Source organism: Enterococcus xiangfangensis, from assembly GCF_005405365.1.
Taxonomy (GTDB): domain Bacteria; phylum Bacillota; class Bacilli; order Lactobacillales; family Enterococcaceae; genus Enterococcus_A; species Enterococcus_A xiangfangensis.
The window spans coordinates 1-57,671 of the sequence record NZ_BJDX01000003.1 but is presented as its reverse complement, the minus strand read 5'-3'; the positions used below and the strand labels follow the sequence as shown (position 1 = coordinate 57,671).

General features: G+C 38.9%; 60 protein-coding genes, 1 tRNA gene and 1 rRNA gene. 21 read left to right on the top strand and 41 right to left on the bottom strand.

Going from position 1 to position 57,671, the window contains the following annotated elements:
• Positions 1–287 precede the first annotated feature (287 nt).
• From hflX to FFM68_RS04235, 4 genes are all read right to left on the bottom strand, one after another.
• Positions 288–1,532 (bottom strand): GTPase HflX, encoded by a 1,245-nt coding sequence (gene hflX / locus FFM68_RS04250; RefSeq protein WP_137618199.1) that lies wholly within the window; start codon positions 1,530–1,532, stop codon positions 288–290.
• A gap of 104 nt (positions 1,533–1,636) precedes the next feature.
• Complete coding sequence (gene miaA / locus FFM68_RS04245) at positions 1,637–2,554, bottom strand: tRNA (adenosine(37)-N6)-dimethylallyltransferase MiaA (RefSeq protein ID WP_137618198.1); 918 nt, start codon at positions 2,552–2,554, stop codon at positions 1,637–1,639.
• Entirely contained in the window at positions 2,551–3,285 is a 735-nt protein-coding gene (locus FFM68_RS04240; RefSeq protein ID WP_137618197.1) for a glycerophosphodiester phosphodiesterase, read from the bottom strand. Before FFM68_RS04240 ends, miaA begins: the two co-directional genes overlap by 4 nt.
• A 66-nt stretch (positions 3,286–3,351) precedes the next feature.
• Complete coding sequence (locus tag FFM68_RS04235; RefSeq protein WP_137618196.1) at positions 3,352–3,867, bottom strand: hypothetical protein; 516 nt, start codon at positions 3,865–3,867, stop codon at positions 3,352–3,354.
• A gap of 306 nt (positions 3,868–4,173) precedes the next feature.
• Here FFM68_RS04235 and clpP point away from each other — a divergent pair, with 306 nt between their 5' ends.
• Positions 4,174–4,767 (top strand): ATP-dependent Clp endopeptidase proteolytic subunit ClpP, encoded by a 594-nt coding sequence (gene clpP / locus FFM68_RS04230; protein ID WP_137609106.1) that lies wholly within the window; start codon positions 4,174–4,176, stop codon positions 4,765–4,767.
• 80 nt (positions 4,768–4,847) lie between these two features.
• Here clpP and FFM68_RS04225 read toward each other — a convergent pair whose 3' ends face one another.
• From FFM68_RS04225 to FFM68_RS04215, 3 genes are all read right to left on the bottom strand, one after another.
• Complete coding sequence (locus tag FFM68_RS04225) at positions 4,848–5,546, bottom strand: DNA/RNA non-specific endonuclease (protein WP_167483457.1); 699 nt, start codon at positions 5,544–5,546, stop codon at positions 4,848–4,850.
• Positions 5,547–5,666: 120 nt separating this feature from the next.
• The gene (locus FFM68_RS04220) at positions 5,667–6,611 is read right to left on the bottom strand and encodes an SPFH domain-containing protein (protein WP_137618194.1); all 945 of its coding nucleotides are present in this window, start codon (positions 6,609–6,611) and stop codon (positions 5,667–5,669) included.
• Positions 6,598–6,828: a hypothetical protein gene (locus FFM68_RS04215; RefSeq protein WP_239585066.1), complete on the bottom strand. Its 231-nt coding sequence runs from the start codon at positions 6,826–6,828 to the stop codon at positions 6,598–6,600. Before FFM68_RS04215 ends, FFM68_RS04220 begins: the two co-directional genes overlap by 14 nt.
• Positions 6,829–7,471: 643 nt before the next feature.
• Here FFM68_RS04215 and FFM68_RS04210 point away from each other — a divergent pair.
• Positions 7,472–8,449, top strand: a complete 978-nt coding sequence (locus tag FFM68_RS04210) for a Rossmann-fold NAD(P)-binding domain-containing protein (protein WP_137618193.1) — start codon at positions 7,472–7,474, stop codon at positions 8,447–8,449.
• 198 nt (positions 8,450–8,647) lie between these two features.
• Here FFM68_RS04210 and FFM68_RS04205 read toward each other — a convergent pair.
• Positions 8,648–8,718 (bottom strand) — tRNA-Gly (locus FFM68_RS04205).
• A 128-nt stretch (positions 8,719–8,846) separates the two neighbouring features.
• Here FFM68_RS04205 and FFM68_RS04200 point away from each other — a divergent pair.
• On the top strand, positions 8,847–9,191 hold the full coding sequence (locus FFM68_RS04200) for a thioredoxin family protein (RefSeq protein ID WP_137618192.1): 345 nt from the start codon (positions 8,847–8,849) through the stop codon (positions 9,189–9,191).
• A 137-nt stretch (positions 9,192–9,328) separates the two neighbouring features.
• Here the strand turns inward: FFM68_RS04200 and FFM68_RS04195 are convergent, their stop codons facing one another.
• On the bottom strand, positions 9,329–9,967 hold the full coding sequence (locus FFM68_RS04195) for a redox-sensing transcriptional repressor Rex (RefSeq protein WP_137618191.1): 639 nt from the start codon (positions 9,965–9,967) through the stop codon (positions 9,329–9,331).
• 202 nt (positions 9,968–10,169) lie between these two features.
• Between FFM68_RS04195 and FFM68_RS04190 the strand changes: the two genes are divergently transcribed.
• The 3 genes from FFM68_RS04190 (at position 10,170) to FFM68_RS04180 (ending at position 15,675) form a co-directional block, all read left to right on the top strand.
• A complete protein-coding gene (locus FFM68_RS04190) occupies positions 10,170–12,089 on the top strand; it encodes an ABC-F family ATP-binding cassette domain-containing protein (protein WP_137618190.1) in 1,920 nt (639 codons plus the stop codon).
• 67 nt (positions 12,090–12,156) lie between these two features.
• Complete coding sequence (locus FFM68_RS04185) at positions 12,157–12,816, top strand: C39 family peptidase (RefSeq protein WP_137618189.1); 660 nt, start codon at positions 12,157–12,159, stop codon at positions 12,814–12,816.
• 483 nt (positions 12,817–13,299) lie between these two features.
• Complete coding sequence (locus FFM68_RS04180; protein WP_137618188.1) at positions 13,300–15,675, top strand: phosphoketolase family protein; 2,376 nt, start codon at positions 13,300–13,302, stop codon at positions 15,673–15,675.
• A gap of 305 nt (positions 15,676–15,980) precedes the next feature.
• On the opposite strand, the gene FFM68_RS04175 is transcribed toward FFM68_RS04180, so the two are convergent.
• From FFM68_RS04175 to FFM68_RS04135, 9 genes are all read right to left on the bottom strand, one after another.
• Entirely contained in the window at positions 15,981–16,619 is a 639-nt protein-coding gene (locus FFM68_RS04175; RefSeq protein ID WP_137618187.1) for a bifunctional 4-hydroxy-2-oxoglutarate aldolase/2-dehydro-3-deoxy-phosphogluconate aldolase, read from the bottom strand.
• Between the two features lie 26 nt (positions 16,620–16,645).
• Positions 16,646–17,713, bottom strand: a complete 1,068-nt coding sequence (gene uxuA / locus FFM68_RS04170; RefSeq protein ID WP_137618186.1) for a mannonate dehydratase — start codon at positions 17,711–17,713, stop codon at positions 16,646–16,648.
• 18 nt (positions 17,714–17,731) lie between these two features.
• Positions 17,732–18,175 carry a PTS sugar transporter subunit IIA gene (locus FFM68_RS04165; protein WP_137618185.1) on the bottom strand — a complete coding sequence of 148 codons (444 nt, stop codon included), beginning with the start codon at positions 18,173–18,175 and terminating at the stop codon, positions 17,732–17,734.
• 18 nt (positions 18,176–18,193) lie between these two features.
• Positions 18,194–19,066 carry a hypothetical protein gene (locus FFM68_RS04160; protein ID WP_137618184.1) on the bottom strand — a complete coding sequence of 291 codons (873 nt, stop codon included), beginning with the start codon at positions 19,064–19,066 and terminating at the stop codon, positions 18,194–18,196.
• A 33-nt stretch (positions 19,067–19,099) separates the two neighbouring features.
• Positions 19,100–19,606, bottom strand: a complete 507-nt coding sequence (locus FFM68_RS04155; protein WP_137609093.1) for a PTS sugar transporter subunit IIB — start codon at positions 19,604–19,606, stop codon at positions 19,100–19,102.
• A 21-nt stretch (positions 19,607–19,627) separates the two neighbouring features.
• Positions 19,628–20,500, bottom strand: coding sequence for a PTS system mannose/fructose/sorbose family transporter subunit IID (locus FFM68_RS04150; RefSeq protein WP_137618183.1), 873 nt, complete (start codon positions 20,498–20,500; stop codon positions 19,628–19,630).
• A 25-nt stretch (positions 20,501–20,525) separates the two neighbouring features.
• Entirely contained in the window at positions 20,526–21,368 is an 843-nt protein-coding gene (locus tag FFM68_RS04145; protein WP_137618182.1) for a PTS mannose/fructose/sorbose/N-acetylgalactosamine transporter subunit IIC, read from the bottom strand.
• 94 nt (positions 21,369–21,462) lie between these two features.
• A complete protein-coding gene (locus tag FFM68_RS04140) occupies positions 21,463–22,566 on the bottom strand; it encodes an iron-containing alcohol dehydrogenase family protein (protein WP_137618181.1) in 1,104 nt (367 codons plus the stop codon).
• A gap of 14 nt (positions 22,567–22,580) precedes the next feature.
• The gene (locus tag FFM68_RS04135) at positions 22,581–23,579 is read right to left on the bottom strand and encodes a D-isomer specific 2-hydroxyacid dehydrogenase family protein (RefSeq protein WP_137618180.1); all 999 of its coding nucleotides are present in this window, start codon (positions 23,577–23,579) and stop codon (positions 22,581–22,583) included.
• A gap of 294 nt (positions 23,580–23,873) precedes the next feature.
• Between FFM68_RS04135 and FFM68_RS04130 the strand changes: the two genes are divergently transcribed.
• Positions 23,874–24,734, top strand: a complete 861-nt coding sequence (locus FFM68_RS04130; protein WP_137618179.1) for a MurR/RpiR family transcriptional regulator — start codon at positions 23,874–23,876, stop codon at positions 24,732–24,734.
• A 258-nt stretch (positions 24,735–24,992) separates the two neighbouring features.
• On the opposite strand, the gene FFM68_RS04125 is transcribed toward FFM68_RS04130, so the two are convergent.
• The 3 genes from FFM68_RS04125 to FFM68_RS04115 form a co-directional block, all read right to left on the bottom strand.
• Positions 24,993–26,195: a site-specific integrase gene (locus FFM68_RS04125; protein ID WP_071131627.1), complete on the bottom strand. Its 1,203-nt coding sequence runs from the start codon at positions 26,193–26,195 to the stop codon at positions 24,993–24,995.
• A gap of 59 nt (positions 26,196–26,254) precedes the next feature.
• Positions 26,255–26,458, bottom strand: a complete 204-nt coding sequence (locus FFM68_RS04120) for a DUF3173 domain-containing protein (protein ID WP_048720931.1) — start codon at positions 26,456–26,458, stop codon at positions 26,255–26,257.
• Positions 26,459–26,599: 141 nt separating this feature from the next.
• A complete protein-coding gene (locus FFM68_RS04115) occupies positions 26,600–27,832 on the bottom strand; it encodes a replication initiation factor domain-containing protein (RefSeq protein WP_048720935.1) in 1,233 nt (410 codons plus the stop codon).
• A 161-nt stretch (positions 27,833–27,993) separates the two neighbouring features.
• Between FFM68_RS04115 and FFM68_RS04110 the strand changes: the two genes are divergently transcribed.
• Positions 27,994–28,806: a helix-turn-helix domain-containing protein gene (locus tag FFM68_RS04110; RefSeq protein WP_137618178.1), complete on the top strand. Its 813-nt coding sequence runs from the start codon at positions 27,994–27,996 to the stop codon at positions 28,804–28,806.
• Positions 28,807–29,079: 273 nt separating this feature from the next.
• Here FFM68_RS04110 and FFM68_RS04105 read toward each other — a convergent pair whose 3' ends face one another.
• From FFM68_RS04105 to FFM68_RS04060, 10 genes are all read right to left on the bottom strand, one after another.
• Entirely contained in the window at positions 29,080–29,316 is a 237-nt protein-coding gene (locus FFM68_RS04105; protein ID WP_048720939.1) for a thioredoxin family protein, read from the bottom strand.
• 24 nt (positions 29,317–29,340) lie between these two features.
• On the bottom strand, positions 29,341–30,327 hold the full coding sequence (locus tag FFM68_RS04100; RefSeq protein ID WP_071131630.1) for a permease: 987 nt from the start codon (positions 30,325–30,327) through the stop codon (positions 29,341–29,343).
• 20 nt (positions 30,328–30,347) lie between these two features.
• Complete coding sequence (arsC, locus tag FFM68_RS04095; RefSeq protein WP_048720943.1) at positions 30,348–30,764, bottom strand: arsenate reductase (thioredoxin); 417 nt, start codon at positions 30,762–30,764, stop codon at positions 30,348–30,350.
• The gene (gene arsB / locus FFM68_RS04090; protein ID WP_071131631.1) at positions 30,761–31,837 is read right to left on the bottom strand and encodes an ACR3 family arsenite efflux transporter; all 1,077 of its coding nucleotides are present in this window, start codon (positions 31,835–31,837) and stop codon (positions 30,761–30,763) included. Before arsB ends, arsC begins: the two co-directional genes overlap by 4 nt.
• 21 nt (positions 31,838–31,858) lie before the next feature.
• Positions 31,859–32,152 (bottom strand): ArsR/SmtB family transcription factor, encoded by a 294-nt coding sequence (locus FFM68_RS04085; protein ID WP_048720947.1) that lies wholly within the window; start codon positions 32,150–32,152, stop codon positions 31,859–31,861.
• Between the two features lie 299 nt (positions 32,153–32,451).
• Positions 32,452–33,522, bottom strand: a complete 1,071-nt coding sequence (locus FFM68_RS04080) for an ABC transporter substrate-binding protein (RefSeq protein ID WP_137618177.1) — start codon at positions 33,520–33,522, stop codon at positions 32,452–32,454.
• Positions 33,519–34,364 (bottom strand): ABC transporter permease, encoded by an 846-nt coding sequence (locus FFM68_RS04075; protein WP_137618176.1) that lies wholly within the window; start codon positions 34,362–34,364, stop codon positions 33,519–33,521. The genes FFM68_RS04080 and FFM68_RS04075 overlap by 4 nt, the downstream gene beginning before the upstream one ends.
• A complete protein-coding gene (locus FFM68_RS04070; RefSeq protein WP_137618175.1) occupies positions 34,361–35,170 on the bottom strand; it encodes an ABC transporter permease in 810 nt (269 codons plus the stop codon). The genes FFM68_RS04075 and FFM68_RS04070 overlap by 4 nt, the downstream gene beginning before the upstream one ends.
• A 12-nt stretch (positions 35,171–35,182) precedes the next feature.
• Positions 35,183–36,271 carry an ABC transporter ATP-binding protein gene (locus FFM68_RS04065; protein WP_137618174.1) on the bottom strand — a complete coding sequence of 363 codons (1,089 nt, stop codon included), beginning with the start codon at positions 36,269–36,271 and terminating at the stop codon, positions 35,183–35,185.
• A gap of 17 nt (positions 36,272–36,288) precedes the next feature.
• The gene (locus FFM68_RS04060) at positions 36,289–36,831 is read right to left on the bottom strand and encodes a helix-turn-helix domain-containing protein (RefSeq protein WP_137618173.1); all 543 of its coding nucleotides are present in this window, start codon (positions 36,829–36,831) and stop codon (positions 36,289–36,291) included.
• A gap of 456 nt (positions 36,832–37,287) precedes the next feature.
• On the opposite strand from FFM68_RS04060, the gene FFM68_RS04055 reads away from it, so the two are divergent.
• From FFM68_RS04055 to FFM68_RS04040, 4 genes are read left to right on the top strand one after another with little or no spacing between them, the layout of a single operon-like run.
• On the top strand, positions 37,288–38,286 hold the full coding sequence (locus tag FFM68_RS04055) for a YhdH/YhfP family quinone oxidoreductase (RefSeq protein ID WP_137618172.1): 999 nt from the start codon (positions 37,288–37,290) through the stop codon (positions 38,284–38,286).
• A complete protein-coding gene (locus FFM68_RS04050) occupies positions 38,283–39,005 on the top strand; it encodes a phosphopantothenate--cysteine ligase (RefSeq protein WP_137618171.1) in 723 nt (240 codons plus the stop codon). The genes FFM68_RS04055 and FFM68_RS04050 overlap by 4 nt, the downstream gene beginning before the upstream one ends.
• A complete protein-coding gene (gene coaC / locus FFM68_RS04045) occupies positions 39,002–39,544 on the top strand; it encodes a phosphopantothenoylcysteine decarboxylase (RefSeq protein ID WP_137618170.1) in 543 nt (180 codons plus the stop codon). The genes FFM68_RS04050 and coaC overlap by 4 nt, the downstream gene beginning before the upstream one ends.
• 43 nt (positions 39,545–39,587) lie before the next feature.
• Positions 39,588–40,172 carry an ECF transporter S component gene (locus FFM68_RS04040; protein WP_167483456.1) on the top strand — a complete coding sequence of 195 codons (585 nt, stop codon included), beginning with the start codon at positions 39,588–39,590 and terminating at the stop codon, positions 40,170–40,172.
• A gap of 45 nt (positions 40,173–40,217) precedes the next feature.
• Here FFM68_RS04040 and murB read toward each other — a convergent pair whose 3' ends face one another.
• Positions 40,218–41,123 (bottom strand): UDP-N-acetylmuramate dehydrogenase, encoded by a 906-nt coding sequence (murB, locus tag FFM68_RS04035; protein WP_137618168.1) that lies wholly within the window; start codon positions 41,121–41,123, stop codon positions 40,218–40,220.
• Between the two features lie 83 nt (positions 41,124–41,206).
• Positions 41,207–42,118: a Gfo/Idh/MocA family protein gene (locus tag FFM68_RS04030; RefSeq protein ID WP_137618167.1), complete on the bottom strand. Its 912-nt coding sequence runs from the start codon at positions 42,116–42,118 to the stop codon at positions 41,207–41,209.
• A gap of 197 nt (positions 42,119–42,315) precedes the next feature.
• Here FFM68_RS04030 and FFM68_RS04025 point away from each other — a divergent pair, with 197 nt between their 5' ends.
• Together FFM68_RS04025 and FFM68_RS04020 are read left to right on the top strand one after the other, a co-directional pair.
• The gene (locus FFM68_RS04025; RefSeq protein ID WP_137618166.1) at positions 42,316–43,071 is read left to right on the top strand and encodes an exodeoxyribonuclease III; all 756 of its coding nucleotides are present in this window, start codon (positions 42,316–42,318) and stop codon (positions 43,069–43,071) included.
• Between the two features lie 76 nt (positions 43,072–43,147).
• On the top strand, positions 43,148–43,681 hold the full coding sequence (locus FFM68_RS04020) for a 3'-5' exonuclease (protein ID WP_137618481.1): 534 nt from the start codon (positions 43,148–43,150) through the stop codon (positions 43,679–43,681).
• A gap of 110 nt (positions 43,682–43,791) precedes the next feature.
• On the opposite strand, the gene FFM68_RS04015 is transcribed toward FFM68_RS04020, so the two are convergent.
• From FFM68_RS04015 to FFM68_RS04000, 4 genes are all read right to left on the bottom strand, one after another.
• Positions 43,792–44,313, bottom strand: a complete 522-nt coding sequence (locus tag FFM68_RS04015; RefSeq protein ID WP_137618165.1) for a GNAT family N-acetyltransferase — start codon at positions 44,311–44,313, stop codon at positions 43,792–43,794.
• Positions 44,310–44,774: a tRNA (adenosine(37)-N6)-threonylcarbamoyltransferase complex ATPase subunit type 1 TsaE gene (tsaE, locus tag FFM68_RS04010; protein WP_137618164.1), complete on the bottom strand. Its 465-nt coding sequence runs from the start codon at positions 44,772–44,774 to the stop codon at positions 44,310–44,312. Before tsaE ends, FFM68_RS04015 begins: the two co-directional genes overlap by 4 nt.
• Positions 44,775–44,975: 201 nt before the next feature.
• The gene (pta, locus tag FFM68_RS04005; RefSeq protein WP_137618163.1) at positions 44,976–45,956 is read right to left on the bottom strand and encodes a phosphate acetyltransferase; all 981 of its coding nucleotides are present in this window, start codon (positions 45,954–45,956) and stop codon (positions 44,976–44,978) included.
• 158 nt (positions 45,957–46,114) lie between these two features.
• Positions 46,115–46,795, bottom strand: coding sequence for a uracil-DNA glycosylase (locus FFM68_RS04000; RefSeq protein WP_137618162.1), 681 nt, complete (start codon positions 46,793–46,795; stop codon positions 46,115–46,117).
• Positions 46,796–46,965: 170 nt separating this feature from the next.
• Between FFM68_RS04000 and FFM68_RS03995 the strand changes: the two genes are divergently transcribed.
• Together FFM68_RS03995 and FFM68_RS03990 are read left to right on the top strand one after the other, a co-directional pair.
• On the top strand, positions 46,966–47,829 hold the full coding sequence (locus tag FFM68_RS03995; RefSeq protein ID WP_137618161.1) for a Cof-type HAD-IIB family hydrolase: 864 nt from the start codon (positions 46,966–46,968) through the stop codon (positions 47,827–47,829).
• 24 nt (positions 47,830–47,853) lie between these two features.
• On the top strand, positions 47,854–48,375 hold the full coding sequence (locus FFM68_RS03990; protein WP_137618160.1) for an LURP-one-related/scramblase family protein: 522 nt from the start codon (positions 47,854–47,856) through the stop codon (positions 48,373–48,375).
• A gap of 76 nt (positions 48,376–48,451) precedes the next feature.
• Here the strand turns inward: FFM68_RS03990 and FFM68_RS03985 are convergent, their stop codons facing one another.
• Positions 48,452–49,024 carry a GNAT family N-acetyltransferase gene (locus FFM68_RS03985; RefSeq protein WP_137618159.1) on the bottom strand — a complete coding sequence of 191 codons (573 nt, stop codon included), beginning with the start codon at positions 49,022–49,024 and terminating at the stop codon, positions 48,452–48,454.
• Positions 49,025–49,192: 168 nt separating this feature from the next.
• Between FFM68_RS03985 and FFM68_RS03980 the strand changes: the two genes are divergently transcribed.
• Positions 49,193–50,260 (top strand): endonuclease/exonuclease/phosphatase family protein, encoded by a 1,068-nt coding sequence (locus FFM68_RS03980; RefSeq protein WP_137618158.1) that lies wholly within the window; start codon positions 49,193–49,195, stop codon positions 50,258–50,260.
• Between the two features lie 47 nt (positions 50,261–50,307).
• Positions 50,308–50,751, top strand: a complete 444-nt coding sequence (locus FFM68_RS03975; protein ID WP_137618157.1) for a GNAT family N-acetyltransferase — start codon at positions 50,308–50,310, stop codon at positions 50,749–50,751.
• Between the two features lie 91 nt (positions 50,752–50,842).
• Here the strand turns inward: FFM68_RS03975 and FFM68_RS03970 are convergent, their stop codons facing one another.
• Positions 50,843–53,260, bottom strand: a complete 2,418-nt coding sequence (locus tag FFM68_RS03970; RefSeq protein WP_137618156.1) for a hydroxymethylglutaryl-CoA reductase, degradative — start codon at positions 53,258–53,260, stop codon at positions 50,843–50,845.
• Positions 53,261–53,549: 289 nt separating this feature from the next.
• Between FFM68_RS03970 and FFM68_RS03965 the strand changes: the two genes are divergently transcribed.
• The 3 genes from FFM68_RS03965 to FFM68_RS03955 all read left to right on the top strand — a co-directional run bounded on the left by FFM68_RS03965 (position 53,550) and on the right by FFM68_RS03955 (position 56,748).
• On the top strand, positions 53,550–54,701 hold the full coding sequence (locus FFM68_RS03965; RefSeq protein WP_137618155.1) for a hydroxymethylglutaryl-CoA synthase: 1,152 nt from the start codon (positions 53,550–53,552) through the stop codon (positions 54,699–54,701).
• A gap of 603 nt (positions 54,702–55,304) precedes the next feature.
• Positions 55,305–55,754 (top strand): class Ib ribonucleoside-diphosphate reductase assembly flavoprotein NrdI, encoded by a 450-nt coding sequence (gene nrdI / locus FFM68_RS03960; RefSeq protein WP_137618154.1) that lies wholly within the window; start codon positions 55,305–55,307, stop codon positions 55,752–55,754.
• 88 nt (positions 55,755–55,842) lie between these two features.
• On the top strand, positions 55,843–56,748 hold the full coding sequence (locus tag FFM68_RS03955; protein ID WP_137618153.1) for a lactate/malate family dehydrogenase: 906 nt from the start codon (positions 55,843–55,845) through the stop codon (positions 56,746–56,748).
• 49 nt (positions 56,749–56,797) lie between these two features.
• On the opposite strand, the gene FFM68_RS03950 is transcribed toward FFM68_RS03955, so the two are convergent.
• Together FFM68_RS03950 and rrf are read right to left on the bottom strand one after the other, a co-directional pair.
• Entirely contained in the window at positions 56,798–57,334 is a 537-nt protein-coding gene (locus FFM68_RS03950; RefSeq protein WP_137618152.1) for a histidine phosphatase family protein, read from the bottom strand.
• Positions 57,335–57,594: 260 nt separating this feature from the next.
• A 5S ribosomal RNA gene (gene rrf, locus FFM68_RS13340) occupies positions 57,595–57,671 on the bottom strand; the annotation flags it as partial.

Below are 57,671 nucleotides of genomic sequence, written 5' to 3'. Positions count from 1 at the left end.
TACATTTTCTTACATTGATTTTATGAATGTTCGGACTTTAAAAAAAAGACCGGTGAAATCAGTATTTTCCTGTAAAAAAATTTCCTATTCTAGGTAAAAAAATCGACGAACAAACTTTTTAGTTAAAATCAGAAAAGTTGTTAAATAAAAATGAACAAAAAAATTCCACAATCTTTTTGATTGCAGAATTTTTTCTAAGGTATTTGTTTAATTCAAATTAGGATAGACGGCTGGAAAATGCTGCCGTTCTTCCGATAATGTTACTCGTTCATTCTAAATTGTATAGCTTAACTATCCAATTCATCTTCCATTCTTCTGATCCAAAGCGATTTTTTCTTAGCGAATCCGCGAACGATATATTGTTCTTTCTCCTCGTTGAACGTCTCGCTTAAAACAAGTGTCTCTCGCTTCAGTTCACTTAATGCACGTCCTTCGTCAGCGTCTAAGGTCAATAAATAAGGTTCCAATAAATTCATAACTTCTCGTTTGATTGCATCTGCTAAAAGCTCTTTGCCTTTGATTGTTTTGGCTGAGATCAGGATATTAGGAAATAGTGTCGGTGTAAAAGAAAATTCATCGATTCGGTCTGCTTTATTGTAGATCGTCAACATTGGAATATCGTCCATCTTAAGTTCTTTCAATAAATCGATCACAGTCTTTTCTTGTTGCTGCCGATCTTCCGCGCTGGCATCAACGATATGCAGCAACAGATCCATCCCTCGGCTTTCTTCTAGCGTTGATTGAAAGGCATCGACTAATTGCGTCGGCAAGTCTTGGATAAACCCTACTGTATCAGTAATCGTTGTCTCCATTCCTTGCGGCAAATGCCAGCGTTTTGTCAATGGATCCAAAGTAGCAAATAATTGATCTTCAGAATACGTATCCGCATTGGTCAGTAAATTTAAAATAGTTGACTTGCCTGCGTTGGTGTATCCAATCAATCCCATTTGAAAAATGCTGGACTGTTGTCTTTTTTGACGGCTTCGCTCACGATGAGCCTCCACCTCTTTCACCTCTTTTTTGATAGCAGAGATTCGTTGGCGAATATGGCGACGATCGGTTTCTAATTTTGTTTCACCTGGTCCACGTGTACCAATACCACCACCCAAACGAGACAAACTTTGACCTTGTCCGACTAGACGCGGCAATAAATAATCCAACTGTGCCAACTCAACTTGCAGTTTTCCTTCTTTAGAACGGGCACGCGAAGCAAAGATATCTAAAATCAATTGAATCCGATCTATGACTGGGACACCCACTTGCGCCTCAATCGTTTGACTTTGTCTAGGAGTCAGTGCATGGTTAAAGATTACAAGTTCCGCCTCATGCGCATCGACTAGTTGTGCCAGCTCTTCTAATTTTCCTTTTCCGATAATCGTTTGCCGGTCCACTTTGGGACGCTTTTGCGTTAATGAAAAAACTATCTCGCCATGAGCCGTCTTGGTTAGTCCGGCCAACTCATGCATCGATTCTAAATAATTGTAATTATTCTCGTCTGTCTCGACGCCGACTAAAATGACTCTTTCTGACAATCCGTTTTCCCCCTAAATTTTATAATAGATTTTCCGTACAATAAAAATTGATTCTTCAACTGTCCAATAATATTAAAAAACTGCTGATTTAATCTAACTTTTTCTTACTTGTTTTTTAGCCATTTAGCAACTGCCGATTCAATTTCTAAGATTTCTTCAGGATGCTGGACTAAATCATACCACTGAACAGACATTCGATTGCGAAACCAAGTTAATTGACGCTTGGCATAACGGCGTGAATGCAGCTTCACTTCCTCTAATGCTTCCGCTAACGAAGAATTTCCTGAAAAATAAGGGAACAACTCTTTATAGCCAATTCCTTGGGCTGCCTGAACATTGGGTGTTTTTGCCAGTTTTTCAGCCTCTTCTAACAAGCCTTGCTGAACCAGAAGATCCACCCGTTGATTGATTCGCTGATACAAAACCGTGCGTTCTGTATTGAGTCCAATCAAGAAACTATCGTAAAGTTTTTTAGGCTGTTCTTTTGGTTCTAAGATCGAATGACCCGTCAGTTGAAAAACTTCTAAAGCTCGAATCATTTTTTTGCGATTATTGTAATGGATTTTTTCTGCTGCTAAAGGATCGGTTGTGCGTAATTTTTCCCACAATGCTTGATTGCCATTTTTTTCCGCAAAAGCTTCGTATTTTTTTCGCAACGAATCGTCCTCTAGTTTCCCTTCGCTGCCCAGCTTGTAATCCCATAACAACGATTGGATATATAAGCCCGTGCCGCCAACGACGATCGGTAATTTGCCTTTTTTAGTAATCTCTTGGATCGCTTGTCTGGCAGCTATTTGAAAATCAGCAGCTGAATAACTTTCGTCGTCATTTCGTACATCGATCAAATAATGCGGAATTCCTTCCATTTCTTCTCTCGTCACCTTGGCTGTCCCAATATCCAGCCCGCGATAAACTTGCATAGAATCGCCGCTGATAATCTCCCCATTGAAACGTTTGGCTAATTCAATACTTAGACTCGTTTTGCCAACCGCAGTCGGTCCTACAATCGCAATTACTTTCATTGATTGTACCTGCTTCTCATACGAATCGCTTTTTCCGGAAAATCGGTGATTATGCCAGCAAAATTATTTTCAAAACAAGTCATCATCGTTTCATACAAATTCGGTGTCCAAGGACGAATCGCCTTTGGAAAATTTTTAACGATTTCAGGATGCTGTTTGACCCAATCATAATTTGGATGCAACCCTTCAATAAAATCTGTCGCTAAAACTTGTTTGTATTTTTCTAAATCATTTTTTTGAAGCAAGTTATATTGAATATCTGGTTCGTATTCGTGCATGATTCGCAGCGAATCAAGATTAAAACTTGCGTACCAATAATCAAACGGCCATTTTTTGCTGGTCATGACCGCTGAAATTTTTTTCTCGATTCCAGGATAATGAAACTTGTTTGTCTTGAGTTCGATACACAAAAAGCCTCTAAAGCGCATTTGTAGTAATAGATTCAAAACCTCTTGTAACGTTGAAATCTTTGTTGCTTGATATTTTTCATCAAACCAGCTGCCAGCATCAAGTTCCTTGATCTCTTCTAATGTCAATTCACGAATCAAGCCGGTACCGTCTGTTGTCCGATCGACACTTTCATCATGGATGACGACTAGCTGTTGATCAGCTGTCAGATGGACATCCAACTCAATCCCATCCACTCCTGAGCGAACTGCTTCCATAAACGCAGGCAATGTATTTTCTGGGTGAGTCCCAGCACTCCCGCGATGAGCAATAATTACTGTCATCTATTCTCACCTCGTCTGTAATCATAGATTATTAGTTGCATAATCTGTTTTAAATTTTTTTATTGATTATTGTACATTGAAATAGCGCAATGGCTGTTTCGTTGAACGAGATAATTGCTGTCTTTTTTCATTTAAAATTTCTAACAATTGTTCAGAAAAAGTTTCCATTACGATCCGACCGCCTTTATAAGTAAAACCGCCGATTTTCACCGTTTCTTCAGGTGATAAAATAACTTTTCGATGAGAAATATTTTTGAAAAATTCTTCGATCAAATAATTGGGCAAATAAAAACTATTTTGAGCTGTAAATGAATTCAAATAGATAAAATCATCGATCGTGATATAACAATCATCAAATGAATTGAATGCGACATAGTCTTGCATCAAAACATTGCGCTTGGATAAGATTTCATTGATTTTTTTATTCAAGAGATTGATCGTTTCGATTTCTTTCACCTGATGTTCCAATTCTCTTTCACGATAACGACGTGAATCAATGTGCTTGATCACCGCAAAGGTGGCGATTCCCGTCACTCCCGCTCCGATCAATACACCGATCAGTCCGATAAATGCAATTTCCACGTTTGTTCCTCCTACTTTATAATGATAAAATTACTTTTGCAAAGAATAAAACCCATTTTATACAGATCAATTATCCATTCAACCATCAACTCTTGATCCTGCACAAAAACGGGAAGGTTAGCATGTTCTTATCGTTATTAATAGTACCATATTTTCCTATTTTTACGATAGTTGACCCTTGTAAAAAAAGTGGAGCCTTCTATTTGACCAAAACTGACCAACGTTGTATACTCTTTTTAAGTTTTAGCAATCTAACCTTGTTTGTGCTAAACTAATCTACGAACAATATTTTAAGGAGGATTCACTATGAATTTAGTTCCTACAGTCATTGAACAATCATCTCGTGGCGAACGTGCTTACGACATTTACTCTCGTTTATTAAAAGACCGCATCATCATGCTTAGCGGCGAAGTAAACGATGATATGGCAAACACCATCATCGCCCAATTACTTTTCTTGGATGCCCAAGATTCTGAGAAGGATATTTATCTTTACATTAATTCCCCAGGAGGAAGCGTATCTGCTGGTTTAGCAATTTTTGATACAATGAATTTTGTTAAAGCTGATGTACAAACTATTGTACTGGGCATGGCAGCTTCAATGGGCAGCTTCTTACTAACGGCTGGTGCGAAAGGGAAACGTTTCGCCTTACCAAATGCTGAAATCATGATTCACCAACCACTTGGCGGTGCACAAGGTCAAGCGACTGAAATCGAAATCGCTGCACGCCATATCTTGAAGACGCGTGAACGTTTAAACAACATTTTATCAGAACGTACTGGTCAACCAATCGAAGTCATTGAACGCGACACAGATCGTGACAACTTCATGTCGGCCGAAGAAGCAAAAGCTTACGGCTTGATCGATGAAGTTATGGAAAATAGCAGCTCATTAAACTAATCCATTAAACCGAGGATGCCCCTCGGTTTTTTATTTTGTTACAAAAAAACTATCCAATCAAAAAATTGGATAGTTTATTTTTATTCTTTATTTGAATATCCGGTTTGATAATCGATTTTGATGCCCTCTTGGATATTATAAATAAACAAGTTGAATGAAATCTGATCATCTTCAATACTTTGTGCTTCCATCTGTACTCCACGAGCGACCAATTCGTCGCCTTTGAAATAAGGTGTCACACGATAGCGAACATGGTGATTGGTTTTTCGAATATAATTTCCGATTTCGATCTCATGATCATTCATTCCAGGATCGTTCATCGCGGCTGTTCCAGTCATTAAATTTTTCAGATTATTGTTCTCACCTGAAAATTGGTGGGCGATCAAATGCGCGCGATTGTATAACGGTTCATCATTATAGAATTTTTGATGCCAGCCTGTTGGCTTCACATAGAGCCGTTCTCTTTCTTGATCAGGCATTAAGTCTTTCCCCAGCATTGCATTGGCTGTCCCTACACGATTTAATTTATCTAAATCAGAAAATCGCGTCCAAGTCCCCGCATCCAACGAAAGATCTTCCTTTGAAAAGTTGGGCTGATTGTGATTCAATTCGATCGTTTGATGTTCCCCATCGTAATCTGGAACTTCTGATAATTGACTAACAGTGCTTTTTATATCCTTTGATTCCTTTGGTGCTACTTGCGAATAGACACCATAGATCCCCGCTAATACAACAACGATTGCTGAAATGATTTTAGAGGTTTGTTTCTTTGACGCGATGACCCTTCAACTCCTAATTGATTTTAATAACTCGTTTTTCATCCAATTGACGAATCAAAAAATTTATTCGGATATTTTGTTCCAGTCAACAAGAAATCACGAGTAAACTAAAAACAGTTATTATTTTGTTTGTTGCCAAATTTCTTTGATTGCTGGAATATTACCCAGCTCTGTTAAATTACTTGGCATGATTACGGTATTGCCATTATTTTCAACGACATGTTTGAAAGCTTCGATGCCTAGATAAGCAATCATTTCATCCGTTAAATTGCTGTCTGCGATTGCTTGATTGATTTCTTTGATCCGGGCAGTTTCCGCTTCTGTAATCTTAGCGATCCGCTCAGCTTCTGCTGCGGCATCGATTTTAGTTCGTTCAGCTCGCGCATCCGCATCAATTTTTGTTTGTCGTGCTCGCGCTTCGGCATCGATCTGCATTTCAGATGATTTTGCTTCAGATTCCAAAATCACCGATTGTTTTTTCCCTTCAGAGATCGTGATCAATGATTCTTTGTCACGACTAGCAGTAATCAATTTGTTCATTGAATTGACAATCTCATCTGAAACAGAGATTTCTCCGATATTGATCCGATCAATCGATAAACCATAACCAGAAGTAATATCTTTGACACTTTCATAAAGATTCAGATTGATTTCTTCGGTCCCATTTAGTACCTCGTTTAACTCCATCTTTCCAATAATTCCACGCAAATTAGATTGACAATCTTGGATCATTGAAGTGACCGAATCTTCGTTATCATAGACAAAAGCTCGGGCATCTGTCACATGATACTTGATGGCTTCATCGATTTCTACAATAACATTGTCGCGGGTAATCACACTTTGCGGTTCAATTTGGATCGGTGTTTGTTTTAAAGAAACGCGTCGACGAACTACGTATAGAATCGGGATCAAAAAATGCAGACCTGGCTCTAATGTTTTCACATATTTCCCAAAACTCTCAACTACTTTGACCTCCCCTTGTTGGACAATTACGACCAACTGGCTGAGGATAAACAAAACGATGACGATTGCGATAATGAATAAAATGATATTAAAGATTAACAATATAATTCACATCTCTTTCTTCTAGATTATTATTGATGACAACTAATAGTTCCCGACTGGTAAAATCAATAACTTCCAACATATCTCCTGGCTCTGGCGATCCATTGACTACTTTGTAATCATACCAACTTCCTAAGATTCGGACGATTCCGGTTACCTTTGATCCTTTACTGCGAAAAAACTTTCCCATCGTTTTTTCCATTTGATAATCTGACAAACCCTCAACTCCTTTTCATCAACAAACTTTCCGTTACGTCCTGCTAGATAGAACGCTGGTTCTTTTAATCAGTATACCAAACTTTGCCCAATAAATTTTTTGTTTCCATGATTGATGCCTAAGTATATGCCGACACTTAGAGGAAATCCAACAGATTCACGAGTATCACCCTTTTTAACTAAAAAGATCGCGCCATTCCAGATTTCCTATAACTCATCACTGATTCTGAATATTCTTTTACACATACTCTACTTTCAGAAATATATAAAAAAAATCAACGCTCAGCCACAAACGTTGATTTAATCAGGATAGATTATCCTTGTGGAGGTCTTCTCCCCACATCTCCATTAGCATACCCCAACCACTAATTAAATAGCAAGAACTCATCAAAAAAAGATCGATTGACAGGAAAATATCTGCTGATATAAAAAATCAACTATCAGAATAAAACGAATGATTCAGCAACTCTATCCTTTAAGTCGACTATCGATCAGTAGTTACCGTTTATTTTCTAACATAATATACTTAGTTATAGAAAATAATTGATAATCTATGTTAGACTAAATAATATAAAAGTATCTATAAAAGATATTTTTAAATAATATTATATATAAAATAATAAGAATAGAATGGAGATGTTATTATGAAATTGGGTTTTCTAAAAACAGATTTTCCGCATGAGCGCCGACTTCCTTTACTTCCTGAACACATCAAGCAATTTGCTAATTCGATTTATATCGAAAACGGTTTCGGAGACTCGCTAGGTATCGCTGATGAAGAGTATCAGCAAGCAGGCTGCACGATTTTAAATCGTACTGAAATCTTCGCCCTATGTGATGGTATTTTTTCCTTAAAAATCATCCAACCATGCGACTATGACTTAATCCGACCAAACCAGATGATCATCGGCTGGACTCATCCATTAGGATCTGGCAAAAAATTTATGGAAACTCAAGCAATTCCTAAAAATCTCTACATTCTTGATATCGATAATCAAGCACCTACCATGTTTTATCAAGGAAAATCTTATCCTTCAAAAATCATTCCGAAAAACTTTGTTTATCAAAACAGCTTTTATGCTGGTTATGCTGGGGTATTGCATGCACTGCTGAGTTTTGGTCTTCTACCAACTAGCGACCACGAGATCGCTATTTTAGGCTCAGGAAATACCGCACAAGGCGCATTCCATGGCGTTTCAAAACTTTCTTCATCTGTCCAACTTTTTTATCGCAAAACATTGCCGAATTTCAAACGACAGTTGTCTAAATACTCGATTATTGTTAATGGAATCAGAGTCGGCGATTCCGGTGAGCCGATTTTATCTATCGAAGAACAAGCCCAGTTAAAAAAAGGCACCTTCATTATTGATATAGCAGCAGATGCTGGAAACGCCATTGAAGGCAATCAATTTACAACCGTTGATCAGCCCGTTTATGAAAAAAATGGTCTTTACTACTATACTTTACCGAACACGCCGACGTTTGCTTATCGAAATGTCAGCCAAATACTAAGCGAACAATTTAGTAAATACATCTTCCAAAAGGATCTCTCAATCTTCAAAGATGAAATCACAACGCAACACTCAGACGATGCAGATATTAAAATTCTTGATAAAGTGTAGCACGAATCGACAGCCAAGCAGTCTTGATCATTCCAAATAAACAGAATACCTTTCAAGAACTCTGCTGTAAATAAACTAGCGGAGTTTTTATTAAACGCTTCTTTCGATTCTTTTTTAATTTTTTTGTGTAATTTTTGTGTAACAACCAAAAAAAGAGTGCCAATCCTTTGGTATCAAGGTATTGGCACTCTTCAAGGAAGCGGGTGACGAGAATCGAACTCGCGACGGAAGCTTGGGAAGCTTCTGTTTTACCACTAAACTACACCCGCGATACATTAGAGAGTATAACGCTTTTTATTAAATTGGACAACTATTTATTTCAAACAATAAAATTGACAGAGTGACTCTTTCTAGTTATCTTACAGACAAAGTGTTTACTAAGAAAGGAAGTTTGCTTATGGCTACCTTAGCAAGTGTCAAACAGGTGATTGCTACAGAGATGAACAACATCGTATTCATTTCTTCGGAAACGTGCAGTATTTGCCATGTTGATGCGCCTAGAGTTAAAAAACTTGCTGAAACGAATGCGATTGCTTTTCATCAGTTGGATATTATGCACGAACCTGAACTGGCCGGCTTCTTTGAAGTATTGACGGTACCTGCGGTTTTAGTCTTTCACAAAGGAAAAGAAGTGAGTCGTCAAGCTCGTTTTATCGATTTTCATTCTTTAGAAGAACTTTTGCAGCAATTACCAACAGATTCAGAAATAACAGATTATCAATCATTGTTCAGTGAGCATTGATTCCAGATAAAAAGGGATGAGACAAAATTTTTGTCTCATCCCTTTTTTCGAGTAATCGGTGTTCCAGCAGTTTCTTCGAAAATAAATCAAAATTGCTTCTTATTTCTTAAAACTGCCTACTCCTATCACAACTTCTTTTATTTGTTATCCGTGTTGTGATGTAGGAAATAGATCAATGTTTGCAATTCATTCGTCAAATCAACACTTTGAATAATGATATCATCTGGTGCAGTCAGACGGGCTGCAGTAAAGTTCAAGATTCCTTTAATCCCTGCTTCAGCCAATTGATCCACGACTTGCTGCCCTTGTTCGGCAGGCAAAGTCAAAATTGCGATTTCGATTTGTTGTAATTTGATTTGTTCTACCATACTATCTAATGGATATACAGGAATACCATCCACAATACGTCCCACGATATCTTCTTTGATATCAAAAGCGCAACTTACGCGGATGCTATTGCTTTGATGGAACTTGAATTTTAACAAGGCGCTTCCTAAATTCCCGACACCGACTAAAGCGACATTCGTCAATTGATCGTCATTCAAGATCTTTCCAAAGAAATACATCAAGTCTTCTACATCATATCCGTATCCACGTTTGCCTAACTCGCCAAAATAAGAAAAATCACGACGGATTGTAGCACTATCGACTTGGATTGCCTCACTTAGTTCCGTTGAAGACACTTTCGTTTTTCCTGCATTATTTAATATACGTAAATACCGATAGTATAACGGTAGTCGTTTAACAGTTGCTTTTGGAATTGCATTTTCTTTCACAATAACTCTCCTTCATTAAAAAAATTCGTAAATGTTTACTACTGAACTATAATAGCAAGAATGTCTGTATAATTGCAACGTACTTGCTCGAAATTTTGTGAAAAAATCACGATCCAGTAAAATGACCGCTTCCAATCGCAACGTCTCCAAAAATATGGTAGACTGAATCCATTCGGAAAAATAAATTTAAGGAAGATATCCAATGATTTTATTACAAGCAAATCAAATCGCCCGCTATTTTGGTGCCGACACTTTATTCGAAAATATTCATCTTGAAGTTGATAGTAAAGCACGAATCGGTCTAGTTGGACGAAATGGCGCGGGTAAATCTACGCTGTTAAAAATTATTGCCAACATCGAAGCACCTGATGCTGGGCAAGTTATCAAAAATAAACAAGCCACTTTAGGTTATCTAGCTCAAGATACTGGACTGGATTCAAATGAAACAATTTGGAATGAGATGCTGAAAGCTTTCGAAAATGTTCGTCAAATGGAAACTCGGATGCGAGAAGTCGAGATCAAGCTCGGTGAAACGCCTGAGAGTGATTCCCACTACACTTCCTTATTGAAAGAGTACGATCAGCTTCAACATGATTTTAATGAGCAAAATGGTTATGGCTATGAAAACGAGATTCGTAGCGTCCTTCATGGATTCAAATTTGATGACAGTTTTTATGACAAAGAGATCAGTACCTTATCCGGCGGCCAAAAGACCCGTTTAGCTTTAGCTCGAATGCTGCTGGTCAAGCCTGATATTTTGATTCTTGATGAACCGACCAATCATTTAGATATTGAAACATTGGCTTGGTTGGAAGACTATTTACAAGGATATTCCGGGGCGTTACTGATTGTTTCACATGACCGCTACTTTTTGGATCGAGTCGTAAATGAGATCTATGAGCTCTCACGCCATAAGATTCGTCATTATACCGGCAATTATTCCCGCTATTTGGATTTGAAAGCTGCACAGCTTGCTAGCGATTGGAAAGCCTATGAGAAACAACAAGACAAAATCGAAAAACTCGAAGATTTTGTCGCTCGAAATTTAGTTCGTGCTTCCACAACGAAACGGGCACAAAGCCGACGCAAAACCTTAGAAAAAATGGATCGTTTGGATCGACCTGATGGTAAAGAAAAATCAGCGAGATTCATGTTTGATATTGACAAAGTTTCTGGTAATGTCGTCTTGCAGGTTGAAGATGCCGCGATTGGTTATGAAAAAACGCTGTCTGAACCGATTGATCTAGATATCCGCAAAGAAGACGCAATCGCGCTTGTTGGACCAAACGGGATCGGAAAGTCTACGTTATTGAAATCTTTGATTGGACAACTTCCCTTTATCAAAGGAGAACCGCATTTTGGTACCAATGTCACTATCGGCTACTATGACCAAGGACAAGCCGATTTACACGGCAATAAAACGATCTTAGCCGAATTGTGGGATGAACATCCTACTACTCCGGAAAAAGATATCCGCAGTGTGTTGGGCGGTTTCCTTTTTAGTGGTGAAGATGTCGAAAAGACCATTCCACTATTGAGCGGCGGTGAAAAAGCGCGAGTCGCTCTGGCCAAACTTTCTATGGATAAAGAAAATTTTTTGATCCTTGATGAACCAACAAACCACTTAGACATCGACAACAAAGAAGTTTTGGAAAATGCCTTGATTGATTATCAAGGCACACTGTTGTTTGTTTCTCATGACCGCTATTTTATCAATCGGATTGCCAACAAAGTAATCGAACTTTCACCTGAAGGCAGCAAATTATATCTTGGTGATTATGACTACTATTTGGAAAAGAAAAAAGAAGAAGAAGAGATTGCTGAATTGCGGGCAAAAGAAGCGGCCCCCGTCGAAGTTCCAAAGAAGAAATTTCATCAAGATAAAGAGCAGCAAAAATTGATTCGCACTTTGCGGCGTAAAATTGAAACGGTCGAAGAAACACTCACCGCTTTAGATCAAAAAATTGCTGAATTAGAGATCCAAATGAGCCAACCAGATGTTTTGAATGATCATGTTCAGTTATTAGAATTAACAAACAAGTTAGACGCACAAAAATCCAACCAGGAAGAATTGCTTTCAACTTGGGAGGAGCTCAGCTTGGAATTAGAAGACTTCGAATAAATTACAACTTTTGACCGATGACACCTCCTCTATTTTTCGTTTTAATGAAAGAGTGGAGGTGTTTTTTATGCGGCGACGAATTCGTCCGTTTTCAATTTTACTAGGCTGCTTTTTAGTGATCGCAAGCCTCGGAATTTTTTCTAATCGAATTTTTCACTTTGGTAATGAAGTCAACAGTCAAGCAGACTTCTCTAGCACTGCGAATCAATATCTTCAAGAACAAGGTCAAGACTTTCCCCTGCTGTTGCAAACCGATTTGCGTTGGGCAAACGAAGCCTATGGCAGCGGCACTGGACAAAATGATTTAGCTACTAACGGCTGTGCTATCACCTCACTTGCAATGATTCTTTCTTATCGAGAACATCGTACAGTCTATCCCACTGAGATTTTACAGTGGAGCGGCAATCGTTATTATGAAACGGGACAAGGCACCGCTTGGTCGATTTTTCCAGCTTTTGCACAAAATTACGGATTAACTGAACAGAATCTTGGAAAAGATCAAGCCAAGATCCAACAATATTTGAACCAAAATCTACCTATAGTCGTTTCTGTCAATCCAGGAGAATTCACCGATGTCGGCCACATTATGGTAATCAAAAAAAGTGTTCAAACTGATCAAATTATTGTTTATGATCCAAATGATTCGCCAGATAAGGCCCATTGTAAACAAGGATACACTCTCGAACAGCTCATGCCGCAGCTTGCAAATGCATGGGTATATAATTGATCGACTAATTTACTATAAATAAAGCCGACGCTGATGCGCCGGCTTTATTTGTTTTGAGGTTCCTACTTTCGTAAGAGAAAAAACTTTTAAGGTTCCATTCAGCTTACGCGCAATATTTGAAAAAGTTCTGGGTATTTTGAATCAATTTCTGAAAAAAGAAGGATCTATTTATGAAATTTTAAAAACCTGCTATTATTTTGTTTATTTTCTGCGATCTATTCTTCACTAAAATTTGGCTTCTCCATAACACTCAGTTCTTTTATTCTAAAATTAAGTTAAAATCATCACAATATTTTTTTGTTATTAAAACTCCATGTTGTTCTGTTTTAAAAACTAGAAATATTTATTGTAAGTTATTTTACATTAGTACATCCGCTACTTAATGTAAAAAATACCAAAAAAGGGTTTACAAATGTTAGAAACCCATGTATATTGTGTGTGAAAACATTAAAGTATTATTTACTTAAAAAGGAGATTTTCTACATGTCAAATAACCTAGATTCTCAAGACTACTTAAATAAAGTTGATGCTTGGTGGCGTGCTGCTAACTATATCTCTGTCGCTCAAATGTATTTGAAAGACAATCCACTATTAAAACAGCCGCTAAAAAAAGAAGATGTTAAAACTCATCCAATCGGTCACTGGGGTACCATTGCTGGTCAAAACTTTGTTTACGCTCACTTGAATCGTGCGATTAATAAATATGATTTGAACATGTTTTATATTGAAGGGCCTGGTCACGGCGGTCAAGTAATGGTTTCAAACTCTTATATTGATGGCAGCTACACAGAAACTTATCCAGAAATCACAGAAGATGAAGCTGGGCTTAAAAAACTTTGCAAAATCTTTTCTTTTCCTGGCGGTATCGCCTCTCATGCGGCACCAGAAACACCAGGTTCTATTCATGAAGGCGGCGAATTAGGTTATGCATTATCTCATGCAACAGGTGCCGTATTAGACAATCCTGATGTCATTGCTGCAACTGTAGTTGGTGATGGTGAATCTGAAACTGGCCCTCTTGCTGCTGGTTGGTTCTCAAATACGTTTATCAACCCTGTTAACGATGGTGCTGTTTTACCGATCCTTTACTTAAACGGCGGAAAAATCTCTAACCCAACAATTTTATCGCGTAAAAGTGATGAAGACTTGAAAAAATATTTTGAAGGTATGGGTTGGAAACCATATTTTGTTGTTGGAACTGATCCTGCAGAAGTTCACCCACTAATGGCAAAAGTATTGGATGAAGTCATCGAAGAAATCAAAGCAATCCAAAGCGAAGCTCGTAAAGGCAAAGCTGAAGATGCTAAAATGCCTGCATGGCCAGTCATTATTTTCAGAACGCCTAAAGGTTGGACCGGTCCTCAAACATGGGCTGGCGAACAACTTGAAGGAACTTTCCGTGCTCACCAAGTTCCAATCCCTGTCGGTTCAGAAGATATGGAACATGCAGACAAATTGGTTGATTGGTTGAAATCTTACCGCCCAGAAGAATTATTTGATGAAAACGGCAAAATTGTTGCTGAATTAAAAGAATTATCTCCTAAAGGCGATAAACGGATGTCGACAAATCCAATCACTAATGGCGGAATCGATCCAAAACCAATGAACATGCCTGACTGGAAACAATACGCAATCGATACAACGACTCCTGGTTCAGTAATGGCGCAAGATATGATCATCTTTGGTCAACAAGCTCGTGACATGGTCGTTAACAACCCAACAAATTTCCGGATCTTCGGACCAGATGAAACAAAATCAAATCGTTTGAATAAAGTCTTCGAAAAGACAGATCGTCAATGGTTAGAACCAAAAAATAGTACTGACGAATGGCAATCTTCAGCCGGTCGAGTAATTGATGGTCAATTATCTGAACACCAAGCAGAAGGTTTCTTAGAAGGTTATGTTCTAACTGGGCGTCATGGTTTCTTTGCAAGTTACGAATCATTCTTACGTGTCGTTGATTCTATGTTGACTCAACACTTCAAATGGATGCGTAAAGCTAGTGCTCATGCTTGGCGGAAAGAATACCCTGCATTGAATGTTATCGCGACATCAACTGTATTCCAACAAGATCACAATGGTTATACTCACCAAGATCCAGGTGTATTGACTCACTTAGCTGAGAAAAAACCAGAATTTATTCGTGAATATTTACCAGCCGATGCAAATAGTTTGATGGCTGTCATGGATAAAGCAATGCAAGACAAACAAGTGATCAACTTGATCGTTTCAAGTAAACACCCTCGTCCACAATTCTATTCAGCTACTGAAGCAGAAGAATTAGTGGAAGAAGGCTTGAAAGTCATCGACTGGGCAAGTACGGATAATGGTGCAGAACCTGATTTAGTCGTTGCTGCTGCTGGTACAGAACCAAACTTGGAAGCTTTAGCAGCTGTTTCAATCTTGAACAAACAGTTTCCTGAACTGAAAATTCGTTTTGTCAATGTCGTTGATTTATTGAAATTGCGTCATCCTGAAATTGATCCTCGCGGATTAAGTGATGATCAATTCGATGCGATCTTTACTAAAGACAAACCAATCGTCTTTGCTTTCCATGGTTACGAAGGAATGGTTCGTGATATCTTCTTCGATCGTCACAATCATAACATCCATATCCATGGTTACCGTGAAAATGGCGATATCACGACGCCGTTTGATATGCGGGTCTTCAGTGAAATGGATCGTTTCCACTTAGCTCAAGATGGAGCTAATGCAGCTTACGGTGAAAAAGCCGCAGACTTCTCTCAAAAAATGGATGATACATTGGCCTTCCACCACGATTACATTCGTGCAAACGGAACAGATATTCCAGAAGTAGAAGATTGGAAATGGGAAGCTTTAAACGGAGCAAATAAATAATAGTCAACAAAAAGCATCAGGAGATTTTCATCTCTTGATGCTTTTTGTTGGATTCAATTTCCTATACTACTCTGGGTTGATAGAAAATCAGTTAGACTTTTCTATCAACATTTTTGTTTGTCTAAAAGAAAAAAACAGCGTAGATTCCCCCGCTGACAACTTTAGTCCCTCTTTGTCGTTTCCTTTCTATTACTCACCAAAAGGCTCGCTACACCTCAAAGAGATCGCTTTTAATTGCACGTTCCAGCATTTCCTGATACAAAAAATATACGACGCTTTTCAGCGCCGCATACTTTTCTTATTAGCTACTTGATTTTTTCAACTAATGACCGCAGAATTTGGCTCATTCGTTCACCATTATCTTCTTTGACTATTTTCTCGGATAAGATAAAGGAGCCTCCTACACCCATAACGTGGGGATTTTCAAGATATTCTACAAAATTATCTTCATTGATCCCGCCAGTTGGCAAAAAGTTGATATCATAGAATGGACCGCTCAAAGCGTTGATTGCTTTTAATCCGCCATAAATATCTGCCGGGAAAAACTTCACTACTTTGATGCCGTAATCTGCTGCCGATTGAATATCTCTTGGCGTTGCAGTTCCAGGGAAAACAGGAATCCCTTGTTCTAAACAATATTCGATCACATCAGGAACAACAGCTGGAGAAACGACAAATTTCGCCCCATTTTCAACAGCACTTTTGGCTTCTGCTAGTGTTCGAACCGTACCTGCACCAACCATCAATTTACCAGAGGCTGATAACTGTTTGATTGCTGCATTGGCTAAATCGCTGCGGAAAGTCACTTCGATCAATGGAACGTCATTTTCTAACAAAATCTCTTCTACTTTAGCTAAGTAGTCCAAATCAGTCGCAGTATAAAGCGGCAATAATTTTGTTTTCGCTAACTGTTCATAAACTGGATGATTCATATTTACTGACATTTTCTTCTCTCGCTTTCTACGCAACTCTATTTTTTACTTTTTGTGATTGCTTCGTGCAATCCTTGCATATAGGTAATCCCCATTGCCCGATCATACAGACCGTAGCCGGGTCTAGCGACTTCTCCCCAAAGTGTTCGACCATGATCTGGGCGAACTACTCCATCAAAGCCAACTTCGATTAATGCTTCCATGATCGCATACATATCAAGCGACCCTTCTGTCGATAAGTGAGCCGTCTCTTTAAACTTGCGGTAACCTAAAAATTCTACGTTGCGGAAGTGAACAAAGTTGATCCGATCTCCAACAGCATGAATGATCTCAACCATATCGTTGTTAGGATCTGCACCTAACGCGCCCGTACATAAGGTTACACCATTATATGGTGAATCGACCATACTGATGATACGTTTTAGATCCGCTAAATTTTTAGTAATCCGAGGGAAGACAAAAATTTCCCATGGTGGATCGTCCGGATGGATTCCCATTTTTACATCCGTTTCTTCACAAACTGGAATGATTCGTTCAAGGAAATATTTCAAGTTATCAAATAAAACTTCTTCTGTCACGCCGTCATACATCTCAACTAAAGAATTAAATTTATTTAAGCGTTCTTCTTCCCAACCAGAAAGTTGGAAGCCTTTAGACTGACTGCTGATCAATTTATACATATCACCCGGTTCCATGTTATCGACCACCGCTTGATCGTATAATAATGCCAAACTGCCATCTTCATTTTCATAATTCAATGTTGTTTTAGCCCAACCGAAAATTGGTTTAAAACTATAACAGATTAAATGAACACCGCATTCAGACAAGTTTCTGATTGTTTGAATATAGTTATCGATGTAATGATCACGTTCGGCTGTCCCAGCTTTGATTGCATCAAGGATCGCTACACTTTCAATACCTAATAACTCTAAGTTTTCTTTTTCAATTGATTCTTTTAACTCACGAATCTCTGAAACTTCCCAGACATCCCCTGGAAGTTTATTCAGCAATGTTCCAACAACCCCGTTGATCCCTGGAATTTGTCGAATATTGTTTAAGGAAATGGAGTCGCCTTTTTCTCCATACCATCTAAAGCCCCACTTCATTGGTCTAGCCTCCCTTTTCTAAAAATCGTCCTCGTCGTCATCTTCATCCGTTTCTGAGAAATGCCAAACATCTAAACTATTTTTTCCTTGGTCGATTACAGCAGCTGCAATTTCTTCAACCGGTGTACTCAAGATTTGATGATTGATCGTTTCTAGTAGCATTGGTAGATTAACTCCACCGATTATATAAACATTCGCTTGAAGTTCTGGTGCTAAACCATTAGTGATCAACACAGATTGATTATATGGACTAGCACTTACTAAATCAGTCAACACAATGACTCCTGCATTTTTATCGACTTCTTTAACAGCCACTTCAATTTTTTGTCCCAAATTTTGGACATCATCGCCAGGATTTAAATTAACTGTAGCGATATTATTCGTTGTTCCGACAATCACTTCTGCGGCATCTTTTAAGCCATCACTTAATTTTCCATGAGTAGCAATTACAATTCCTAACATACGTACCCTCCGCTTCTCTTACTGAAACAAATTCGTTACAGCAGCGATATTTTCCATATTCAAGTGTTTCTCTTTTAAATCAGTCGGATTCAGATAAAAAGTTGAATCGGCTTGATCTTTGCGTGCACTAAACAGATAGTTTACCTTTTGATCGGCTGCTTGGTAGTCGATCGTTTCATCGAGTTTTTTATTATTTGGCAATTCACCCAATAGATGCAAAGGCGCCGATGTCCCTACACTATCTAAATAATAAATTTTACTGCCTCTTTTGACTTGCTTTTGCAATTCATCCAATCCCTTGCTGCCGTAACTACCTTCATCTAAAAAAGCATATGCAACATTTTTTTGTTTGTTTTCTGCGATTATTTTCAGCATCGCTAAGATTGACGAGGTATTTCGGACTAAAGTTTTTCGATTAGATAACCCTTTAGTTACTTTACCTAGCAGGGCAAAGTAACCTGCATAGATCACTATGATGCCTAACGTACTGATAGAATTGAACTGAAACGAGTTTGGTGAGATCTGCATATAGACCAATGTCCCAATCACACCTAAAAGAATCGTCAAAATCGTACTAGCTAAAATAAAGGTCGTTGTCTTTTTGGACTGATCTTTACGATCAAACAACTGATAAGAACCTACACTTTCAGGAGGAGTATCATAGAAGGTGCAGATCACTTGGTCTGCTTGTTTGATATTTCCGACATAAACATTTCGCGATGCATATTTCTTCTGCTGGTCGTATTCGATTACACGAACATCTTCCCGCATTTTAGCAATATCTGTTACCAAAGCGGTTAGAAACCGCTTCTTGCTTTTTTCCGTTCGCCGCAAGCGGTAAATGTATTGGTAACGAAACAGCCAATCTTTAAATACCTCCGTCTGCTCCATCTGTTCTCCCCTCCTTGGTTTTTTCAATTGTTTCTATAAACCGAATTGTTTCAAGACATCTTTTAAGCTAGATTTCGGTGCAGAAGGTGTTGCTTGGAAATAGATGTTCTCTACGCCGTAATTTTCATTCAAATCTTTTAATTTTTCTGCATCTTCTTTGTTCAAGTAAACAGATTTCGTCACTAAAATATCTTTTTCAGGATCTTTTTGGGCGATACCGCCAATATTCAATTCCTTCATCGGTACTCCATGTTTCACAAGATCATAGATTACACCAACTGTTTTTGTAATCAAGATGCAGTTATATTCTTTGAATTTGAATTCATCCCAATAAAATTTTGCTTTTTCTGGTGTAATGACGATCGTCTTTTGTCCCGTCCGACTACCGGCATTTTTATATAGATCACGCATAAATTTATCTTTCGCTACGACTTCGTCAACAACGAAGATTGAATTTACTCCACTTTTTTGTGATAAAGTTACCATTACTTGACCGTGGATCAAACGTTCGTCCACACGAGCTAAATTAATTTCGCCCATTTTAAACACTTCCTTTCAAAATTATAAGATTCCGATTCCGGCTAAAATAATTAAAATCAAAGTCAACCATAGTAAGGCTTGTGTAACTTTCAGCCCTTTCTTGGTATAGAACCAGTAAACACCCATAACAACTGCTAAAGGTAATAGTCCAGGTACGATCTGATCAAGAATTTCTTGAATAACGAACTCTCGCCCTGAGATTGCAAATTTCAATGTTGATTCGACTTTTACATAGTTTCCTGCCAAGATTCCCATCATGAACAGCCCCAACACTGAAAGTGCTTCGATCGCTGTTTGAACGCCTGTACTTTGCATCAAACCAGTGGCATTTCGTCCCATAGTAAAGGATTGTCTTGCGAAGAAGACCCCTAGTGCGGCTTGGTAAAGTGCGAAGAAGACGAATGGGAACAACGCTCCCAAGGCACTTCCTTGTTGCGCCCAAGGTACTGCGATTGCGATGAAAATATATTGAACAGTCCCTGAGTCAATCGCATCACCAATGCCAGCCAATGCTCCCATCAAACCGGCTTTAGTGTTATACATCAAATCATCTTGCATCAAGATTTCTGTCTTTTCATACTCTTCTTGAGCACGCTGTTGTTCCATTGAAGACATCAGACCTGTGATGACACCGCCGCCCCAACTTAATTGAGTATTGAAAAAGAGTAGTTGACGCTTGTATGCAGCTTTTAAATCATCATCGTTTTTATATAATTTTTTCAAGATTGGCAGCATTGCATATAGTAATGATGGTGCCAAGTAGCGTTCAAAAGAGTGAGGAATTTCATTGGCGAAATGCCATCTTAGATACGCTTTAGTAACATCTTTGCTAGTAATTTCTTCAGGTGCTAAGCTTTTATTCGCTGTTGTTTGTGTATTTGATACTTCAGTCATATTTTTTCCCTCCTAGTTTGGTTTATTAAAATCCGTCATCATAATCATCGTCATCATCAAAAGTTGCGGATGAACCACTGCTTGCTGATTCAGTTGCAGGAGCAGATCCTTTGCCTTTTTGTGACTGAACGAAGATCAATGCAATAACGATCCCAAAGATTGCATAAGTAACCATTGTGATTTCAAGGGATTTAAATACCACACTCATGAAATATGCTAGGAAGAAAAAGACCATATAATCTTTTCGACCGATTACATACACAGTAGTTGCGATACCGATAGCAGCTAACCCGCCACCTACTACTTCAAGAATATGAATGACCACTGTTCCTTCGAGCGCATTGATGACATCTGCAATAATCGGTGCTCCTAAATAAAGAGCAATGAATACTAATGGGACAAATAGAACAAATGAAGCAATTGTTGGATATAAAATGATCGAGCGTTTGATTGCTTTTGTGTTCAAATCTTCAACAGCTTTATCCGTATACTTTCCTAAGAATGTATTGATAAAGAAGCGGAATTGATACAAATAGCTTCCTAGTAAACCAACGGGCACGGCAACTGCGATCGCCGCTTCTGGTTTTAAGTTTCCTAACAATGCTACTGGAACCGCGATTGCCGCAGCGATAGATGGTTCAGCAGGCATTGATCCGCCTGGTGAGAATACACCCATATAAATCATTTGCAAAGCGGCAGTTACGATCATTGCTTGGGCAACGTCTCCCATGATAATCCCTACGACCAAACCAGTCATAAGAGGTGAAAAACGTAAAGTTAACGTTGCTCCTCCTCCTAGCCAGCGCGACATTACCGCAGCAACCCATAAAGCAATCAACAGACTCTGCATTACACTTAAAGTATCCATAAGCTCCTCCTAATTCCTATTAATGTACCTATTTTCGTTTTGAATAGGCTTAATATTTGTTTATTTTCCTCTAAACTAACGCGAGGATTTGATTTTAATTCTTGTTGATGTAATTCTCTAATGCAAAAATCGATTTCTTCAATAAATCAGTAGTGATCGGGATCGGCAGTAAATGGACCTTATCTTTTGAATCCATAAAAGCTACGATTTGATCGATTACTGTTTCATCTTCTGGTAAGAGCTGCATCTGAGTTAATGACATCGGTAGATCTAACTCTTGATAAAATGGGATCAATGCAGTGATCTGCTCCCATTTTTTCTCGACCGCTAATTGATAGAAAATACCATAAGCAACTTTTTCGCCGTGCAAGAACCGATGACTTGCAGGAATATATTTGCTCATCCCATCATGCATCGCATGAGCAATCGCATTTCTAGCATATTTATCGCCTAATCCGCCAACTAAACCAGCCACTGCAAAAACGATTTCTGATAAATGAACAAATTCTTCGGTTGCTTTGCCTGCTTTCATATCTTTGATTGCTTTAGCAGAATCATTTAAAATTGCTGCCTTACAAAGCTCTGAAGTATAGCCGGCTAATTGCAAGAACGGTTCATTTTTCAAATGTGCTTGTTGTAAAATAGCATCCGACTCATACCATTTTGCAATCGTATCTGCGAGTCCAGCGATAAAATAGTTCACCGGTGCATCCACGACTAATTCTGGATCCGTAATGAAAAAGGCTGCTTGCCGTAAGAAATGCTCACTTTTTCCTTCTGATTCTCCATTTTCCTTATACATCACTGACAACGGTGTCCAAGGAGCACAATTACTAGCTAATGTCGGAATCACACCGAAATTCACATTCATCATGTGGGCAGCATACCCAACTAAATCAGCCAGCTTTCCTCCGCCAACTCCGATAATGAAGTCGATTTGGTTTTCCCGTACTACTTCAGCGATTCTTTCCGCTCCGTAGTAACTGCACTCACCAGTGTATTGTAAAAAATGAAAGTTATAATCTGCTTGCTTCAGAAAACTCAGATAAGGTTTTGCTTTTTCAAAAGAAATTTGACCATGGACAATTAAAATATTTTTTGCTGAGAATTCTTGCAAAACAGCTGGTACAAAATCGATCGCACCAACATGGTAGCGATAAAACTGGGGACCAACTTTAACCTTTAAATCCGTTAACATCTTAGCCCTTCTTTCTATCTGACATGCGTGCTTTTCGCTTGGACTGACCGTTCAGGAACTTTTCCGACGACAACATCTTCGACATCTCGGAGACATTTCGCGCCCATTTCCTGTAAACATTCCATCGTATAAGCTGAAGTATGCGGCGTCATAACTACATTACTAAAAGCCAGATAAGGATGATCTTTGCGACCAGGTTCTTCTTCTAACACATCCGTTGCTAATCCTGCGATTTTACCTGATTTTAAAGCGGTAACAATTGCTTCTTCGTCAAGCAACGCCCCGCGAGCGCTATTAGATAAGTAGACATTGTCTTTCATCTGTGCAATTTCTTCAGTAGAGATCATATGATAATTTTCTTCATTGAGGCTGGCGCTAAGACAAATAATGTCCGCTTCTTTTAATAGTTGCGGCAAATCAACTTTCTTAGCACCGTGACTTTCGATATGCAAAGCCGATTTATACGGATCGTAGGCCAAGACGTTGCATCGAAAACCATTTCGCAAAATCTCGACTACACAACTTCCTGTATTACCGACACCGATAACACCAACTGTTTTGTTGAAAAGTGTCCGACCAACGAAATTTGCTCGATCTTCCCATTTATCATTTTTAACACTTTGATTGGCTTCAACGGTTTTTCTTAAAAGTGCCAACAGATTTGTAACATTATTTTCTGCTACTGCATCTCGTTCAACTAAAGCTGGAATGATCGAAACAAGTGTGTCATGCTTACGTGCTGCTTCAATATCAATATTGTTGTAACCAATACCATGTCTTGTAATTAAAATAAGTTCATCTTTATAATCAAAAAATTCCTGAGTAAAAAATGGTGTGACACTCGCAATAATGATATTGTACCCTTGTAACAACTCTGCTAATTCACGTCCGCCGATTTCTCCATCAACCGTAAACGAACGAACATCGCCGATTTTCTCAAGCTGCTCCAGCTGGTCATGAAAAATTTTGCCGAAACTACTTGAATTTACAATTGCAATTTTGTATTTTCCCATCCTAAAGCTCCTTTTAGTCTTGCTTAGCTACTGACTGACAACTTCAATCTCACTCAACCAAGTCTTCTCTTCTTTTATATAATTCCCCCTTTTTCCTTTAAACCGCAGAAACATCATCCAATTTGACCTTACACAGCCAGAAATCGCTTTCTGATAGCGCATTCATGTTATAGTCTTATTATACAAAAAAATATTTTTTTGTATAATAGAAAAAAGAAAAAATATTTTTGTTGATTTTTTTTTTTTTGCGAGTATCTTAAGGTTAACTACTTATCAAATAAAGGAGGAGCACAAATGGCTAGCCCGATTCACCTGCAAATAAAATCGATGTATACAGACTTTAGCCCAAAAGAACAAGCGATTGCTGACTATATATTGGAAAATCCAAGCAAGGTTAGTCATAGCTCGATCAGCGACCTTGCCGCCGAATTAGGCATCGCTGACTCAACTTTTTTTCAATTTACAAAAACATTAGGATTTAGTGGCTTCAAAGATTTTAAGCTGGCGTTATTGAAACAAGAGAATGATTTGTCCGCCGTTACGATTCACGAAAATATTCAAAAAAACGATTCCGAGTTAGTGATGGCCCAAAAAGTTTTTGACTCAAATATTAAAACGCTCACCGATACAAAAAAACTATTAAATGAGGAAGATCTAAATGCCGCAGTCAAAATAATCTCTGCCTCTAGACGGCTGTATTTCTTTGGTGTCGGCGGTTCAGAGATCGTTGCGACCGATGCCTACCACAAATTTTTACGCTCGCCTATTCCTGTAGGTCACAGTACCGATTACCATATCCAATTGATGGAAGCCTCATTATTAACCGAAGCAGATTGTGCCATTGTGATCTCTCATTCTGGCAAATCAAAAGAAACGATCCACATCGCAAATGCGGCTAAAAAATCAGGCGCAAAAGTGATTGTAGTCACCAGTCAAGCAAATTCACCGCTGGCAAAATTAGGCGATGTCGTCTTCATCTCGATCTCAGAAGAAATCGAATTTCGTTCCGAAGCCCTTGCTTCACGAATCGCTCAGTTAAGCATCATCGACTCGCTTTATGTGATTTTGATGTTCCATAACCGTGAAAGCGCGCAAGAAACGATCGCAAAAGTCCGCGAAGTAATCTTAGGACTAAAAGAAAATAAAACCGACTGATAAACAATAAAAAGCCCATCTAGCTAGTGACTAGTTAGATGGGCTTTTATCGATGCAATAGTGATTTAGGGAACAGACCCGCTGAATCAAAAAAGGCTGAACTAACTATAGTCCAACCTTTCTCCTATTTTCCCATTGATTTAACATCATTTTAACTAAATTCCTCTATTATTTCCTGTACATCTTCAACAGGAGCAACTCAACCAAAAGCACTGGTACAAAAGCATTTGTCTGTCTTCTGGTAGCGCAGTGGAAAACTCAGACTGGTAATAAATTGTCATTTTTTGAAAGAATAGCGCCCTCTTGAACATTATCAATCGCATTTACCACTTGTTGATCTGACTTCGCATATAAGTGACCGTAAGTTCCTAAAGTGATTTGGATATTCGCATGGCCCAATCGTTCTTGAATCGAGAGCGGTTGAATGTTCTGCTCAATCAGAAATGCAACATGAGAATGTCGTAGCGCGTGAAGCTTAATCGGTTTGACGCCCGCTTTTTTAGCAGCTTCTTTTAACCAGTTTGCAAAAGAATAAGGTGGCGTAAAGGTTCCGTCCAACTGAGCAACATATTCAAAATTTCCAATACGTTTTTGCAAGTCATACCACTGTCTGAGCTTTAATGAAAGTTTCTTTCCCATCCCAATTGTTCGATAAGCGCATTTAGTTTTTGGAGTCGAAAAGTGCCAATCATTTTTTGTATTATAAATTAGTGTCTTCTCAATCGTTATCGTGTTTTTCTCGAAATCTACATTTGACCAAGACAAAGCTTCAAGTTCTCCAATCCGAATGCCAGTATAAAAGAGCATTTCATACACAATCTTCCGATGGTGGGTTTGAATCTTATCGTCCTTCAATTCATTCATCACTTTTAGAAACTCACTGTGTTCCCAAAACTCAACTTTCTTATTCTCAGAGGGAAGCGAAGAAACATCTTCAACGGGATTTTTAGCAATCACCCCCTCTTTAACAGCCCGATCCAATACAATCTTTAAGTGTCCCCGAATCCGATTGATATAAGACTTTGATAACGTTTCGCCATTGACTTTTTTCCGTGAATTACGTGACTCTGTCTGGCTTAGTTCAAATAGCCAATCCTCAATATCGTGACTTGTAATATCTCGAACACGAAAATGATAGAAAAACTGCATTCGCTTTTCGAATATAAATTGCGCATTCTCATATGTTTGACTTTTCACCTGTCTCTCATACCATTTTACAAACCTATCCTTGTAAAACTCTTCGAAAGTCATTTGATTGGTAGAACACAGTTGATTAGGAACTGTCTTGTTAAAATCATGTGTTTCCATGTACTTGTCATAAGCAATTTTGGCATCTTTTTGTGAAGCATAGCTTCGTTTAGTCTTCTGAACCTTTCTTCCATTTTCATCTATACCTAGATATGCTCGAAAGAACCATTTTTTTGTTTTTTTGTCTTGATAAATATTTTTAATTTTTGGCATCGTACCATTCCTCTCTATACTCGAGAAAATCTACTTTAATTGTACCGCGCTTGTACTGTTTATTCCGCAACTTGAACGTGGAAAAGATGTTCAATCACTCGAGATGGCACCACACCAACTTGGCGATTGTTATAAAAATCTATACCTTCAACCCTTGCAAGATACGTTTTGCTCTCTTTAATCATTCGTGCAGCTTGACTAGGTTTAAAGCCCATCTCTATCAAAATTGCACGATTTACCATGAAATCACATTTTGTTTCCATTCTCTCACCCCCTGATACTTTACTCCTTTTAAATTAATCCTCTTTATAATCAATTGTTTCTCATTCAATGGTTGTGTTATACTCGTCTTGTCGAGGCGGAGTACGTTGCACAACTTGTTGTGTAAGCAGTACTTTGCTTTTTTAGTAGCTTGTTTTCTCATTTGATATACTTTGTAGTTTTCGTTCATAATACTCAACCTCCTCCTGATAATATTCTGGGTCTGCCTTCATATTTTGGAGAAGTTTAATCTGTCTTGGATTCATTTCTCCTTGTTCAATAATCAAAGACAACAAGGAAGAATGAAACGTTTGATCCACTTGTGCTATAAAAGCTAGCGATGGCGAAACACCATGAATTAACCAATTCATACTTTTCTCAAAGCTTTGAGGAATTGTCTCTAAAGAAATAGTGATTGCGCCACGATTGTCAATAAAGGCTGCCCATTTGGCATCGACTTTTGCATCTGGATCATTTGGATCACGGTCATAAAAACAAATTGCTCCATTAAGTAACTCAAAGAACAGTTTGGTTAAATCATGGGATCTTGAAATAATCTTTGCCAAGCTTTGTGCTTTCTCTTTTCGATACCGTAGTTCAAAGCGATTTTTCACTTCTGCCTCTTCAAGTGGTATTCCTCTTCGCTTTCGTTGTTCATAATCCTTCTGATAAAAACAAAAGCGACATTGACTCTTCTTTGAGCCTAAATACAAGGTCTCGCCATTTGATTCATTATTTGTGATATCCGTCCCGCCATGAGATTCACTCACTTGAAACGTGGTCCATACATGGCCTAGTGTTACTTTACGCTTTAGTTCTGGAATGCTGAGACTCCCCACAAAATCATCTAAAGTAAAATCAATCCGTGTAAAGTTTCCCTGATAATCTAATACCTTACGGAAGAACTCTTGCCAGTTTGATTTTGCGGTTTTCAAACGCATGGCAAGATGTTTACAGCCTTGACCTGAAAACTCCATTACGGTTCCTTTTACCGTATCGTCAATGGAATACCGAATCGTGATTACTTGATTCCAAACATATTGCCCAATATAGCCCTTTGGTGCATAATCCAATTCCTCAAAGCGTTCAATAGGCATGCCAATAATCTCTTCAATCAACTTTAAATGTTGATTCGAGAAAAAGTGAATGGTTAGATAATCAATCAAAACACGATTAACTGGAACAACCTCTTCTTGCAAACTATCCAGTATAAGAGTCAATTTTTCTGCACTTAATTGTCTCGTTCCTTTTTCTACTTTCGATAATAACGATCTCGAAATCCCCACTTTTTCTGCTAAATATCGCTGGGTCCACCCCCTTTCTTCTCGAGAAACTCGAATGGCTTCACCGAGATCATGTTGATTAACTTGGTTCATAGACAAACCTCCTTCTGCTATTTACTTGTCAAAGAACCGATAGACTTATTTTAAGTACAAATCAATTGTACGCTTGTATTTATTTTAAGTCAATAGACTTTGACTTTTTTTAAGTACACAAGTATACTGAATTTAAGAACTCATCATGAGGAGGAGTTTTCATGGAGATAGACAAGCAAGCAGTTGGCAATCGAATTCGGCAGATTCGCCAAGAGTTAAAGTTGAGTATGGAGAAATTTGGCAAACTAATTGGTGATTTACCGCGAAGTACAGTCAATAACTGGGAACGTGGGATTAACCTTCCAAAAACCGAAACCCTTCACCAAATTGCAGAAATAGGCCATGTCACCAACGAATATCTTTTGTATGGTGAGCAAGAAAACCAATACATTTTAGAAATGCTTCAAAAGAAGGCAGGTAAGCTTGATCCTAAGATTGAAGGACTGATAGTAGACGAACTGAAACAAGCAGATTTTGTCAGTGAAAAAGAAATGGATCGAATGGTTGAATTTTTTATTACAAACCTCATTCCACCAACTGAACAAGATCAGTTTACTTTCCAATGTATCGACGAGAAAAAGCGGCTTTACCTTGGTTCAACTAATTTTGGTAAAGAAGCGCAGCTCTATTTACACCATGACAATCAAAATCATATTCTGCACATGATGCCCTTTACCTTCTCCAACTTTAGTGTGGATCGCTTACTCGTCTATTTAGCAAATCAAGAATCCTATTCCTATTTTGGGAAACATTTGCCAAAGAAACTAGTAGAAAAGGCCATTCTTCTATACTCAATCAATCAATCAACCGGCGATGTGCGAATTGCTCCGTTGGTCTATTCAAAAGAAACCGCTTCTTATCAGTACACAGAGGACAATCAATACCTACTAGAACAGCAATATCTCTATCTACCATTCGTGATGGAAGTCGAGAAAGAACGTCTGTTAAACGCAGCGTATCCATCATCAAAATAAAGTGACAAGCTCTATAAGCATGTGACAAAGAAAACACTGCTAGGACACTCCCAAATGGGTAGTTGTCCCAGTTTCCTGTTCTTTGTTAGCCCCCTGTTAGAACCGGGGGCTTTATTCATGCAGTCCGGCTGCGCCTCCCTGCAATAGACAAAACTCCAGATCGGGTAATTCGCTTGTGGCGAAACCCGACCTGGAGTTTGTCTTTACAGTATTATTTTATGCTTCTTTCGAATATCTCCAAGCATTCAGTGATTTATCTATCTTTGATCTCTTTTAAGCCTCTTGCAATAACTCCTTGATTTCCTTTGGTTTTGCAACTCGGCCACTAACAACTAATTTATCATCAATAATCAGTCCTGGCGTCTTCATCACACCAGCTTTCACGATTTCAGCCATATCTTCGACTTTTGTAATTGTCGGCGTAATGCCTAACTCCGACACTGCTGTTTCTACATTTTCTTTTAACTTTTGACAGTTTTTACAACCTGGACCTACAATTTTGATTTCCATAATTATCTAATCCCCCTTAACTTTTTATAAAGCTATACTATTGAAAGTAAAGCCAATCAATAAAATACCTACAATACAAATTGTGATAAAGATTCCTAACAATTTAGGTTTAACCACTCTACTTAACATGATTAATGACGGCAAAGACAACGTTGTGACAGACATCATGAAAGCCATCAAAGTTCCCACTGGCACCCCTTTTGAGAATAGCGCTTCTGCTATTGGGAGAACACCAAAAATATCTGCATAAATTGGTGCCCCAATTAAGGTCGCAATAATCAGGCCAAACGGATTATTATTACCTAGGATGCTTTGAATAAAACTGGTCGGAATCCAATTATGAATGAGCGCACCAATCCCAACCCCAATTAATACATAAAGCCAGACTTTACTAGCAACCTCCTTCACTTGCCCCCAACCATAAGCCATTCTTTTTTTTATGGTATAGGTTTCAACTTGGCTAAGACCTTCCTCCATCTCGCGAATATAATCTTGAATTTCATTCTCTAGGTGTAATTTATCAATGAGTGTACCTCCAATTACAGCTAGCAGTAATCCTAAAAGAACATAAGCTATCGCAAATTTCCAGCCGAAGAAAGACATTAACAGGATAATTGAGGCAATATCAACCATTGGTGAGGAAATAAGGAAGGAGAAGGTTACTCCTAACGGTAATCCAGCGGTTGTAAACCCAATAAAAATTGGAATGCTAGAACAACTACAAAAAGGCGTGACTGTACCCAAAAGTGCTCCCAGTAAATTCCCCTTCCAACCTTTTAAGCCACCCAACAATACTTTGGTTCTTTCAGGTGGAAAAAAAGTCTGAATAACCCCCATGACAAAAATTAAGATCGTTAATAAGATAAAAATCTTAATTGTATCAAACAGAAAGAACTGAAGACTTGCCCCTATCTTGCTATCGATCGAAAGTCCAAAACGCTCAACTAATTTTCCCATCAAATCATTTAGCCAAACCATTTTTAGTAATTGATCGCTAATCCAAGTCCACATACCTTCCCCCCCCTTTTGAATTAAACATTTAACTGCTTCGATAATTCAATCATTCTCTTTTCGATTTCATCTCTTGTGTCTCGGAAAGCACTTCTAATTTCTGCCTCAGATCCTTTCGCTTTGGCAGGATCTACTAAGTCCCAATGAAGGTGAGTGCTTTCCTTTGGAATCATGGGACACTTATCTGCTGCGTCACCGCAAAGAGTGATAATCATGTCAGACTGATTAAAGTAGTCCAAATCAATCAAGTCAGATGTTTGATTCGAAATATCGATTCCAGATTCTTCCATTACGGCCACTGCTCTAGGATTCAGACCGTGGGTTTCAACTCCAGCACTTCGGATTTCCCAAGAATCATCTAAGTATTTTTTAGCAAAGCCTTCCGCTATTTGACTTCGACAGGAATTGCCCGTACATAAGAAATAGATTTTTTTCATTCATTTTCTCCTTTTGTTGGGAACCAATCTTTCGTTCCATTTATCAATTTGACTAATAACAACATAACAGGTACTTCTGTTAGAACGCCTACTGTTGTCACAAGTACAACTGGTGAATTGACACCGAAAAGCATAATTGCTACGGCAACCGATAACTCGAAAAAGTCGGAAGCACCAATCAAAGCTGCTGGCGCTGCCACATTATGAGGCTGTTTTGTCCATTTACAAGTAAAATAAGCAAAGTTTGCGGTAATAATATTTTGTAAGACTAAAGGAACGGCAATCATGAGAACATGAAACGGATTGTTTAAAATAATATCCCCCTGATAAGTAAAAATGATTACCAATGTCAATAACAAGCCAATGGTTGTAATGGAGTCAAACTTTGGTAAGAAGCGATTGTTAAAGTAATCAATTCCCTTACGTTTTATCATGAAGTATCGCGTTAATGCCCCACCAACTAACGGTACTAGCACAAATAGTAGTACGGAGGCAAAGAGAATATTCCATGGTACAAACACACTATTTACTCCTAAAAGGAAGGAAACAATTGGTACAAATAGGACAATGATTAATAAATCGTTAATTGATACTTGAACCAAGGTATGCGCTGGATCACCTTTTGTAAGGTTTGACCAAACAAAAACCATAGCGGTACATGGCGCTGCCCCTAATAAAACGGCTCCAGCCACATAGTCTTTTGCTAAGTCTGCTGGGATAAAATTGCTAAAAACAACATAAAAGAAGAAAGATGCTAAGCCAAACATCAAGAACGGCTTAATTAGCCAGCTTGTAATGCTAGAGATCATAATCCCCTGATATGTTTTTCGGACATTCAGTATTGATTTAAAATCGATTTTCATCATCATTGGGAAAATCATAACCCAAGTTAAAACGGCAATTGGAATATTTGTATTTAACACTTGATAGCTTTCTAATCGGTCTGCGACACTAGGTAAAAACTTTCCGATTAGCATGCCTGCTGCCATACATAACAATACCCAAACCGTTAGATACTTCTCGAAGAAATTAATTGCAGGTTTTTCAGTTACTTCCGTAGATACATTGTTCATTCATAAGACTCCTATCGATTACTAGCTAATTGATTTTTCTTTGATAAGAAGTTCCTTCAAAATTACTAGGAAATCCTCAACAAAATCTTCCTGTAAAGCGTAATGATGCCATTGACTCTTTTTCGTTACTTTGACAATTCCTGCCTTCTCTAAAAGCTTCATGTGGTGTGATAATGTCGGTTGAGTAAAGTCAAAATTCTCCAACACTTCACATGCACAAAGAGAGTCAGCTGTAGAAAGTAAGTCAACAATTTTCAACCTTTTTGGATCAGCTAAGGCTTTCATGATGGTAGCAATCTGTTCATAGTTTTCCATGGAGGGCCTCCTATTGAATTGTATATAGATAATTATCTATATACAATATAGATGAACGTCTATATACGGTCAAGCGTTTCTGTCTTTTTATTTTCAACATCGTCTGGTAAAAATCTCTATCGTAAAGCTCTTCTAGTAAAGTATCTCTGGTAGAAAAACGTGGTAGAAAAAATAAAATAACACAAAAAAAGCGGCTTTTCAGCCGCTTTTGGTAGAAGATTGGAAAACTCAGGTAGAAAAAAGACGATTTTTAGCTTTTTAGAACGTTGATAAATCCCCATTCTCGCTGAGTTTTGCCATTATCTCCTATACATCTTAAACTCTAGGTACAGGTCATTGTAAATGCCTAAATATTTTGCGCCTAGGTTTTTATAGACTTCTAAGTGGTTGATGGTTTCATCGTCTGGATAAAATTGCTGGTCGTCAGCAATACTTTTTGGCAGCATTGCTAAGGCTTTTTTGTTTGGTGTTGAGTATCCGATGTATTCTGCATTTTGCTTAGCAATCGCTGGTTTCAACATGAAATTAATGAAATCGTAGGCGCCTGCTTGGTTTTTAGACGTTTTAGGAATCACGATATTATCGAACCAGAGATTTGATCCTTCTGGCGGAATGACATAATGAAGGTGTTCATTTTCTGCCATCATGTCAGCTGCTTCACCGGAAAAGGTCACCGCTACCGCACTTTCTTCATTCGCCATATACATCTTGATTTCATCGGCTACGATGGCTTTGACATTTGGGGTCAAGTCATTCAATTTTTTGGTTGCTTGTGTTAACTGTTCCATTTTTTTGCTGTTGATCGAGTAACCAAAAGTTGTCAGTGATAGCCCCATCACTTCACGAGCACCATCGATCAGCATGATATTGTTTTTTAATTCTGGGCGCCAAAGATCTTCCCAATGTTTGATCTTCTCTCCATCGACGAATTTATCATTATAAACGATGCCCAATGTTCCCCAAAAATAGGGAATCGAATATTGATTTTCACGATCGAAAGCTAAATCTAAAAAGCGCGGATCGATATTTTCTAATCCATGGATCTTCGTGTGATCTAAAGGCAGCAATAAGTTTTCTTTTTTCATCTTTTGGATCATGTATTCGCTAGGAATAGCAATGTCATAGGCCGTTCCACCTTGTTTAATCTTTGCCTCCATTGCTTCGTTGGAATCGAAAGTTTCATAATTCACTTTATATCCATATTCTTTTTCAAATTGTTTGATTAATTCAGGATCGATGTAATCGCCCCAATTATAAATGTTCAACACTTTAGAACTGGCGTTAGAAGCATGATTCAAACGAACGACTAAAAAGGTCAATAAAAGAATGATGGCGACAACCCCAATGAAAAGCGACTGCAATTTTCTCATTTCAGTACTGCCACCTCCTCAAATTCCTGTTTCCGTTTCCGTGCTTTTTTTGAAGTATCGCGGCTAATAAAGTAATAGCCTACTACTAAGATTAAAGAGAAAATAAAGACGAGTGTTGATAATGCATTGATTTCCAGACTGATTCCTTGGCGAGCTCGTGAGTAGATTTCAACCGAAAGTGTCGTAAAGCCGTTGCCCGTCACAAAGAATGTTACGGCAAAATCATCTAATGAATACGTGAACGCCATGAAATAACCCGCGATGATCCCCGGTGTCAGAAAAGGCAAGATGATATTACTTAATACTTGAAAATTATTTGCGCCTAAATCGCGTGCCGCATCGATCATTGAATCGTTCATTTCTTTTAGTTTTGGTAAAACCATCAAGACGACGATTGGAATACTAAAGGCAATATGCGACAGCAAAACACTGACAAACCCAAGTTGGAAGTTTTTTAAAACACTACCTAACATGGTGAACAAAATCAAAAAGCTGGCACCAATGATAACATCTGGCGAGACCATTAAAATATTATTCAAACCTAGCAAAATGTTTCGTGAGTTGCGTTTGCGCGTATAATAGATTCCCATCGCACCAAATGTTCCGATAATCGTTGCTAAAAGTGCCGATAAAAAGGCTAGAACAAATGTCTGAACAACAATCGTGATTAAGCGCCGATCAGAAAAAAGATTTTGATAATGTTCCCAAGTAAAGCCGGTAAAAGAGCTCATGTTCCCTGCTTGATTAAATGAGTAGAAAATCAAATAAAAAATCGGGATATACAGCAAAATAAAAACAAAGATCAAATAGATTGTTGACCAAGAGAAATTTTTTCTTTTCATTTTATCCGACCTCCTTTACGTTTTTCACCCGTTAACATCATCACGATGAACATCGCCACGATCAAAATGACTCCAATCGTTGAACCCATCCCCCAGTTTTGGGTAACTAAGAAATGTTCTTCAATCGCTGTTCCTAAAGTAATCACTCGATTACCACCGATCAAACGGGTTAACATGAAGAGTGACAGTGACGGGATGAAAACAGCCTGCACACCACTTTTGACACCGTTCAATGAAAGAGGAAAGATCACCCGACGGAATGTATCAAAATTATTTGCACCCAGATCACGACTAGCGCTGATTAGTGACGGATTGATTTCTTCTAATGCATTAAAAATCGGCATAATCATAAACGGCAGTTCGATATATGCTGCCACAAACATAAAACTAAAATCCGTGAATAATAGCTGCTTTTGTCCGATCCCAATAAAACTTAGAAAATCATTGACTGAACCATTGGCACTGAAAATACCGATAAATGCGTAAGCTTTCAATAACAAATTGATCCAAGTCGGCAAAACAACGAGTAATAATAATAGTTGGCGATGTTTTAGTTTTGATAAAAAATACGCCGTTGGATAACTGATTAAAAGAGTCATCAAAGTGATCAAAAAAGCAAACAACACGGAATTGACGGTCATCATCAAATACGTTTTTGACGTTAAATACGTTTGATAATTACTTAACGTAACATTTCCATGCATATCAAAAAATGATTGATAGACGATCAAGATCACCGGCGCAATGACAAAGAATAAAAGCCAAAAGAAATAAGGAACTGAATAAAATCGCCGCATACTTTTCATTGTGCTTTCCTCCTAATCTTCATAGCTTTCTAAGCGTGCTTCAAAATCTTCTTCGCTTTCATTGAAACGCATCACGTGGATGTCTTCAGGTTCAAAAGATAAGCCGACCTTGCTGCCTTTTTTCGCTTTTTTAGTTGAATGGACCATCCATTCATTGCCATCAGCATCGATACAATTCATTTCGTAATGCACTCCGCGGAACAATTGAGTGTCCACAGTTACGACTAATTTGCCATTTTCAGGAGTTGTCAAAGTTAGATCTTCAGGACGTAAAACGACTTCAACTGGTTCATTAGGCCGCATTCCGCCATCAACACATTCAAAATTTTTCCCGACAAATTTGACTAAATTATCTTCCACCATTTCACCGGTCACAATGTTGCTTTCTCCGACAAAATCCGCCACAAAATGATTGATCGGTTCATCATAAATATCAACAGGAGTCCCACTTTGAACGATTTTTCCTTTGTTCATTACAAAGATCTCATCACTCATCGCTAGCGCCTCTTCTTGATCGTGGGTCACAAAAATAAATGTGATGCCTAAGCGTTTTTGCAGCGCACGCAATTCGTATTGCATATCTGTTCGCAACTTTAGATCTAAAGCCGATAATGGTTCATCCAACAATAAAATCTTCGGTTCATTGACGATTGCCCGGGCGATCGCTACACGTTGCCGCTGGCCACCGGACATTTCCGTGATCTCACGATTTTCATAACCTGGCAGCTGAACAAGTTTTAAGGCTTCCAAAACTTTTTTTTCGATTTCTTGTTTCGATAATTTTTTGATTTTCAGCCCAAACGCAACGTTGTCAAACACATTCATGTGCGGAAATAGCGCATAATCTTGAAAGACTGTGTTCACTTGACGTTTGTTGGCGGGGATATCATTCATTCGTTTGCCTTCAAAAAAAATCTCGCCTGCACTCACATCGGTAAACCCGGCGATGATCCTTAAAATCGTTGTTTTCCCACAACCTGAAGGCCCTAATAATGTATAAAACCGCCCCTCTTCAATATCAAAATTGATTTTTTTCAATACGGGATCGTCATCATCGTACTGTTTGCTGATATCTTTAAATGAAATAATTGTGTTTGCCATGACTTCACGTCCTTTTTCTATAAATAAGATTCTGTAGCAACGATCAAAACTTTGCTGATCCCTGCCGCTTGATTTTGCAACCGATGCGGTTTGCTGGCTTCATAATAAATACTTTCGCCTTTTTTTGCTTCATGTAACGTTTCACCAAACTGCAAGGCGACCTTTCCTTCTAATACATAGATAAATGTTTCTGAAAGCGACGGAGTAAATTGTTTGTATTGACCTTTTTTTTCAAGCGTCAATAAGATTGGTTCCATTTCTTTTTCATTTGATTCCGGAATCAGCCACTTGATGTGATAGCCATGTTCGTCATCACTGTAAAATGTGGTGTCCTCTTCTTTGTAGACGATTTTTTGATCGTCTGTTTTTTGTTTGAAAAACTCTGCCGGCGTCACGCCTAAAACTTCCAAAATATCAAAAAAAGACTCCATTGATGGAGAACTTAGATCTCGTTCCAATTGAGAGATATATCCTTTAGACAAATCGGTCCGTTCTCCCAATTCTTCTTGCGTCAAATTTTTTTGAATCCGTAAATTACGCAGCTTCTCGCCAATCTCCATGGCCTTCACCTCAAATCAATTAGTCTGCTAGTGAGACATTTGCTCACTGCTCTTCATTTACCATCATTCGACTCCATGCAAAAAAAGCAAAACAAACGAAACAACTTTCATTTTGTTTGCTAATAGTAAACTTATTGTTTAATATGACACTACTAAAGTATACGAATTTTTTGTTGAAAATCAAGTTTTTTAACTATTTTCATAGAAAACTTCTCTCAGAAATCAAAGAGAAAAGAAGTTTGCTTTTTCCTTCATTTCCGCTAAGATAATAGTAACCGATTCTGCTGATTTTACTTTTGTCAGTTTACATCGTTTGATCATTGCGTTAAATTTATAGTTGCTTCATGTAGACTAAATTTTATCCAAAAAAAAAAACGAATTTTTTCGGCTTAGTGACGGATGAATCACCTATTTTTCCAATCAAAGCTGACTATTATAAAAATAGGAGGAAAAAAAATGACTGAGTATCGCCGTTTACGCGTAATAAAAGATGAGACCGTTCACACAATCATCGAATCCTTCACCCAACCTGAGATCGATGAAGGCGACGTTTTAATTGCTGTGAGTTATTCTGGGATCAATTACAAAGATGCCTTGGCTACAAAAGCTAATACTGGGGTGTTAAGAGACTATCCAATGACTCCCGGTGTCGATTTGGCTGGAAAAATCATCGCTTCAAAGGATGACGCTTTTCAAGTTGATGATTTGGTGTTAGTAACAGGCTATGGACTAGGAGTTAAACAAGATGGCGGTCTAAGCGATCTGCAAGTCGTTCCCGCTGCTTGGTGTGTGAAATTGCCGCAAGCATTATCAGAAAAACAAGCGATGACTTTCGGTACAGCCGGTTTTACAGCAGCACTGGCAGTCGATGCGTTGCAACAACACGGCCGCCTAACTGCCGACAGCCGTGTGTTGGTCACTGGAGCGACTGGCGGTGTTGGTGGATTTGCGTTGCATTTTCTAAAACAGATTGGTTGTAAAGAAATTACCGCATTCAGTCGAAAAGAAGATCAGCAAGACTACTTAAAACAATTAGGTGCAACAGCAGTCCTTTCACCTGCAGAATTATTCCCAGAAAAAAATCGACCTTTAAATAAGCAGCTCTTTGATTTCGTAGTCGATACTGTCGGCGGCGAAACACTTGCACAAGTCATTCCATTTGTTAATTACGGTGGCAGTTTGGCTCTTTGCGGCAATGCCGGCGGGATCAAATTGACTACCACCGTCCTGCCTTTTATTTTACGCGGAGTCAATTTATTGGGAATCGACTCCGTCGAAGCTTCAACAGCTCACCGCGAAAAACTTTGGCATAAACTGGCGGATGAATGGTCCGTGCCAGCGGCTCTTCAAGTTCAACAAATTGATTTAGCACAAGTCCCAGAGACAGCCGATGCTCTGTTAGCAGGAAAACATGTAGGCCGTACGATCGTTGCTTTAGGAGGAAAAAATACGTGAGAATCTTAATTACTTCAGGTGGAACTTCAGAAAAAATCGATGATGTTCGTGCTATTACTAATCATTCTAGCGGAAAATTAGGCAAAGCAATCGCAGAAAGTTTTGCCAAAGAAGACGCAACCATCGATTTGATCACTACACAGCTTGCAGTGAAACCTGAAGGAAATATCCATTATCATTACATTGAATCCACGGCTGATTTGGAAAAAACGTTGAAAGCCTTGATGACTGCGAATTCTTATGATGCAGTGATCCACAGTATGGCTGTCAGCGACTTTACTCCGGAAAGTTCCGTGACACTTGAAGATCTTGAGACAGCGGTTGCCACACAACCAGCAGATTTGCCAAAAACTTTAGCGGAAATCGCAAATCAACGAACAGAGAAAAAAATCTCTTCTGATACAGATCATTTGGTGATCGTTTTAAAGAAGAATCCAAAAATTATTTCTTTGATCAAAAAATTGCAGCCACAAACGATCTTGGTCGGATTTAAACTCTTAGTTGATGTACCGATGATCGAATTGTTAAATGTAGCAAAAGCCAGTCTTGAAAAAAATCAAGCAGATTTTATTTTAGCGAACGATTTAGCGGAGATCGATGGTGAAAAACATCATGGGTATCTGATCAACCGCCAGCATAAAGTCAAAGAAGCTCAAACTAAAACTGAGATTGCAGAGTTGATCAAAAAAGAAGTCATGAAATTGGAGGAAACACGATGAAAACTATTTTGTTAGGCGTCAGCGGCAGTATCTCCGCATATAAAGCAGCGGATATCACCAATGAATTGACTAAGATGGGGTACAAATTAGACGTGGTGATGACTAAAAGCAGTACGGAATTTATCACGCCATTGACGATTCAATCATTATCACATCGTCGTGTTCATCTTGATGTGATGGCAGAACCAGATCCTGCCTTGATCAATCATATTACTTTAGCAAAAAATGCAGATCTATTTCTTGTGGCTCCTGCTTCTGCTAATACGATTGGCAAATTAGCAAACGGAATCGCGGATGATTTATTATCAACTGTAGCTTTGGCCTTGTTGCCAGATACGCCTAGAATTATTGCACCAGCAATGAATACCTACATGTATCAAAATCCGATTGTTCAACGAAACCTTGCAACTTTGAAAGACGTTGGCTATCAAGAGATCGTACCAAGAGAAGCATTACTAGCTTGCGGTGATTATGGTCGTGGTGCCTTAGCAAATGTTTCAGACATTGTACATGTAGTAAATTCGAAATTAAAGGAGTAACAAATTGAAAGAGAACAATGTAAGAGGCTTTACTTTAACCGCAATGTTTTTAGCGATCATGATCATCTTAGCGGTCACCCCGCTTGGCTTTATCCCGATTGGTCCGATCAATGCAACGACTATGCATATTCCCGTTATTATCGCATCCATTGTCTTAGGGCCGCGAATCGGCGCTGGATTGGGAGCAGTCTTTGGTGTGATCAGTTTGGCTCGGTCAACGATTTTTATCACACCGATGTCGTTTGTCTTTTCTCCTTTTATTGCAAATCCATTGACGAATCAAGGCGATTGGCGAGCGTTAATAATCGCTATTCTTCCTCGGATATTGATCGGTGTTGTCCCCTATTTTGTTTATCAAGGACTTCACCACTTGATGAAACAAAAAGCACGACCGGTCAGTTTATTCATCGCTGGCTTGGCTGGCTCAATGACCAATACCATTTTGGTGATGAACTTGATCTTCTTTTTCTTTAAAGACAGTTATGCCAATGTTTTAAAAGTTGCTGCTGATGCTGTCTATGGCGTCATCATAGGGATCATTTTTGGCAGTGGCTTGGTTGAAGCAATCGTAGCCGGCATCGCGACTATGGGTGTGTGCGCTGTTTTATTACGCTTAATGAAAAAATAAAAAATGCTTGATAGAAATCATCACTGACTTCTATCAAGCATTTTTTTATTTTGGATCTTCACCCAGAATCCGGACTTCTGTTTCTAGTGCCACGTCAAATTTTTCTTTGATTATCTGTTTGATATGAGCAATCAGCTCAATATAATCAGTCGCTGTGGCGTGATCGATGTTCACAATGAAACCGGCATGTTTTTCAGAAATCTGCGCGCCGCCCCAAATCAATCCTTGTAAGCCTGCATCTTGAATCAATTTTCCAGTAAAATGTCCCACTGGGCGCTTGAAAACACTGCCACATGAAGGGTATTCTAACGGTTGCTTCAACTCGCGCAACTCTGTGAGTTCAGTCATTCTTTTTTTAATCTGTTCTGGATCACCAGCAGTCAGACTAAAACGCGCGCTCAACACGATTGCTGGTTGATCTTGGATCGCTGAATGACGGTAAGAAAAGTTCATCTGAGTTTTGTCCCACGTTTCAAAAGTTCCATCAGCTAACAAAACATCAACAGATTCAAAAACATCTTCTAATTGTCCATCATAGGCTCCTGCATTCATAAAGACTGCACCGCCGATACTGCCAGGAATACCGCAAGCAAATTCAAAACCGGTCAAAGAATGTTCCAAAGCGACATAGGTTGTATCCGTTAGTTTCGCTCCAGCTTGAGCAGTAATCGTATGGTCCTCTACTTGAATTGCTGTCATATCTGACAGCATAATTACTACACCGCGGATCCCGCCGTCTTTGACGATCAAGTTACTGGCATTGCCTAAAACGATCCATGGCAGATCATTTGCACGACAATAATCGACTAACGCTTTGACTTCTTCATTGTCTTTCGGAAATGCAAGAGCATCTACCGGTCCACCAGTCTTCGTAAATGTATAATTCATTAAAGGTTCATCCAAAAGGATTTTCAAATTGGGTAATGCGTTGATCAGTGCTGTTGTTTTCACTTTGATAAGCCTCTCTCGTTCATTACGGGTAAATTTTTCAAACGTCCTTGCCATTTTAGCACGCGAATAAAAAACTTACCACCCTATAATTGATGACGGATATGCTGTTGAAGCATTTGCTCGCACAATTCATGGCTTAATGAAACGTCCGCCTGTCTCAAATCAACATCTTTTCCTTTTAAAGCTGCAATGAATTGGAGCACTAATTGTTCAAATCCGCGTTTTTCTAACGTCGTCGTCCAATCGCCAAAACGCTGCACTTCCTCTTTTTGGCCACGTTTGATGGTGAGATCTGTCAGTTGCTCCAAGATCATCGTTTGTTTAGGCGAGTTGACTTGGTAGCGTTCCATTTTGCCGCCACTCATCAGATCCATTGACAGCAAGCACTCACTAGTTGCCGTCGAAAGTTGCATCTGCGCATACACCATCTGACCATTTTCCTCGTGAATCTTTGAATGGACGCTCATGATCTCATCATCTAATAAATAGACAGCTGTATCAACTAAATGGATGAACAGATCATAGATCCCGTATTGAACTGCCATCGCATGATCTGGCTCATTTTTCTCTAAGTGAATGACACGCTTTTGTGTCAGCTGTTTTAACCGATCGACCATCGGTGCAAAACGCCGATTGAAGCCCACCATGAATAGAAGATTTTTTTCTTTAGCTAATTCTTGCAACAAACGTACTTCTTGAAAGTCTTCACTGACAGGCTTATCGATAAAAACTGCGACCCCTGCTTCTAAGCATTTTTTAGCGAGTTCAAAGTGAACTCTAGTTGCTGCGTGGATAAAACACGCTTCGATTTTTTGGGTCAATAACTGGTCGATCGTTTCGACGACAGTTTCAAAATGGTGTTCTTCTACCAGCGCTTTTCGGACATCGCTGTTGCGTGTTGCAAAAATAAAGTCTGCTTCTTTGCGTATTTTTGTGTAAGTAGGCAGATAGGCTTTTTGAGCGATGCCGCCAATTCCAATAACTCCGATTTTCATAATGACACTCCTTTTTGGATGATTAGTTTGACCTTAATATGTTGGCTTATTTAGGAAAAGGTAAAGAACGTATTTACTGTTTTTAAATTCTGATTCCTTAAAATATCATTCAGAAAAATAAATCGCACATTCTTTGCATTCTGATTCTTTTTCGTTACAATTAGTCCATGATTGAATGACTATTGGAGGAATGACTTGTGAAATTGATTTCTTGGAACGTCAACGGCTTGCGTGCCGTGATGAAAAAGAACTTTATGGATGTTTTTAATGATTTGGATGCTGACTTTTTTTGTCTGCAAGAAACGAAATTACAAGCTGGACAGATCGAAATGGACTTACCAGGTTATTATGAATATTGGAACTATGCGGAGAAAAAAGGCTATTCAGGTACCGCTATTTTTACCAAACACGAACCTCTCAGTGTTGCTTATGGTCTTGGTGTTGAAGCACACGACAACGAAGGCCGTGTTATCACTTTAGAATATCCTGAATATTACGTGATCACTTGCTACACGCCCAACTCACAAAATGAATTGAAACGTTTAGACTACCGCATGACTTGGGAAGAGGCCTTTTTGACTCATTTAAACCGCTTAAACGAACAAAAACCAGTTATTTTCTGTGGTGATTTGAATGTCGCTCACGAGAATATCGACTTAAAAAATTGGAAAACGAATCAAAAAAATGCCGGTTTTACTCCACAAGAACGCGAAAAATTCAGTACCTTATTAGCAAATGGCTATATTGACACATTCCGTCATTTTTATCCTAATCAAGAAGGGATTTATTCATGGTGGAGCTACCGTTTCAATGCCCGTAAAAATAATGCTGGCTGGCGGATCGACTATTTCGTCGTTTCTGATTATCTGAAAGAACGGCTACAAGATGCTAAGATTCATACCGAGATTTTTGGCAGCGATCATTGTCCAGTCGAATTAGATATCGATCTTTAAAATTTTTGAATCTTTTTGACACAAGACTTTCACCCTTGAATAAATTGTGTTAAAACAAGTTAAAGAGGTGAATCGATTGAATTTTATCGCAATGGACTTTGAAACAGCGAACTATCAGGCTCATAGTGCCTGCTCACTGGCGCTTGTGATGGTAAAAAATAGCCAAATCGTTGGCGAATATTATTCGATGATCAAGCCAGATACCGAGTTTTTCTGGAAAAATATCCAGATTCATGGGATTCATCCAGAAGATGTTGCCAATGCACCAAAATTTCCTGAAGTCTGGCAGGAGATCCAACACTATTATCAAAACAATCGTTTGATTGTCGCCCACAATGCAGGTTTTGATACGAAAGTCTTAGCCGGTTGCTTGGATTATTACCAACTTGCTCAGCCCTCTTATCTGTCTCTTTGTACTGTCCGAACAAGTCGCCGTTTGTTTCCTGAAATGCCGAATCATCGTTTGAATACAGTCTGCCAAGAGCTAAAGATCCCTTTGGAGCACCACCATGATGCGTTGGAAGATAGTCGTGCCTGCGCAAAGATCTTACTTTATCAAGAAGAACATTTTGGCGTCGATCCTTTAAAAAAATTAGTTCTGCCCATGTAGGAAAAAAATACGCAGTTGTTAAGTTTTTAGCGAGCAAACTAATTTTCGCAGATCATCTAGTACGATAATTGAAACAGCGAGGTTGTGATAAAATTCTTGTCACAACCTTTTTAATTGATCAATTTGCTCATTAACAAGACATCGAGAAATTCTCCCTGTTTGTCTTTAGCTCCGCGCACCATCGTAGCCTCGGTTGCAAAACCAAATTTTTGATATAAATGAATCGCCCGCTCGTTTCTTTTTTGAACGGTTAATTCTAACCGCCGCAAAGGAGAGTCATTTTCACTCCAATCGATCACTTCCGCCAATAACGTAGTCCCTAACCCGATTCCCCAAAAATCCTTCAACACACTTATTCCGATTTCTCCAATGTGTGAGACAGTAAATTCTGGTGCAGCTTTAACTGAAGCCATCCCAACGATTTCTTCATCTGCCAAAGCTAGCAAAAGAAGATTGTTTTCACTTTCATATAAATTAGCTAATTGTAGACCCAGCAGTTCTTCTGTTAATCCGAGACCTGCTTCATCCATGATCAAAAAGTCCGTTTCTTCAGCAATCTTTCGACTAACTTGTAATAAAGTAGCCGCGTCAGTCGGAATCGCTTCTCTTAATGTGATCTCGATGGCACTCATGCTTCCCACGCCTTCATGATTCGTGTTTGGAATCGTTGGGCTTGTTCCCCATGGGCAAGCAATTCGATCTGACGCAAATTCTCATCTTGCTCATCCTTTGAAATAAGTAATTCCAAATAATCTTCCGGTAAGTACTCACCTAATTGCTGGCCCCACTCAATAACAGAAAGACCATCCCCTTCAAAATAATCATCCAATCCTAAATCACCTGCGCCGGCTTCAATCCGATAAACATCCATGTGATAAAGCGGCAAACGCCCTTGTTGGTATTCACGAATGATCGTGTATGTCGGACTTTTAATCATTTGCTCGATTCCTAACCCGCGAGCGATTCCTTTAGTCAAGGTCGTTTTCCCCGCTCCAAGATCGCCCGTTAAAACTAAATTATCGCTTGGTTCTGCCGCCCTTCCGATAATTTTGCCTAATTCTTCAGTTGCTGTTGTATTTACTAAGGTTATCACGCTATTTCCCCTCTTTTCTATTACCAATTTAGTATACCGATTTAGCCTAAGAGAGCAAAGCAAAAGATTTTTTTGCTTGTTTTTTTATCAGTTTTTTTAACGGAGCGCTGACAAATCTTCTTAAAATCAACCACCAAAAAAAGCAAGAATTCGTGAACTTCCGAATTCTTGCTTTTTGATTTAACTTTAAACAATCATTGATTAGTTCATCAATGATTGTGCAGCTGTAATGATAGAAAGTTTGTAGACATCTTCTTCGTTAGAACCGCGAGAAAGATCAGAAATTGGTTTGTTCAATCCTTGCAAGATTGGTCCGATCGCTTCAAATCCACCAAAACGTTGTGCAATCTTATAACCGATATTTCCTGATTGTAATTCTGGGAAAACAAAGACCGTTGCTTGTCCAGCTACTTTTGATTCAGGCGCTTTCAATTGTGCTACACCTGGGATGTAAGCAGCATCAAATTGTAATTCACCATCAATCAAATAATCTGGTGCTAATTCTTGAGCGATCTTAGTTGCTTCTGCAACTTTTTCAACTTCAGGAGCTTTCGCAGAGCCTTTAGTTGAGAAGCTCATCATTGCAACTTTTGGTTCAATATCAAACAATTCTGCTGTTTTAGCTGATTCAACAGCGATTTCTGCCAATTCTTGTACATTTGGGTTAACGTTGATTGCACAGTCAGAGAATAAATATTTCTCTTGATCGCGGCCACGAACCATTAAGAAAGCTCCGCTTGTCCGGCTGACACCTGGTTTTGTTTTGATAATTTGTAGAGCTGGACGAACCGTGTCGCCAGTTGAATGGATGGCACCAGAAACCATTCCTTCAGTAATTCCCATGTAAGTCAACATTGTTCCAAAGTAATTTTCATCTTTAAGCATTTTTTCAGCATCTTCTTTGCTGACTTTTCCTTTGCGGCGTTCAACAAAGGCTGCGACCATTTCATCCCAACGATCAAAATGATCAGGATCAATGATCGTGAAGTTTTCTAAAGCGATTCCACGAGCGCTCGCAGCTTTTTCGATTTCGGCTAAATTACCAATCAAAACTGGATCAATCAACTCTTCTGATTTCAAACGAGAAGCGGCTCCTAAAATACGAGCGTCTGTTGCTTCAGGAAATGCAATTTTAATGTTGCGACGAATAATCTTAAATTTCAAACTATCAAATAGATCCACGATAAAACCCTCCAGATATTTATTTCCTATTAATCATACAACACTTCAACTGAAAAGAAAAGGACAGAATAAAATACCTGTACTACTAATTAAAATCTAGTAAACATGAATTAAGTACATTTTCACAAACTGTCTCTATAACAGAAAACGTTGTCATATCACACTGTTTCAGGCAATTGCCAATCGATTGGCGACTCGCCCCATTCTAGTAAAAGTTGATTCGTTTTCGAAAAAGGTTTTGACCCGAAAAAGCCGCGATGAGCTGATAAAGGCGATGGATGAACTGACTTGATAATCGCGTGTTTGCTAGTATCGATCATCTTACTTTTTTCTTGCGCAGGTTTTCCCCATAAAATAAAAACGATTGGTTTCTCTCTTGCGTTCAAGCGTTCGATAATCGCATCAGTCAATTGTTCCCAACCCTTGCCGCGATGCGAATAAGCCTGGCCTTCTCGCACAGTCAATACCGTATTCAGCAACAATACTCCCTGTTTGGCCCAACTAACTAGATTGCCGTGCTGGACTGGCTCAATCCCTAAATCACTTTGCATTTCTTGATAGATATTGCGCAATGACGGTGGGATCTTCACTCCCGGCTGGACTGAAAAAGACAACCCATGTGCTTGGTCGACACCATGATACGGATCTTGTCCGAGGATCACGACTTTGACTTCGTCATACGGTGTCAGTTCTAATGCTTCAAAAATATGATACATATCCGGATGGATCTTTTGTGTACTGTATTCCTCTTTCAAAAATTCCCTTAATTTTAAATAATAAGGTGCTTGAAATTGATTGGCTAAAACTTGCTGCCAGTCATTGTGGATGATTTCTTTCATAACCTCTACTCCTAATCTTCAACTATTGATTGCCATAAGATCTTATCACTGATTGCTTAAAATTATTCACAGCTCGACTAATTCTTTTTTAAGAATCAATCAGACATGCTTTCCGACTCTGAGATTATGGTACACTATCGGTGTATGATAGGAAAGCTAGGTGAATAATTTTGATAAAACTCATTGCCTCTGATATGGACGGTACACTGTTGAACAATCAAATGCAAGTTCCGACAGCAAACGTCGCGGCCATTCAGAAAGCCCAAGCACAAGGAATCGAATTTATTGCAGCGACTGGACGTGGAATGAGTCATGCAAGAATTTCATTGGACGAATCGGATATTCGTGTCCCAATGATCTTATTAAATGGTGCCCACGTTGTAAATGCTGACCGAGAAACCATCTTTACCATTCCAATCGGAAAACAACGCACATTAGATGTAATGGATACACTTGAAGAAGCCGGATTATATTATGAAATTTTTACCGCCGAACAAGTCTATTCAGCCAATCAGCCTATGCGAATCGATTTTGTTGCTGAACATCTTTTAAGTAAAATTCCGGGAATATCAAAAAAACGAGCGATCGCCGCATCTTCCCAACACTTATCTTTAACCCCCATCACTTTTGTTGATGATATTCGGCAAACATTAATTGCCAGTGATGAAGATGTTTTAAAAATCATCGCTTTTGATAAAAATGGTCCAGCGCAACTGAAAGGAATCGCTGGCGAACTAGAAAAAATTGGCGATCTTGCTATTGCCGCATCCGAATCAACTAATATTGAAATCAATCATGTCAATGCGCAAAAAGGAATTGCTTTGAAACAATTCGCTGAAGAGCGCGGATTTACCGCCAGTCAAGTCATGGCTTTAGGCGATAATTTTAACGATGTCAGCATGCTGACTTACGCCGGCACAAGTTTTGCAATGGGCAATGCTGCTGCTGCTGTCAAAAAAATCGCTAACAACATAACTGATACCAATGAACAAAATGGTGTAGCAACGGCAATCGCTCGAATCCTTTCTGAATAATCAAAATCAAAAGGTGTGACTAGCATGACCGAGTTCTTTATCCAAGAAAAACAATTAAGTTCTACCACACGAACGATCGTCAAAGACAACAACGGTGTGCCTTTATATTTAATGGTCGGTCACTGGGGACGTAAAGGAAATGTCCTGTCGCTCTATGCAATGGATGGACAAATCGTCGCTTATATCAAACAAGCCAGTGTCATTTTTGGCCGCAAGTTTGAGATCTATTATGAACATACAAAAGTTGGTGTGCTCCATAAAATTTTCCATTGGCCAGGGGATTTTTATTACATCCAGCAACTCCACTGGGCTGTCTATGGCGACATTTACAATCATAAATATAAGATTAACCAATTCAATCAGCCAATCATGACGATGGATAAAGCGACGTTATTAACCGGCGACTACTACGTCTTGAATGTTACTGATCCAAAAGACGCCCCAGTCTGTATCTGTGTTGCAGCAATCATGGATTATTGGCTTTATAATCGCAGCAAACATTCTAATCCAGAGACGACGTTAAAAATGACTTTTTCCCAAAATTAAAGAACTGAGCCAACTGTGGCACAGTTCTTTTTTTCTCAAAAATAGCTGCAACCTATCCGCTAACCGATACTAATTATTAGCGAGCAGCTTTTACTTTTCGTTGCATATGGTCATAGACATGTCCGCTGATCATTATTTCTCCCGCATCTTCAAAACCTTCACGCAAGTACAGGCGTTTGGCATTTGGATTAGCTTTGTCGACATTTAATCCGATGACTTTTTCTCCTTCATGGGTTGCTAAGCGATCTGCCGCAGTCAATAATTTCGATCCGATTCCTTGTCCACGGAACCTTTCATCCACTGCGATCGAATCTAAATACCACTCATTAGGAAATACTTCCGAATCGATAAACATTCGGCTGTCTCCTACTCCTTGTGAGCGCAAATAATTTTCTAAAGGTCGATCAATAATCGCTTCTTCATTTGCAGGATAACCAAATACTGCACCGGCAATGGTTCCATTGATTTCTTCCACTAAACCGCGCGCATACCCAAACCGATAGGTCGGATCTTTAAAACAGGTCGCAAGGACTTCCAAAGTCTTTTCCTCACCGAATTTAGCTAAAAAATCCAACTCCATGTCTTTTAAAATAACTAGTATTAGTTTAGAAACTGCTATACCATCTTCTTTTCTTGCAAATCGAATCATTTTAAAACCTCTCTTTTAATAACATTTAACACTACTATTTTAGTGTACCATGCAAACAAGATTTGTGAAAGTGAGGATGTTTTGTGTTCAATAAAAAATCTGCTATGATATTTGAGAAATGATTTTTGCTGTTGAAATACGGCATTCAGATATACTAGGAGGAAACGAATGAAAAAGATCATAAAAATTCTTTTAGGGATCATTGTAGCACTGATCGTAGTCTTTGGCGGTTACTTGATTTATTTATTTGTCAGCTACGACCGCTTGCCGGATGCGATTACTTTAAACCCTGTGAACCGGCAAACACAAATGCTAGAAACAAATAAAACTTATCGAGCGATGAGTCACAATATTGGTTATGGCGCTTATCCGCCAAGTTATAGTTTCTTTATGGATGGCGGCGATTACTCACGCGCATATGACAAAAAGACAGTGAAAGAAAATATGCAAGGAATCGTCCAAACAACAAAAGAGTTAGCACCAACTTTTGCATTTTATCAAGAAGTCGACCAAGACGGCGACCGTTCTCAACATGTCGATCAAGTTGCTTTTTTGGGTGAACATTTAGAGGATTACAATCATCTCTATGGACAAAATTACGATTCAGCTTATTTATTCTACCCTTTTACCGATCCAATCGGCAAAGCAAAATCAGGTTTAGTCACACTGAGTCAAGCTGAGATTACCAGCAGTAAACGCTATTCGTTGCCGATCGAAACAAACTTCAATAAATTTTTTGATTTGGATCGCGCCTTTACCGTCAGCCGCATGCCAGTCAAAGGGGGGCATGAGTTCATTGCTATCAATACTCATTTATCTGCCTTCACTAAAGATCGTTCGATCCAAGCTGCGCAACTAGAAAAAATTTTTAACGTGATGGAAAATGAATATAAAAAAGGCAACTACGTACTAGTCGCTGGCGATTACAACCATGATGTTTTAGGCAACAGTCCCGAAGTCTTCAATACGAGCAAAAAACGAGAGACTTGGACACATCCTTTCCCTAAAGATCAATTACCAGCCGGTTTTCAGCTTCCCACCGGCAGACTAGCAGCTGAAAAAATTCCTTCTGCTCGTGCACTGGATAAACCTTATAAAGAAGGAAAATCGTACACCACACTCATAGACGGTTTCCTTGTCTCGGATAATATTGCGGTCAACAACGTCCATGTCAAAGATATGCAGTTCAAATATTCTGATCATAATCCTGTGTATCTAGATTTTAGTTTTAAATAATTTTGACTGACGGCTCATAGACCTGCAGTCTGCCAAGGAGGTCAACAATGAGGTTTGAAGAAATCATTACAGATAAAAAGAGCTTGCTCGACTTATTACTTTTAGCAGATGAACAAGAAGACATGATTGATCGTTACCTTAATCAAGGTCAGTTATTTGCTTTGTATGATCCGGAGGTAGTGTGTGTAGCGGTCATTCTAAAACTCAACGATCAAGAATGTGAATTAAAGAATATCGCGACGCTACCGAGTGCTCAAAGACAAGGGTATGGTACAGTAATGATTCAATTTCTAATTACTAAATTTTTAAGCCGTTATCAAACTATTTATGTCGGAACAGGCGATGTTCCTGAGACACTAGCTTTTTATCAAAAATGTGGGTTTCGTAACTCTCACCGTGTGAAAAATTTTTTCACTGATAATTACCGTGAACCGATCATTGATCACGGCGTTCACCTAATCGATATGGTCTATTTGCGTATCGATAAATAAAACAAACGGATCGTTTTTCTAAAGGATTTAACCTACAGAAAACCGGTCCGTTTATTTTTTGTTTTTCTTTCTAGCTTTGATAAAAAGCAGCTTAGCCTAGTCGAATTTTTTTTATGATCGCTTCTGCTGTCGCTAGATTCATTTGTTCTGCTTTTCGCAATTGACTAGATACTTGCGAGATCTCTCCGGTAGTCGCGCCGGCTGTGATCGCTAATGAGCGACTTTGCATCGCCATGTGTCCTTTTTGAATGCCATCAGTCACCAATGCTTTGATTGCTGCTAGATTTTGTGCCAATCCAACCGCCACAATTATTTCTCCAAGTTCTGCAGCAGTTGAAATTTCTAATAATTTCAAACTCAATTGTGCTTTTGGTAAAACTTTGGTCGCACCGCCGACGATCCCGACTTTCATTGGCACTACTAATTTTCCAATCAGCCGATCTGCTTGGATCGACCAGTCTGTCAAACCTTCATAGCGCCCATTTCGTGCCGCATACGCATGACAAGCCGCAGCTACTGCCCGCGTATCATTGCCGGTCGCTAATACAACCGCATCGATTCCATTCATGATCCCTTTGTTGTTAGTCGCGGCTCGATAAGGATCTAGCTTGCTAAAGTCGTTGGCAGCTGCAATTTTTTGCGCGATTTCAGGCGTTATTTGATCTAACGGCAGTTCGCAACGAGCTTCGATCAACGATTCTGTCGCATAATTGCTCAAAATACTAAACAGGATCTCCGCATCAGGAATCACTTGTCTTACTTCTTGAGCAACGGCTTCCAACATCGTATTCAAAATATTGGCGCCCATCGCATCTTTTGTATCAACCACTAGATCAATAGAAAGATAGCCGGTTTCAAAGGTTCGCAGATTAATCAAACGCAAGCCTCCACCGCGCTGATAGATCGAGGGGTAACTTTTTTTGGCCGCAGCAAAAAAGAGCGGCTCATTTTCATTAAGAATCTTTTTAAGTTTTTCGAATTCTGTAACATTTTGTAAAACGATTTGACCAATCATTTCCTGATTGATCACACGGGTCGTGATACCGCCAGCTTTAGCAATGATCTTGCCCGCATTGCTGGCAGCAGCGATCACTGATGGTTCTTCCGTTGCCATCGGAATCACTTTTTCTTTTCCGTTAATGACAAAATTTTGTGCAAGACCTAACGGAATCGCACATTCGCTGATTTGGTTTTCGATCAAGTTATTTGCAATTTTTTCCGGTAACCCCGTTTGACTTGTTAATTGAGCCGCTTCTTTAGCAGATAGTTTTTTTTCTTTGATTAACTTTGTCAGCCGTTCAGTTTGGGACATTTGATAGAATTTTTTTTGTGCAGTCTCATGATCTGCTGCTTTAGTTATCATCAAAGCTAATCCTAGCCCGCCGCCGATACATAGGCTGGCTATTCCTCGTTGTTTCTCTTCTTGAATCAATTCAGAAATCAAAGTCGCCACGATTCGAGTACCGCTTGCTCCAATGGGATGCCCCAAAGAGATCGCGCCACCATAGACATTTAATTTCTGATCTGGGATCTTCAATTCATTTTGTACAGCAACTGATGCCGAAGCAAAGGCTTCATTGATTTGAAAAATATCGATCTCATCAATTGTTCGATTGGCTTTTTGCAATAATTTATTGATGGCTGAAACAGGCGCCACTCCCATAATACTTGGATCGATCCCTACTTCGCTATAATCATTGATGACTGCTAAATAAGCCAAACCATGTTCAACAGCATACGATTTTGCCGCCAAAACGATTGCTGAGGCGCCATCATTTAACGTTGATGCATTCGCCGCTGTCACTACCCCATTTTCTTTAAATGCTGGTTTTAGTGATCGGATTTTTTCTAATGTTGAATCAAATCGAATCCCTTCGTCTTCTCGCATAATACTTCCATCTGGAAGTACCACGGAAACGATTTCTGAATCAAATTTTCCGCTTGTGCTGGCTTTTGCTGCTTTTATTTGTGATCCATAAGCATATTGATCTTGGGCTTCACGTGTGATCTGGTATTCTTCTGCAACTTTTTCCGCAGTCAATCCCATGTGTTCTCCGCTAAAAGCATCCGTCAAACCGTCATAAATCATACTTGATTTTGGTTCTTGCCATTCTTGTGTAACATAATCAAAACTGGTAACCTTTGGTGCTTGCGACATATTTTCTGTCCCACCGGCAAGTACGACTTGCGCTTCTCCTAATAAAATCTGCTGCATTGCAAAAATGATTGCTTTCATGCCAGATCCGCAGACTTCATTGATCGTAGTTGCAGGAACAGTATAAGGAATCCCTGCTTTTACAGCTGATTGCCGTGCCACATTTTGACCATTTCCTGCTTGTAAAACATTTCCCAGAAATACTTGTTCAACTTGTTCTGGCGCAAGCTCTGCACGTTTGACCGCTTCTTTGACTGCAATCGCACCGAGCTCGACGGCTGAGATGGGCGCTAATTTCCCCTTATATCTGCCAATTGGTGTTCGTACAGCACTTAAAATAACTACTTCTTCCAAGGATGCACCTCCAATAATTTCATTAAAAATCAGAGGTAAGTATAGCATAGATAGTTTTATAATTTCTTAAGATTCAAACTCGACTAATTAGAGCTTTTCTGTGATATATTTACTTCTGGAAGAAATGACGATCTACTCTGCTTCGCTAAGATCCATCGCATAAGACTAGCTATACAAAAATCAGACTTTACTATACTGCTGATCTAGCTTATTTAGCAAAGTATCTATGATAGAACAAAATTTCGCTTTCTATAAAAATGAACTCCATAACAACACAAGGAGGAGCAATATGACCATAGGAATTGATAAAATAAGTTTCCACGTGCCAGATTATTATCTTGATATGACTGACTTAGCACATGCTCGTGAAACCGATCCTGCTAAATTTCACATTGGACTTGGACAAGACCAAATGGCGCTTATCCCTAAAACACAAGACATTATTACCTTAGGAGCAAGTGCAGCGGCAAAAATTCTTACAGCCGATGACAAAAAAATGATTGATATGGTGATCGTTGGTACAGAATCCAGCACCGATTTTTCAAAATCAGCCGCAGTGACTATTCATAAACTGCTTGATATTCAGCCTTTCGCTCGTTCATTCGAAATCAAACACGCCTGTTACGGCGGCACAGCGGCATTGCAACAGGCACGTGATTATGTCGCCGCACATCCAGATCGAAAAGTTTTAGTGATTGCTGCTGATATCGCTAAATACGGACTGCATTCTGGCGGTGAGCCTACCCAAGGATGCGGAGCCGTTGCCATGTTAGTTACTAAAAATCCACACCTATTGGCCTTTAACAATGACAGTGTCTTCTATTCTGAAGACGTTTATGATTTTTGGCGGCCAGCAGGGCACGACTATCCATTAGTTGATGGACATCTGTCGAATCAAATCTATATTGATTCCTTTACACGGATTTGGGAACAAAATAAAAAAATCAATCAAACAACGAGTTCTGACTATGCTGCCTTGACTTTTCACTTACCCTATACAAAAATGGGCCGCAAAGCTTTGCGAGCAATTTTTCCAGAAATGTCTGAGACAGAGCAGCAGCGTTTGGAAACTCGTTACGATGAAGCCATTATTTATAGCCGCCAAGTAGGCAATCTCTATACAGGCTCGCTATATCTCGGCTTAGCTTCGCTCCTAGACAACAGCAAATTGGCCGCTGGTGAACGAATCGGACTATTTAGCTACGGTTCTGGTGCTGTCAGTGAATTTTTCTCGATGACTTTAATGGAAGACTATCAACAGTACTTATCGATTGAAGAAAACCAGTTGCTGCTTTCAAAACGGAAACGTTTATCCATCACTGAATACGAGGAAATGTTCGCTGAAAAGTTGCCGACTGATGGAAAAACCTATACATTTTCTGATCCAACAAAATTTGCGATCAATAAAATCAGTGATAATATTCGTTACTACAACAAATAAACCAATCCGTCCAAAAAATGCCAGTATTTTAAAAGGGTGTATGACAAATTTTTGTCATACACCCTTTTTTTGAATAAATGATGTTCCAAAAGCAGCTTCTTCAGAACTAAGGCAAAGTCTCGTAAAGCAAATCACTTCTGTCATAATCTTTTTTTGGCAAAAAAAAAACAATCCAGCGGGTCTAATGGCTAAGTGTTTTTTCTTCATTCCAGATTTCTGGAATATTTACACCTTTTTTCTCGGTCTTAAACGTCTTTGTGGTTGAATTTCGTTTAAGCCTCACCATTAAGTGGAGAAATGGTTCTACTGTCTACATTTCTCTTCCCCGCTAGACTTGAGTTACATTGTAAGGAAACTTCAAATCCCTACTTCCTTCCTGCCATTTCGGCATTCACTTGAAACGAACAATCACTCGCTCATTTCCGTTGTATTTTCTACAACTTAGGGACCTATCCCTTACACTTATAGTTATATCATACTTTATAATTTTTTGCAACCGTTTACATCTTATTTAAGGAATCTTTTTCATGCTATAATTCTAAAAGGAAAACAGCTATTCTATTTTTGAAAAAATTATTATCGAGCTTGGAGGAACCAGCATTCATGAATATCTTATATATATCGATTTCGGGAAATACACGAGCATTCGTCAAGCGATTGATCGCTTATGCTGAAGAACAGCATCAATTAGCCGCGGAAAATCCATTAATCGCTGCAAAAGAAATTTCGGAAAATACTCCCTTTGCAGTTGAAACAACACCCTTCTTTACCTTCGTCCCAACTTATCTAGAAGGCGGAAATGGCGTAGACAATGGAGATACTGAAATATTGACCGAAGTCATGCGAGACTACCTAGAGTACAAAAACAATTACCAAAAATGTTTAGGGGTCGTAGGCAGCGGCAATAAAAATTTTAACTATCAGTATTGCTTGACGGCAAAACAATACAGTCAGGCCTTCGATTTTCCTTTTTTAGCCGATTATGAATTGAGAGGAACTCCAGCAGATGCACAGCGCGTGTATCAAATATTAAAAGATAGTCTATCAAATTAATCATTTACTAATTATTCTATTGACTTTTTCTCACATTAGGGGCATCCTTTTTTAAATAGTACTTCTCAAAAAGAAAGGCGTGTAGTAATTGAAAAAAGTTGCAATTATTGGTCTCGGTCATGTCGGCAGTACGACTGCCTACACTTTGATCTCAAAAAATATAGTCGATGAATTGGTTCTTTTTGATCCAAAGGAAAACATCATTGAGGCTGAATTAAATGATTTGATGGATGGACAAATGGAGCAAAACCATCAAGTCCGACTGATCGTCCCAGACTTAGCTGAGCTTGCAGATACCGATGTCATTATTTTTTCTGCCGGTGACATTACTATTTTTGAAGGCAATTCTGATCGTTTTGCTGAACTGAATCTAACTAAAACACTCGTTGAAGAATGGGCACCAAAAATTAAAAAATCCGGCTTTAAGGGTATCTTATTAAACATCACCAATCCATGTGATGTGATTACACAATACTTGCAAGAATTAACTGGATTTCCTCGAGAACGGGTCTTAGGCACTGGAACTTCACTGGACACTGGTCGAATGAAACATGCAGTCAGCAAAGATCTGAACATCCACCCTGCTTCAATTGACGGCTATGTAATTGGAGAACATGGCGAAACTCAATTTGTTGCCTGGTCTAGTGTTAAGATCGATGGTGTTCCTATTACTGACACACTAGCTGCTGAAAAGCTCGCTTCGTTGGAACAGACAGCTCGTAACGGTGGCTGGATCACCTTTAGAGGAAAAGGCTATACCTCTTATGGAATCGCTGTTCAAGCTGCCCGAATTGTTGCAGCGATCTTAGCGGACGATTCGCTGGTCGTACCTGTTAGTCACTACCATCCTGCAGATAATTGCTATGTCGGTTCACCTGCTAAAATTTCTTCTCAAGGGCTTATAGAGAGTTTGCCGCTATCTCTTTCCGATACTGAACAAGGTAAATGGCAACAAACAATCCAAAAGATCCACTTAATGCATAAAGCAATTTAAAAGACCGGACGCAATGTCCGGTCTTTTTAAATTGCTTTATACTAATTGATTATTTCTCCCAATCAAATCTGATCAATTTTGCATTAGGCGTTCGATAATTGAAAACAGCCTCATTTTCTAATGGCTCAAAATAATTTTTAATTGCTCGAATAACTGAATTGTGACAAACTAGCAAATATATATTTTCTGAATCTTGCTCTAATTCCTTCAATAGCAGAACGGTCCGAGCATACACATCCATCAAAGATTCTCCGTTAGGATAGCGAACCGCAAATTGGGTACGCAACTTTAAATAGCTTTCCTGCGCATCACTAGTTCCATCATAATCTCCATAATCTAATTCGATCAAACGTTCATCCATTCTCAGCGGCAAATAATTTTTTTCTGCTACAAGACGAGCTGTTTCTTGCGCGCGTTCCAATGGCGAATGAATAATTTTTGTAATCGATACATCCAATTCAGCAACTTCTTCTGCTAACACAGCGGCTTGACGATAGCCAACTTCTGATAACGCAATGTCACTTCTTCCCGAAATAATCCCCGCTTTATTCCATTCTGTTTCCCCATGTCGTGCTACATAAAGCAAATCAAACAATCCTCTCTAACTAAAAAAATTAAAAAAGATTTCACAATAAATCAACTGCTCAATCTTCATTCATAATAAGCCAAAACTAAAAAAAAATATCCCTATTCTTCTTGAGATTCAGTATCATAAAGTAACCGATCAATCCTCAAATAATTTTTTATAAAATTTATTACTACCTCTTAATGAAGGATGGAATAGACATTTCGTTCAAACCATTCAATAAATAAAAAAAGCTATTCACTAGAGTGAATAGCTCAACTGCGTGGCGACGTCCTAATCTCACAAGGGGCAACCCCTCACTACAATCGGCGCTAAGAAGCTTAACTTCTGTGTTCGA

Coding starts and splice junctions, on each gene's coding strand:
- FFM68_RS03965 (WP_137618155.1), top strand. CDS start 53,550: ATGACCATAGGAATTGATAAAATAAGTTTCCACGTGCCAGATTATTAT.
- FFM68_RS04185 (WP_137618189.1), top strand. CDS start 12,157: ATGCGGCGACGAATTCGTCCGTTTTCAATTTTACTAGGCTGCTTTTTA.
- FFM68_RS03985 (WP_137618159.1), bottom strand. CDS start 49,024: ATGATTCGATTTGCAAGAAAAGAAGATGGTATAGCAGTTTCTAAACTA.
- clpP (WP_137609106.1), top strand. CDS start 4,174: ATGAATTTAGTTCCTACAGTCATTGAACAATCATCTCGTGGCGAACGT.
- FFM68_RS04135 (WP_137618180.1), bottom strand. CDS start 23,579: ATGGGAAAATACAAAATTGCAATTGTAAATTCAAGTAGTTTCGGCAAA.
- FFM68_RS04000 (WP_137618162.1), bottom strand. CDS start 46,795: ATGAAAGAAATCATCCACAATGACTGGCAGCAAGTTTTAGCCAATCAA.
- FFM68_RS04030 (WP_137618167.1), bottom strand. CDS start 42,118: ATGAAAATCGGAGTTATTGGAATTGGCGGCATCGCTCAAAAAGCCTAT.
- FFM68_RS04240 (WP_137618197.1), bottom strand. CDS start 3,285: ATGACAGTAATTATTGCTCATCGCGGGAGTGCTGGGACTCACCCAGAA.
- FFM68_RS04110 (WP_137618178.1), top strand. CDS start 27,994: ATGGAGATAGACAAGCAAGCAGTTGGCAATCGAATTCGGCAGATTCGC.
- FFM68_RS04105 (WP_048720939.1), bottom strand. CDS start 29,316: ATGGAAATCAAAATTGTAGGTCCAGGTTGTAAAAACTGTCAAAAGTTA.
- FFM68_RS04065 (WP_137618174.1), bottom strand. CDS start 36,271: ATGGCAAACACAATTATTTCATTTAAAGATATCAGCAAACAGTACGAT.
- FFM68_RS04120 (WP_048720931.1), bottom strand. CDS start 26,458: ATGGAAACAAAATGTGATTTCATGGTAAATCGTGCAATTTTGATAGAG.
- FFM68_RS04155 (WP_137609093.1), bottom strand. CDS start 19,606: ATGGGCGAAATTAATTTAGCTCGTGTGGACGAACGTTTGATCCACGGT.
- FFM68_RS04140 (WP_137618181.1), bottom strand. CDS start 22,566: ATGTTAACGGATTTAAAGGTTAAAGTTGGTCCCCAGTTTTATCGCTAC.
- FFM68_RS04080 (WP_137618177.1), bottom strand. CDS start 33,522: ATGAGAAAATTGCAGTCGCTTTTCATTGGGGTTGTCGCCATCATTCTT.
- FFM68_RS04200 (WP_137618192.1), top strand. CDS start 8,847: ATGGCTACCTTAGCAAGTGTCAAACAGGTGATTGCTACAGAGATGAAC.
- FFM68_RS04060 (WP_137618173.1), bottom strand. CDS start 36,831: ATGGAGATTGGCGAGAAGCTGCGTAATTTACGGATTCAAAAAAATTTG.
- arsB (WP_071131631.1), bottom strand. CDS start 31,837: ATGAACAATGTATCTACGGAAGTAACTGAAAAACCTGCAATTAATTTC.
- FFM68_RS04165 (WP_137618185.1), bottom strand. CDS start 18,175: ATGTTAGGAATTGTAATTGCTACTCATGGAAAATTAAGTGATGGCTTA.
- FFM68_RS04130 (WP_137618179.1), top strand. CDS start 23,874: ATGGCTAGCCCGATTCACCTGCAAATAAAATCGATGTATACAGACTTT.
- FFM68_RS04190 (WP_137618190.1), top strand. CDS start 10,170: ATGATTTTATTACAAGCAAATCAAATCGCCCGCTATTTTGGTGCCGAC.
- FFM68_RS04175 (WP_137618187.1), bottom strand. CDS start 16,619: ATGTCAGTAAATATGAATCATCCAGTTTATGAACAGTTAGCGAAAACA.
- FFM68_RS04160 (WP_137618184.1), bottom strand. CDS start 19,066: ATGGAGCAGACGGAGGTATTTAAAGATTGGCTGTTTCGTTACCAATAC.
- FFM68_RS04115 (WP_048720935.1), bottom strand. CDS start 27,832: ATGAACCAAGTTAATCAACATGATCTCGGTGAAGCCATTCGAGTTTCT.
- FFM68_RS04055 (WP_137618172.1), top strand. CDS start 37,288: ATGACTGAGTATCGCCGTTTACGCGTAATAAAAGATGAGACCGTTCAC.
- FFM68_RS03990 (WP_137618160.1), top strand. CDS start 47,854: ATGACCGAGTTCTTTATCCAAGAAAAACAATTAAGTTCTACCACACGA.
- FFM68_RS04125 (WP_071131627.1), bottom strand. CDS start 26,195: ATGCCAAAAATTAAAAATATTTATCAAGACAAAAAAACAAAAAAATGG.
- coaC (WP_137618170.1), top strand. CDS start 39,002: ATGAAAACTATTTTGTTAGGCGTCAGCGGCAGTATCTCCGCATATAAA.
- nrdI (WP_137618154.1), top strand. CDS start 55,305: ATGAATATCTTATATATATCGATTTCGGGAAATACACGAGCATTCGTC.
- arsC (WP_048720943.1), bottom strand. CDS start 30,764: ATGAAAAAAATCTATTTCTTATGTACGGGCAATTCCTGTCGAAGTCAA.
- uxuA (WP_137618186.1), bottom strand. CDS start 17,713: ATGAAGTGGGGCTTTAGATGGTATGGAGAAAAAGGCGACTCCATTTCC.
- FFM68_RS04100 (WP_071131630.1), bottom strand. CDS start 30,327: ATGTGGACTTGGATTAGCGATCAATTACTAAAAATGGTTTGGCTAAAT.
- FFM68_RS04150 (WP_137618183.1), bottom strand. CDS start 20,500: ATGACTGAAGTATCAAATACACAAACAACAGCGAATAAAAGCTTAGCA.
- FFM68_RS04015 (WP_137618165.1), bottom strand. CDS start 44,313: ATGAGTGCCATCGAGATCACATTAAGAGAAGCGATTCCGACTGACGCG.
- FFM68_RS03980 (WP_137618158.1), top strand. CDS start 49,193: ATGAAAAAGATCATAAAAATTCTTTTAGGGATCATTGTAGCACTGATC.
- FFM68_RS04085 (WP_048720947.1), bottom strand. CDS start 32,152: ATGGAAAACTATGAACAGATTGCTACCATCATGAAAGCCTTAGCTGAT.
- FFM68_RS04180 (WP_137618188.1), top strand. CDS start 13,300: ATGTCAAATAACCTAGATTCTCAAGACTACTTAAATAAAGTTGATGCT.
- FFM68_RS04070 (WP_137618175.1), bottom strand. CDS start 35,170: ATGAAAAGTATGCGGCGATTTTATTCAGTTCCTTATTTCTTTTGGCTT.
- FFM68_RS04040 (WP_167483456.1), top strand. CDS start 39,588: ATGTTTTTAGCGATCATGATCATCTTAGCGGTCACCCCGCTTGGCTTT.
- FFM68_RS04210 (WP_137618193.1), top strand. CDS start 7,472: ATGAAATTGGGTTTTCTAAAAACAGATTTTCCGCATGAGCGCCGACTT.
- FFM68_RS03975 (WP_137618157.1), top strand. CDS start 50,308: ATGAGGTTTGAAGAAATCATTACAGATAAAAAGAGCTTGCTCGACTTA.
- FFM68_RS04145 (WP_137618182.1), bottom strand. CDS start 21,368: ATGGATACTTTAAGTGTAATGCAGAGTCTGTTGATTGCTTTATGGGTT.
- miaA (WP_137618198.1), bottom strand. CDS start 2,554: ATGAAAGTAATTGCGATTGTAGGACCGACTGCGGTTGGCAAAACGAGT.
- FFM68_RS04075 (WP_137618176.1), bottom strand. CDS start 34,364: ATGAAAAGAAAAAATTTCTCTTGGTCAACAATCTATTTGATCTTTGTT.